This is a genomic window from Pseudarthrobacter sp. 05T312 (assembly GCF_056396685.1).
The window spans coordinates 1-55,863 of the sequence record NZ_JBFTLY010000006.1 but is presented as its reverse complement, the minus strand read 5'-3'; the positions used below and the strand labels follow the sequence as shown (position 1 = coordinate 55,863).

Genomic DNA, 55,863 nt, shown 5'->3' with positions numbered 1-55,863 from the left:
CAAGGACATGCGGCGGGTAGCCACCCAGGTAGGCAGCATCATCGTCAAGGAATCCTGACGTGGCGGCAGTCATCTTCGGCGCGGTGGTCCTGCTGGCCGCTGCGTTTGCCTTCCTGAACGGCTTCCGCGACGCATCCACCTCGGTGGCCCTGGCAGTGCGGAACCGGGCCCTCACCCCCAGCGTGGGCATCCTTCTGGCCGCGTTCTTCAACTTTGTCGGCGCCCTCCTCAGCGCCCTGCTCGCCGTCGCCGTCAGCCGGACCTGGATCAGCCTCCCGGGCGGCACCGACGGACTGGCCATCCTGGTGGCCGGCCTGGCCAGCGCCTGCGCGTGGGGCATCCTGATGTGGTGGCGCGGCATTCCTGCGTCCTCCACCCATGCCCTGGTGGGTGGCCTTGCCGGCGCAGGCCTGGCCAGCCTGGCCATCGGCGGGCCCGGGGTGGCCGGCGTGGACCAGTCGCTGCTGTTCCAGGTGGTCCTGCCGCTGGTCCTGTCCCCGCTGGTGGCCTACAGCGGCTCATTCCTCCTGGTGTATCCGGCCACCTGGGTGGCCCGCTACACCCAGGCCAACGTGGTGAACCAGCGGTTCCGCCGGGGCCAGGCCGTAGCCGCGGGCGCGGTGGCATTCGGCCACGGCCTGCAGGACGGGCAGCGCGTCAGCGCGGTCCTGCTCCTGGCACTGCTGGCGGCAGGCTACGCCGACGGCGGGATCCCCACGTGGGTGGCGGCGCTTTCCGCGGTGATGATGACCGCCGGGACCCTTTTCGGAGGGTGGCGGATCTCGCACACCATCGGCTACAAGATCACCCGGATCGATCCCCTGCGCGGCTCCGTGGCCCAGACATTCAGCGCAGTGATGCTCTTTGTGGGTGCGATCGGGCTGCACTGGCCGCTCTCCACCACCCACACCGTCACGGCCGGCGCCCTCGGTGCAGGGGAGAACCAGCATTTTTCGGTCACCAACCGGAAGCTGGTCATCCGGATCCTCTGGCTCTGGGGCCTGACCCCGCTGGCTACCTGCGCCCTCGGCTTCGTGCTCGCGCTGGCCCTCTCCCCCCTCCCCACGTAGGCGGGGCTGCTCCCCCTATACAGGGAATCCGGCGTGACGTACATTCAAAGTGCGCCCCCGGGTCAACGGTGCCGGGGACCGGCGTCCGCGCCGTGTGCAGGGCTGCGGACGGCGCGCCGCTGCAGCAAACCGGCGGTTCGGATGCACAAAGTGGAAAAGAGCAGGCGTCATGTCTCCCTCGTATTCCCGGCGCCCCCTTCCACAGCCCCGGCAGCCCCGGTGCGAGGCATGCGGAACCGAGCACCAGCTCACCATCCACGCGATCACGGCCATCGGCGCGGCAGGCGGTGACCTCGTCACGGTCTCGTACACCTGCAACGACTGCGACCTGTTCCAGGAACACACCGCCTACGCCACGGACGTCGCGGCTGCGTTGAACCAGGTGCACTGGATGACCGAGGTCATCCTCTTCGGGGACGACTACATCCACTGCGGCTTCCCCATGGAAGAGGCGGAATTCGAGGTGGAGCGGCTCTGCTACCGCAGCGGCAGGTCAGGAAGCACGCTCAGCGCCGTGTCCCTCCCCACCCGGGTCCTGCGCTGCCACTGCGGATTCCAGCTGGAGGTGCCGGAATAGCTACAGGGCGTGCTAGAGCTCCAGGGTCACGGGAGCTGCGGCCGTCAGTACCGTGGTGAGTTCGTCCTGGGTCAGGTTGGCCGCCGTGCAAAGTTCATGGTCCGCTACTCCGGCTGCCGAGGCTTTGCGCACCGCCTGCCGCAGGGACTCCTGGGCGGTATCCAGTTCCCACTGCATGCTCTCGAGGCGGGAGCTGGTGCGCCACACCTCGGCCAGTACATCCTCTTCCTCGACGGGGGCTATTGCCAGCGAGAGATGCGGTTCGAGCTCTGGCGCCAGGGGCCCGGCTGCGAGGGGCCCCGCCAGCCCCGCCGCGGCGGCGAACGCCTGGGCCGGTTCCACGGCATCCTGCACGGCGTCAATCTCAGGTACGGAAACAGTAAGCTGGGGGCCCATGGGGTCACTGGCCGTCTGCGTCATGGCAAAACTCCTTTAGCGGGCTTACTACTAGTTCCGAAAGTATCTAGATTAGCGTACTAAACGCCTCAGTAGATCGCCAACGACGCCAATGCTTATCCGAAGCGGCCGGAAACGTAGTCCTCGGTGGCCTTCTGCACGGGGTTGCTGAAGATGGTGTGGGTATCGCCGTACTCAATCAGCTTGCCCGGCTTGCCGGTTCCCGCGATGTTGAAGAACGCCGTCTTGTCGGACACACGCGCGGCCTGCTGCATGTTGTGGGTCACGATCACCACGGTGTACTGGTCCTTGAGCTCGTTGATGAGGTCCTCGATGGCGAGGGTGGAGATGGGGTCCAGGGCGGAGCAGGGCTCATCCATGAGGATCACCTGCGGCTCCACGGCGATGGCGCGGGCAATGCAGAGGCGCTGCTGCTGGCCGCCGGAGAGGCCGGAGCCGGGCTTCTCCAGCCGGTCCTTGACCTCGTTCCAGAGGTTGGCGCCCTTGAGCGAGCGTTCCACCAGGACGTCGGCCTCGCCCTTGGAGATCTTCTTGTTGTTCAGCTTCACGCCTGCCAGCACGTTGTCCCGGATGGACATGGTGGGGAACGGGTTGGGCCGCTGGAAGACCATGCCGATCTGCGAGCGCACGGTGACAGGGTCCACGCCGGGGCCGTAGAGGTTGTCGCCGTCCAGCAGGACCTCGCCCTCGACGCGGGCGCCGGGGATGACCTCGTGCATGCGGTTCAGGGTGCGGAGGAAGGTGGACTTTCCGCAGCCGGAGGGGCCGATAAACGCGGTGACGGACTTGGCTTCGATGTTGATGCTGACGTCCTCAACGGCGAGGAAATCGCCGTAGTACACGTTCAGGTCCTTGACGTCGATGCGCTTAGACATGGTGTTCCTTCACTTACTGGGTATGGATTGAAGTCTAGGATCCGCCGCGGTGTGGCGGAAGATGCGGCAGGTCTGGCTACCGGCCCGTTTTGGGGGCGAAGATCCTGGCGATCAGGCGCGCCACCAGGTTCAGGACCATCACCAGGATGATCAGCACCAGCGCCGCACCCCAGGCCCGCTGTGAGGACGGGTCCGGGTTGGAGGGGGAGGTGGGGTTGAGGATCTGGGTGTAGATGAACGTGGGAAGCGAGGCCATCCAGCCGCCGAACACGTTGGAGTTGATGCTGGTGGCAAAGCCGGCGGTGACCAGGATGGGCGCCGTCTCACCGATGACCCGGGCAATAGCCAGGGTGACGCCGGACGCGATGCCCGAGATCGCCGTCGGGATAACCACCTTGAGGATGGTCCGCCACTTGCGCACGCCCAGGGCGTAGGCGGCCTCGCGGAGCTCGTTGGGGACAATCTTGAGCATTTCCTCGCTGGAGCGGACCACCACGGGGATCATCAGCACGGAAAGCGCGACGGCGGCCACTGCACCGGTCTTGGTGCCCGGGCCAACCACAGCGAAGAAGAACGCGGCCGCGAACAGGCCGGCCACGATGGAGGGGATGCCGGTCATGACGTCCACGAAGAACGTGATGGCTTTGGCCAGGCGGCCGTCGTGGCCGTACTCCACCAGGTAGATGGCCGTGAGCAGGCCCACGGGAACGGAGATGACGGTGGCCAGCAGCGTGATCTGCACGGTGCCCAGGAGGGCGTGGTAGATGCCGCCCATCACCGGGCCGCCGCTTTCCACGGCCTTGTTGTCGAAGGCGCCGGTGACCCCGTTCATGGAGGTGGTGAGGAATCCGGGGTCGATCAGTCCGGGTATGCCGTTGACCAGCACGGTCCAGATCACCGAAACGAGGGGCAGCAGCGCCACCAGGAACGAGCCGACCACCAGGCAGGTGGCCAGCTTGTCCTTGGCCCTGCGGGAGCCTTCCACGGCGGCGCTCCAGGAAACCAGGCCAACGGCGAAGAGAATCGCGGAGACCAGGCCCCAGCCGAACGCGTTGAAGCCGATCAGGGCGAGGATGGCGGCCCCGACGATCAGGGCTCCAACGAGCACCGCATAGGGTGCATATTTGGGCAGCTGGCCCTTGGTGAGGGCCGACCGCTTGCTGCGGACCGGAGTAAGCGTGGAGGTCATTTAGTTGGCTCCCGAGAATTCTTTGTGCCGGGTGATGACCCAGCGCGCGATCATGTTCACGCCAAGGGTGATGATGAACAGCACCAGGCCGGCGGCGATCAGGGTGCTGACCTTGAGGCCGCTGGCTTCGGGGAAGTTCAGGGCGATCTCGGCGGCGATGGTCTGGTTTCCGGACTGGATCAGGCTGGCAGTCAGGGCACCCGAGGAGAGCACCAGGGCAACGGCCATGGTCTCGCCGAGCGCACGGCCCAGGCCCAGCATGATGGCGCTGATGATGCCCGGGCGGGCAAAGGGCAGCACGGCCATCCTGATCATTTCCCAGCGGGTTGCACCCAGCGCCAGCGCAGCTTCCTCATGCAGCTTGGGGGTCTGCAGGAAGATCTCGCGGGACAGCGACGTGATGATGGGCAGGACCATGACGGCGAGGACGATGCCCGCGGTGAGGATGGTCTTCCCGGTGGTGGAGGCAGGGCCCTGGAAGATGGGGAGCCAGCCCATGTTTGCCGCGAGCCAGCCATAGGCGGGGGAGATCTCCTTGGCAAGGAAAGCCGCGCCCCAGGCGCCGTAGACCACGGAGGGGATGGCGGCGAGCAGGTCCACCACGTAGCCGAGGCCGGAAGCCAGGCGGCGGGGTGCGAAGTGGGAGATGAACAGCGCCACGCCGATGGCGATGGGGGTGGCGATCACCAGCGCGATGGCCGCGGCGATCAGGGTGCCGACCACGATGGGCCAGATGTAGGCGAAGAAGCCCTGCCCGCCCTGGATTTTGTCCGCGGGCGCGGTCAGCGCGGGAATTGCCTGGACTACCAGAAAGAGTGCGACGCCGAAGAGGACGGCGAGGATCAGGCACCCGGCGGCGAGCGTGGCACCGGAGAAGACTTTGTCCCCGGCGCGCCCGGCGCCTTGGGAACTGGTCAGGGAGGTGGCGGTCATGCGACGGCCCTTCGATTCGTTGCTGGATTAAGGAAGCGGGGTGCAAAGCCAAGTTCCCCGCACTGCCGTCCGGCAGGCGGGGAACCCGGTTTTACAGCGCTGGCTAGGACTTGACCTTGATCGAGTCGATGGCCTTGGCGGCCTTGGCTGCGAGGTCGGAGGACAGCGGGGCGGACTTGGCCGATTCTGCTGCGGCCTTCTGGCCTTCGTCGGAAACTACGTAGTGCTCGAAGGCCTTGACCAGGTCAACGGTCTCCTGCTTGTCGTAGGTGGTGCACAGGACGTGGAAGGACACCAGGACGATCGGGTAGGCCCCGGCGATGGTGGTCTTGCGGTCCAGCTTGATGGAGAGGTCGTTGGCGGCGCGGCCTTCGACGGGCTGGCCGGCATCGACTGCCTTGGCAGCAGCGTCGGCGGAGATCTTGGTGAAGGAATCGCCCACCTTGATCTGGGCCACGCCCAGCTTGCCGCTGACGGCGGAGTCGTCGGCGTAGGTCACGGCGCCGGGAGTGTCAGTGACGGTCTTGACCACGCCGGAGGTGCCCTTGGCGTTTTCGCCCTGGAGGCTGGCGGGCCAGATGCCGGCGGACTTGTCAGTCCACACGTCGGACGCGGCAGCGGTCAGGTAGTCAGTGAAGTTCTGCGTGGTGCCGGAGTCGTCGGAACGGTTCACCGGGGTAACCTTCAGGTCCGGCAGCGTAACGCCGGCGTTCAGGGCAGCGATGGCGGGGTCGTTCCACTTGGCGATCTGGCCGCGGAAGATCTTGGCCACGGTGGTGGCGTCCAGCTTCAGGTCGGTGACGCCGGGAACGTTGAAGGCCACGGCGATCGGGGAGATGTAGACGGGGACGTTGATGGCGCCGTCGGGTCCGCACACGGACTTGGACGAGGCGTACTCGTCATCCTTCAGGTAGGCGTCCGAGCCTGCGAACTGGGCCGAGCCGTCCAGGATTGCCTTGCGGCCCGCGCCGGAGCCGTCCGGGGAGTACTGCACGCTGGCGCCGGAGTTGGCGGAGGCGAAGTTGGTCTTCCAGGCGTCCATGGCTGCGCCCTGGGCGGAGGAACCAATGCCGGTCAGCGTGCCGGTGACCTTGGGGCCGGAGGCGGACTGGGAGCCGGCAGGCGCGGTGCCCGTGGCGTTGTCTGAACCGCAGGCGGTAAGCGCGAGTGCGCCGGCTGCGATAACAGCGATAGCCGCGTGGCGGCCGAAGCGGAGTGCCTTCACTAGATGTACCCCTTCCAGGGTTATTCAGGTGCGGGACAGGGACGGAGAACCCTGCTGCGCGATGCGTACGTTTTGTACCTTCAAGTAAGTTATGGGCCGCAGGTAACGGGATGGGCTGTCCAAAGTGAACGGAGGATTAACGACGGCGGGATTTTGGCTGACAAATGCCGGGTCACCATTGCGCAGATCACATGCGCGGCCGTAGTGCACCTGCGCAGGGCGGCGGAGCGGCACTGAATAGTATTGGACCCATGGCCATCCCAGCAGGACTCTCATCAACCAAGCGGTTCCTGCGCAGCCGGGTCCGGACCGGGCTGATCCGCAGCCGCAACTCGTTTGTCCCTGCCATCCAGATGACCGTCTGCGCCGTGGGCGCGTACGCCTTCGCGGAGTACATCCTGGGCCACACCGGGCCGCTCTTCGCCGCCACCTCGTCCCTGATCGCTCTGGGGTTTTCCCGGGAACCCCGGTTGCGTCGGGTGATGGAAGTAGGCCTGGGCTGCACCCTGGGCATAGTGGTCGGTGATCTGCTCCTGCATTGGCTTGGCGGCGACATCTGGGTGGCCGCCGTCGTGCTCCTCTTTTCCATCCTGCTGGCCCGGTTCCTGGACAGCGGAAACATCTTCACCACCCAGCTGGCGCTGCAGTCGCTGCTGGTGGTGCTGCTCCCGGCACCCTCCGGTGGCCCGTTCACCCGCAGTATCGATGCGGTGGTGGGCGGCATGTTCGCCTTGCTGGTGACCATCCTGGTGCCCAAGGATCCCCGCCAGGAGCCGCGCCGGGATGTGCAGAAGCTGCTGCATGAACTGGCGGAGGTACTGCGGGAATGTGCCGGGGCGCTGGCCAACAGTGACTCCACGCAGGCCTGGCACGCCCTGATCCGCGGCCGGAACTGCCAGCCCCTCGTTGATGCCATGCGCCAGTCCCTGCGCGCGTCCGGCGAGGTGGCCACCCTGGCCCCCGCCTACCGCCGGCACCGCGATGAACTGGACAGGCTGAAGCAGTCCCTGGATTTCATCGACCTTGCCCTGAGGAACAGCCGGGTGTTCGCCCGGCGGCTGACCAGCGCCATCAACCACACGGCGCTCTCGGACGAGGCGACGGACAGCATCGCCGGCGTGCTCCAGGAGACGGCCGCCGCCATCGACGAGCTGTCGCTGGGGCTCGCGGAAACGCACGAAGGAGTCCGCCGCGCCCACCTGCGCACTGCCCGTCGGGACCTGAGCGAGATCGCCCTTCGCCTGCATCCGAAGCTGCTGGAGGTCCAGCGGCTGGAAGGCGAAACCGTGGTCATGCTGTTCCGGCCGCTGATGGTGGACCTGCTGGAAGCCACCGGCATGGACGCCGCCGAGGCCAGGGACGTCCTGCCCGCGTTGTAGTGTCAGTGCCCGCCAGTAGGGTTGAAGGCATGGCAACAAAGACATCCCGGGCGTCCAAGGCGCCCGCGTACAAATGCGCCGAATGCGGCTGGACCACCGCCAAGTGGGTGGGCCGCTGCGGCGAGTGCCAGGCCTGGGGCACGGTTGAGGAAACGGGCACGGCCGTGGCGCGGACGACCGCTGCTACGACAGTCGTGGAGCCGGCGCGCCGGATTGCCGATGTCGACGCCACCACGGCGGCTTTCCTGCCCACCGGCGTGGACGAACTGGACCGGGTACTGGGCGGCGGCCTGGTTCCGGGCGCCGTCATCCTGCTGGCAGGCGAACCCGGCGTCGGAAAATCCACGCTGCTGCTGGACGTGGCCGCCAAGTTTGCCCGGACTGCCCAGGATGTCCTGTACGTGACCGGCGAAGAGTCGGCTGCCCAGGTGAAGCTGCGCGCCGAGCGGATCGACGCCGTCGCCGAATCCCTGTACTTGTCGGCGGAGACGGACCTCGGGCAAGCCCTGGGCCAGGTGGAAAAGATCGAGCCGCGGCTGCTGATCGTGGACTCCGTGCAGACCCTCAGCAGCGCCGACGTCGACGGGAGCGCGGGAGGCGTGTCCCAGGTGCGCGAGGTGGCGGCCTCGATCATTGCTGCAGCCAAACGGCGGAACATGACCACGCTGCTGGTTGGGCATGTCACCAAGGACGGTTCCATCGCCGGGCCCCGCCTGCTGGAACACCTGGTGGACGTGGTGTGCCAGTTCGAGGGTGAGCGGCACTCCCGGCTGCGGCTCCTGCGTGCAGTGAAGAACAGGTACGGGCCCACCGACGACGTCGGGTGCTTCGACCTCAATGAGAACGGCATCGAGGGCCTGGCCGATCCGTCCGGCCTGTTCGTCAGCCGCACCAAGGACCCGGTGTCCGGGACCTGCATCACGGTCACCATGGAGGGCCGCCGTCCCCTGCTGGCGGAGGTGCAGTCGCTGCTCGCCGAGAGCCCCAACTCGCAGCCGCGCCGGGCCACCAGCGGCCTGGACAGCTCGCGGGTGTCCATGCTGCTGGCCGTGCTGCAGCAGCGTGCGGGCACTCTGCTGCACAAGGATGACTCCTACGTTGCCACCGTGGGCGGGGTGAAGCTCAGTGAACCGGCCACGGACCTTGCCGTGGCCCTTGCGGTGGCCTCTGCCAAGGCCCGCAAGCCGTTGCCCATCCGCCTGATTGCCTTTGGCGAGGTAGGCCTGGCCGGCGAGGTCCGGCCCGTTCCGGGGATCAACCAGCGCATCCAGGAGGCCCACCGGCTGGGCTTCACGCACGCCGTGGTGCCTGCCAGCCACACCGGGCCCGGGCCAGTGCCGGCCGGATTCTCGGTACGGGAAGTGGAGCACCTCACGGAGGCGCTCAGCCTGTTGATCGGCTAGCAGCCGGGGTCCGTCCGGCTTGCGGCCCTGGCGGCTGCCCGCGTTCCTGGCAGGTACTCTAAGTGCAGAACCTTCAGGCAGACGGAGGTCGTTGATTTCTGTGCTGGGGGAAGCTTGGTAATCCAGGAACAGCAGGGCGCCGCAGACGCTGCCGGCCACGCACGAAGGGCGCCCATGCAGCCTGTTGTATCGGACCGTCTGGATGGTCTTTTGGGGGGCCTCAGTGCGCGCAAACGCGTAGCCGTGTGCCAGCTGCCGGTCTCGGTGACTGTTGGGCTGGTGGTGCTTGCCGCTGCTGCCTTCAGCCCGGAGACGCTGGCCAGCAACCTGTTCATGGCGGCCCTGCTGTTCCATGTGGCCATCGCCGCGGCCTGCGTGGCCGTCCCGTGGGGCAGGCTCCCGGCCAGCGCGTTTGCCGTTATTCCGCTCCTGGACTGCCTGGCCATCGGGTTCACGCGTGAGGCGGGAGGCCCGGCCTTCAGTGTCCTGAGCTTGACGCTGCTCTTCCCCGTCATTTGGCTTTCGGCGCAGGTCCGGCCGTTCATGCCCGTTCTGGCCATTGCGGGGACCGTCCTCAGTACGGTGGCCCCCTCCGTCCTCCAGGGCTCGGTGCCGGCGGGCGGATCAATGATCCGTGTCCTCATCCTCCCGCTGGTGATGACCGTCGTCGCGGTCAGCGCCCACGTGGTGGCCACCACCATCCGCCGGCACCGCGCGCGGATTGTCCAGAATGAGCAGGACCTGGCCCGCACCCTGGACGAAAGCATCCGCCGGCAGGGCCTGCTCGACGCCGTACTGAAGGCCGTGGGCGTGGGCGTGTGGGTGGTGGACGCCCGGGGCCGCACCGTGCTGGCAAACAAGGCCATGCGCACGGACCCTGCCCTGGCCGGCGTCGTGGATCCTGCCGGTGCGCCGGGCCTGCTGATGGCGGACCGCTGCACCCCCGTACCGCCGGCCCTTCTTCCTGCAGCCCGGGCCGCGGAAGGGGACGCCTTTGCGGATGAGCTGTATTGGGCCGGCCCTCCGGAACGGCAGCATGCCTATTCCGTGAGCTCGCACGGTTTCCCGCCGGCCGGGGGCCAGGAAGCCGGCGCGGTCATCACCTTTGTGGACGTCACCACCCTGGTGAGTGCCCTGGCGGCCAAGGACGACTTTGTTGCCACTGTCTCGCACGAGCTGCGGACACCGTTGACCTCCATTCTGGGCTACCTGGAACTGGTCCTGGACGAACCCGATCACGAGGACATCAGGGAGGAGCTCCAGGTGGTGCGCCGGAACGCGGAGCACCTGCTGAGCCTGGTCAATGACCTCATCGCCGTGGCTTCGGAGCGGGTTGACCTTTCGCTTGAGGAGGCGGACCTGGCCCGGCTGCTGGCACTCGAGGTTGATGCCGCCCAGCCCAAGGCCGCCGGCAACGGGCTCCAGCTGGTGCTTGAAGCGGAGGAGCCGCTCCCTGCCAGGGTGGACCCGCAGCGGATCAGCCAGGTGTTCCGGAACCTGCTCTCGAATGCCATCAAGTACTCCCCCAACGGTGGCATCATCACGGCCCGTGCCGTCAGCACCGACTCGGGCATGGCCTGCTCCATCACCGATACCGGGCTGGGGATGACGGCTGAAGAGCAGGAACAGGCGTTCACCAAGTTCTTCCGTTCGGCGCGGTCACGCGAAACCGCCATCCCGGGCGCCGGCCTGGGACTGCCCGTCAGCAAGACCATCGTTGAAGGCCACGGGGGTTCCATCAGCCTGGACAGCGAGCCCGGTGTGGGCACCACGGCAACGTTCATCCTGCCGCACGCCTAGCGGCCCGGAACCCTGCCCGCCGGAGCCGGCAAAGGGTTGCAGGCAGGCAAGTCAGGACGCGGCGCCGGCCAGCCAACTGGAAACGTCGCTGCGCAGCACCAGCAGTGGGCCGCCGGTGGCGCTGACGTTGCCGTTTGCCACGTAGTACCCCCGGCCAGAGCCTGTTCCCCCGGCCGCGCGGTCCAGCGCATCCACCAGATGCCGCGGCAGGTGGCCCTGGGGGCCAAGGCTGCGGAGCTCCTCCACTTCTTCCGCCGTGAGTCGTCCCAAAACCTCAGCAATGTTGGCCACGAGTGCTCCCTTCGAGCGGAGTGCCTGGCAGAGTGCCTGAAGGAATAACCTAGAGCAGCGCCGTGAACTCCACGTTAACGGCGGACGGCAACTGCACTTTTCTGAAGATCCGGAGACCCAATGCCCATTCGAAGCGCAGGCATCCTGTTGTACCAGCAGGACCCCGCCACCCCCGAGGGCGCCCGGAATGGGTTGCAGGTGTGGATCGCCCACATGGGCGGCCCCTTTTGGGCCCGCAAGGACACGCACGCCTGGTCCATTCCCAAGGGTGAGTATGCCGACGGCGAGGATCCGCTGGCCGCAGCGCTGCGGGAGTTTGCAGAGGAGATGGGGACCGCGGCCCCGGAGGCCGACTACCGGCTGCTGGGCGAGTTCCGGCAGTCCTCGGGAAAGCTCGTTACGGCCTATGCCGCCGAGGCCGGGTTCTCCCCTGAGGTGATCACCAGCAACACGTTCCCGCTGGAATGGCCCAAGGGGTCCGGCAAAATCCAGCACTATCCCGAAATTGACGACGCCCGCTGGTTCCCGGCGCAGGAGGCCCGGACCAAGCTCGTGAAGGGCCAGCTGCCTATCCTCGATGCACTGGTTGAGGGCTTGGCAGGCAGGTAGCAGGCCTGCCTGCCAAGCCAGGCAGGGGCGGCGGCTAGAACGGCGACCGCCGCGAACAACGCACGGCAACCGGTCCCAAACGAGCCAAACCGGTCGTGCACGCCACCGCCCCGAATCAGCTGTGGAGCTGGGACATCACGATGCTCCACGGCCCGGGGAAACACACCTACCGGCTCTACACGATGTTGGACGTGTTCTCCCGCAAGGTCGTTGGGCACCGGGTCGAACACACCGAAACCGCGTCCCTGGCCGCGGCACTGATCAACGACGCGGTCACCGCGAACCGGCAGCGCCCAGAGGTGCTTCATGCCGATAACGGGGCACCCATGAGGGCCGGCAGCACCCTTCAGCTGGCCCAGTCCCTGGGCATCACTCTGTCCTACTCCCGGCCAAGGGTCTCGGACGACAATCCCTACTCCGAATCACTGTTCAAGACCGTGAAATACGACCTGGACTTTCCGCGCCGCTTCCGCGACATCCAGCACGCCCGGGACTACATGGCGGCTTGCTTCGCCAACTACAACGCCAACCACCGCCACAGCGGTTTGAACTACTACACCCCGGACCTCGTCCACAAAGGGCGCGGGAACCAAGCACGCCTACAACGGCAAGCCACCCTCGACGCGATCTATGCACGCCATCCGCAGAGATACCGCAACAAACCCACCGCACCAGCTGTGCCCTCTCAGGCCGGCATCAACCACAAAACCACCCCGCTGTCACAGACAGCTTGATATATACCGCCGTTCCGGCGATCGCGCACCGTTCAGGCGTTTTCGGTGTTTGCCTAGGCGCCGGCGAGCACCAGGGCAACACTGTGGCCGCCAAAACCGAACGCGTTGACCAGGCCGGCTCGCGGGGATCCGGCAGCCAGGGCCAGGGAGTTTCCGGTTACGACGTTGAGGTCCACTTCCGGGTCCAGCGACTCCACGTTCAGCGTCCCTGGCAGCTGTCCGGTGCGCAGGGCTTCGAGGACCACGACGGCGGCCAGCGCACCGGCGCCGCCCAGCAGGTGTCCGGTGTGCCCCTTCGTGGACGTCACCGGCACGGAGGCGCCGAAGACGGCATTGATCGCCTGGCCTTCCAGCCGGTCGCCCACCGGGGTGGACGTGGCGTGTGCGTGCACGAAGCCAATGTCCGCCGGCTGCATGCCTGCCGCATCCAGGGCCTTCTGCATGACGCGGCGCTGCATGGCGGGATCTGCGGCCACGATGTCGTTGGCATCTGAGGTAACCGCTCCGCCGGCCACGGCCCCAAGGACGGCGGCGCCGCGGGCACGGGCGTGCTCCTCACTCTCCAGCACCACCACCCCGGCGCCCTCGGCGAGCACAAAGCCGTCCCGGCCGCCGTCGAACGGGCGCGAGGCCCGCTGCGGGTCATCCGAGCGGGTGGACAGGGCCCGGATCTGGGCGAAGCCGCTGATCACCAGGTCGTTGACGGAGGCGTCCACACCGCCGGCAATCACGACGTCGGCGGCGCCGGAGCGGATCAGCTCGGCTGCCTGGACAATCGCCTCGGCCCCGGAGGCGCAGGCGCTGACAGGCGTCCGGGCGCCGCCGCGCGCGCCAAGGTCGATGGACACCCACGCGGCCGGGCCGTTCACCATCAGCCGGGTCAGGATATGGGGCGACACCTTGCGCGGACCTGACTGGTTCAGTGTCCGGTCCTGCTCGATGGTGGAACCCAGTCCGCCGTAAGCTGACCCGATCACCACCGCGAACCGTTCGGGGTCCACGTCGGGGCTGCCCGCCTGGGTCCAGGCCTCCCGGGCAGCAACCAGGGCAAGCTGGCCGCAGCGGTCCATCCGCTTCATTTCGCGGGTGCTGAGGTGCTCCGAGAGGTCGGTGGTGATTTGGCCGGCCATCTGGACCGGCAGCTGTTCCGCCCAGTCCTGGTCCAGCGCGGTGATTCCGGAGCGGCCGTCAAGCAGGGCTTCCCAGGTTTCCTTGACCGTGGACCCAAGGGGGTTGATGGTTCCGGCGCCGGTGACTACGGCGCGGGGTGCAGGAGTTTCCACAAGTGCCTTACTTCGCCGGGTTGTGCGTGCCGATGGTCAGCAGCGTTAGGTCAGGGTGGTTCTTCTCGATCCGGCGGAGCGCCCAGACGTCGTTGAACAAGGCGAGGTATTCGCCGTCGGACCGCAAAAGCACCTCAGCGCCCGGCACGTTTGCCAGCGCGGGCATGGCATCCGCCGTCGAAATCCTGGCCAGCGAGTAGGGCAGGCGCTCCAGCCGCATGGGGGCGCTGAAGTCATGCGCCATCCGGTCCTCCACCACCTCGAACTGCATGGGCCCGACGGCGGCAAGCACCGGCGCCTGGTCTCCGCGGAGGTCGGAGCGGAGCAGCTGGATGACGCCCTCGTGCTCGAGCTGCTCGATGCCGCGGCGGAACTGCTTGAACTTGCTGGGGTCCTTGGACCGGGCCACCTGGAAGTGTTCGGGCGCGAACAGCGGGATGGCCGGGAATTCCACCGGGTTCTCCAGGAAAAGGCTGTCGCCGACGCGCAGCGAGGAGGCGTTGACCAGCCCCACCACGTCCCCGGGGTAGGCCTCGTCGATGACTTCACGTTCGCGGCCGAACACCTGCTGGGCGTACTTGGTGGCGAAGGACTTGCCGGTGCGGGTCTGGGTGACCACCATGCCGCGCTCGAAGACGCCGGAGCACACGCGGATGAAGGCCACGTGGTCGCGGTGTGCCTTGTTCATGCCCGCCTGCACCTTGAACACGAAGCCGGAGAACGGCGATTCAACCGGTCGCGGGTTGCCGTCGATGTCCGGGCGGGGCGCGGCCGGCGGGGCAAAGTCCACCAGTGCGTCGAGCAGTTCCTTCACGCCGAAGTTCAGCGCTGCCGAGCTGAACAGGATGGGGGTGGCCTTTCCGCCGTGGAAGGCCTCGACGTCGAAGTCAAGGTTGGACTCGATCACCAGGCCTGCTTCGTCGACGGCGTCGGACCAGTTGCTGCCCTGGTCTTCGGCTGCTTCCTCGGGGCTGAAGTACTCGGTGATGGCGATCTGGGCTCCGGCGTTGTTGCGCTGGAACCGGGCGAAGCGGTCGTTGCGGAGGTCCCAGACGCCGCGGAAGTCGCCGGAGATGCCCACGGCCCAGGTCAGCGGCATGGGCTGCAGGCCGGTGCGTTCAGTGATTTCGTCCATCAGGGCCAGGGCGTCCAGGCCGGGCCGGTCCCATTTGTTGATGACGGTGATGATGGGCAGGTTCCGCTGCTTGCAGACCTCGAAGAGCTTCATGGTCTGGGTTTCCAGGCCCTTGGCGGCGTCCACCAGCATGACGGCGCAGTCGACGGCGGCGAGCACGCGGTAGGTGTCTTCCGAGAAGTCGGCGTGGCCGGGGGTGTCAAGCAGGTTGATGACAGTGTCCCGGTAGGAGAACTGCAGTGCGGCGGAGCTGATGGAGATACCGCGGTCCTTCTCCATCTGCATCCAGTCCGAGACCGTTTCCTTGCGGTTGGCCTTACCGCTGGAGGCGCCCGCGGTACCGATCACCTTCGCGTGCAGGGCCAGCGCCTCCGTCAGCGTGGACTTACCGGCGTCGGGGTGGGAAATGACGGCGAAGGTCCTGCGGCGGCCCGCCTCCTTGTGAATCTCGGAGATCCGGGCGGGGGTCAGGACATCTTGGGACACGGTGCTACTTTCGCTGCGGTTGTGGCTGCCCAGGGCCTTTCGGGTTCTGCACTGCGGCTCAAGGGCGGGAATGTCATTGGCAAACGGCCAAAGTACAAGTTTATCGCAGGCCCGCAAACCGGTACCGGCTGCGCTTAACGCGGGCGAAACCGGACGTTCAAAGCCTCGAAATGCCGGGCCGTTAGCTTGGGGCGCATGATGCATGGCGCCATATTCCCGGGCAACCCCTTCTTCGATCCGCTCGCCACCAATCTGGCCGCGGGCCCCGTGGGTGCGGGTACTGTTGGTGCGGCCACTCAGGGGCCCGCCGCTGCCCTCCCGTCGGCCCCGCAGCGAAAACGGGGCGTCCAGACGGCGGCCGAGCACAAAGCGCTGCGGGCGGCGTCCCTCTCAAAGGTCAGCCGGGATTTGGAGCGGATGCTCCGGGACCGCAAGCGCTGACATTTACCGGCCACCCCGCAGGACCGGCATGATGTGCTTATGCGCAGCATCGAACTGGTCTTTGATGACAGCACCGACGCCCTCATCCGGGCCGATTGGGCAAGGCTCGAGGCCGCCGGCCTCCCAAGCCTGGCCGCGCACACCTCCCCCAGCAACAGCCCGCACGTCACGATGGCCGCAGGCATGGACCTGGAGTCCAGCCAGGAAGGGCCCTGGGCGGCACTGCCCCTGGACATAGCGTTCTCCGGCGCCTTCGTTTTTCCGGCCGGTCCGGGCAAATATGTGCTGGCACGCGCGGTCCTGCCGACCGCTCCCCTGCTGGACCTGCACCGGCGCCTGCACCAGGGTCTTTCCGGTGCGCAGCCGCTGACCCTGCCGGGCGCCTGGACACCGCACGTCACCATCTCCCGCCGCATACCGGGCCACCAGCTGGGAATGGCCATGGACCTGCTGGACCTGCGGATCGGTGGCCGATGCGCGGCGGCCCGGCTGTGGGACAGCAGCACTAAAACGGTGGCGCCGCTGGCTGGGCCCGCCTGAGCGGACGTAGCACCTGCGCGCCGGAAACAGTGAAAAGTACCCTCCGGGTGCGGGGTCCAGACCGCACTTTCCCTGTCGTCCGGCCCACCCCCTAATGAGGCACTTTGGGGCTTGTCCGTGCGGAACTTGGGCTTCTTACCCCTATCATTGAGCTTGCGGGAACCAGAGCACTTTTTGGTCCTGCCGGACAACTGCAGATGCCGGCATTCCTGCGGGCGGCGGTCCGCACCTTTGAAGGGAAACACCTATGGCGCGGAGCCCCGAAGAATCGCTGAGGGCCACTCTGGGCCGGGTTGCACCCGGAACCCCCCTCCGCGACGGCCTGGAACGGATCCTCCGCGGGCGCACCGGCGCCCTGATCGTCCTGGGCTCCGACCGCACCATCGATTCCATTTGCTCAGGCGGCTTCGATATCGGCATTGAGTTTTCTCCCACCCGCCTGCGGGAACTGGCGAAGATGGACGGTGCCATCATCTGCGACAAGGACGCCGGCAATATCCTGCGGGCAGCCGTCCAACTGGTTCCGGACTCAAGCATCGAAACCCAGGAGTCAGGCACCCGCCACCGCACCGCGGAACGGGTGGCCAAGCAGACCGGAGTCCCCGTCATCTCCGTCAGCCAGTCCATGCAGATCATCGCCCTGTACGTCAACGGCTTGAGGCACGTCCTGGAGGGCTCGGAGAACGTCCTGGCCCGCGCCAACCAGGCCCTCGCCACCCTGGAGCGGTACCGCGCCCGGCTCGACCAGGTCACCAGTTCGCTGTCCGCGCTGGAAATAGAGGCGATGGTGACAGTGCGGGACGTTGCCGTCACCCTTCAGCGGCAGGAAATGGTCCGCCGCATCTCAGAGGAAATTTCACAGTATGTCCTGGAACTGGGCGAGGACGGCCGGCTCCTCTCCCTCCAGCTCGACGAACTCACCGTGGGAAGGGGTCCCGGCAGCGACGTGATCATCCGCGACTACGCCAGCCCCAACGCCTCCGCGGATGACATCGACAAAGCCGTCCACGAACTGGTCAACCTTGGCCCCACGGAACTGATCGACCTGGGCAAGATCGCGGCGATCGTTGGTTTCGCAGGCGGGGAAGCCAACCTCGACGCAGTGGTCCAGCCCCGCGGCTACCGGCTGCTGTCCGGCCTGAAGGCAGTTCCCAAGGCCGTGGCCGACCGCCTGGTGGACCATTTCGGTGGCCTGCAGTTCCTGATGGCCGCCACCATCGACGACCTCATGACCGTCGACGGGATCGGCGACCAGCGCGCCCGCACTGTCCGCGAAGGCCTCAGCCGCATGGCAGAGGCCAGCCTCCTGGACCGCTTCCTCTAGAAACCCGGATAACACCCATCGATTGCTCCCCACCGGCTCCCAGCCCTCGCAAGCTCGGGCCGGGGCCCTCGCCGGCGTGGGCCCAAGCGCCGTTTTGAGCGCTGAAAACGGCAGTTACGGAGCAATCGATGAAGAGGCAGCTCAGTTCAGCTGGAAGACGGCCTTGGGACTGGCCCGCGAACCGAGTTTCGCGGTGAAGATGTAATACGCCCCGCCGCCACCGGGCGCCGCGGCCACGGCTTTGCAGCCGTCGGCGCTGCGGTTCCTGCCCCATGGGAAGTTGGCGGTCTCACTGGCGCCCGGCGCAATCACCTTCACCAGGTCCTCGCTCGAGGCCTGGCAGTCCTTCGAAGAGAAGATCCGGTCAGCGCCGCTGGTCACCAGGAACTCCATCTGTGAGGTTCCGATGTTGACCTCGCAGGGGACGGTGCCGCCGTTGGTCACTTTCAGGGTGAGTAGCGGGTTTTCGCCCGGGCCGTAGGCGGGCTTGTCGGTGGCGGCCGTGACGGTCACCAGGTTCTGGTTGCAGGTGGGGGTGGCCGCCGCAGTGGGCGTCGGTGTGGCGGACGGAGATGCCGTTGCCGAAGCTGCAGGGGCAGCCGCGGCGGCGGAATCGGTGGAGGAAGGCTGGGTGGACGAGGCCTGCTGCGAACCGCCGCGGAAGGCACCGGCCAGCGCGAAACCGCTGACCACCAGCACGATCGCCAGCAGGAGCGCACCGCCAACCACCAGGCGCCGCCGCCGGTACACGGCGGCACTCGGTTTCCGGACGCTGCTGGAACCCGCTGCGGTGCCGCGCGCTGATGAATTGCCTTGCCTGCCCATCCTCCTAGGCTAGGGAAACCCACCGGATCTGCACTGCCACCACGCCGCCGCATCCGCATCGCTCTGGTCACAACCGGTTTGCCGCCCGCCCGAACCCATCCACTACAGTGTTGGCATCGACACTCAAACCTCCCCCATCACCCCTGCCCGGGCGGACAATGCAGAACTCGACCTGCTCCACCCCCGGATCAACGAGTGGTTCGCCGGCATTGCCCGCGATTTGCCTTGGCGTGAACCCGGCTGCTCCCCGTGGGGCGTCCTGGTCAGCGAAATCATGCTGCAGCAAACCCCGGTGGTCCGGGTCCTCCCTGTGTGGCACGAGTGGCTCAGGCGCTGGCCCACCCCCGCCGGACTCGCGGGCGAAACTGCCGGCGAAGCCGTCCGCTCGTGGGGCCGGCTGGGTTACCCGCGCCGGGCGCTTCGGCTGCACGCCGCGGCGACGGCAATCGTGCAGGACCACGGCGGCAGGGTCCCGGACACCCACGCCGAACTGCTGGCCCTTCCCGGGGTGGGCAGCTACACCGCCGCCGCAGTGGCGGCGTTCGCGTACGGCCGCCGGGAAACGGTGGTGGACACCAACATCCGCAGGGTGCACGCCCGGCTGGTGTCCGGCACCGCGCTGCCCGCCCCGGCGCTGACGGCGGCCGAGATGCGGCTCGCCGCTGCCCTGTTGCCGGACGACGACGAAACCTCCGTGCGCTGGAACGCCGCGGTCATGGAGCTCGGGGCTTTGGTGTGCACGGCCCGGGCGCCCAAGTGTGCCGCCTGCCCGGTCAAGGACTCCTGCGCGTGGTTGGCGGCGGGTGAGCCACCGCCGTCGTACGTTCCCAAGGGGCAGGCCTGGCACGGCACCGACCGCCAGGTCCGCGGTGCCCTGCTGGCCGTGCTCCGGCTGGCGGAATCGCCGGTGCCGCCGGACATGTTCCAGCGTGAACCCGCCGACCTTGGCTTCGCCCCGGAAGGAATCGGGGTGCCGCTGGCCGCGCTGCACCGGCTCAACTCCGCGCCGGAACAGCTGGAGCGGGCGCTGGCGGGGCTGCTGGCGGACGGGCTGGCAGAGATGCACGACGGCGGTTACCAGCTTCCAGCCTGACCCGCCGGGGGTGCCCGCCCGGGATGGCATACTTCTTGGTGACCGGAACCGGGGGAAACATGAAGACCATTCTGTACATCGTGTGGGCAGTGTTCGTTGCCGGCGCGATATTTTCGCTGCTCTTCGCGGCGCGCAGGACCAGGCGCCAGCAACAACAGATGGCGTCCTGGCCGAAGGCCCAGGCCACCGTCACCGGCAGCGCTACTGGCTGGACCAGCGGCATTGGCGGCGCCAGCCGGAACCTCCGCCACTTCCCCACGTACCAGTTCACGGACCCGCGCGGAACCCTCTTCATGGGCAAGTCGGAAATCTCCGGGGTGGAACCGCCTGTGCCGGGTTCGCTGATCGAGGTGGCCTACAACGCGGCGGATCCCAATGAGTCACTCCAGGTGTCATCGGAACCGCGTACAGCCATGGGCTGCCTGATCGCGTTTTTCGCCGTCTTCGCGGTGGCGTCGTTCTGGTTCATCGGAATTTTCCCGCTGGGCTGAGTGTCCCGCGGGCGCGGTAGCCTGAAGGCATGCACAAGCCCGGGCTGCTGGTGGCGATGGTGGCGGCGGCCCTCGTGTCCGGTTGCGGGCCCACCGGCACCGCCTGCCCCGCGATTGCCCAAGCGACCGCCGTGGCCCTGACTGTCACCGCCGAATACGCGCCGAGGGTGACGGCGCTCCACCTGCAGGCCTGCCAGGACGGCACCTGCAAGGAGGCCGACGTCGAACTGCGCCCCGGCAGCTCCTCCGTCGACCAGGGGTGCACCGAAGAGGGTGCGTGCTCGGCCACCGCATCTCCCGACGGCACCAAGATCGCAGCGCTGATGCTTGAGACGCTGACGGAATCAGCCATGGAGGTCACCGCTTCCGGCACGGCATCCGACGGGACCACGCTTCCTGTCAGGACCCTGGAGTTCCGCCCGCAGGCGTTGTATCCGTTCGGTGGGCAGTGCGGGAAGTTCCTGTCGGCATCGCTCACGCTGGATGGCGGCGGGCTGCACCAGCAGCCGGCCCCCCAAAAGCCGCGGGGCTAGAAGAGCGCCGGCTGGGTGAAGTTATCGCCCTCCGGGTTACCGGGCAGCGGTCCTCCGGCCACCGGCCCGGCGCTCCAGTCGAAGCCGAGTTCGGCGAGCAGTTCCTCCACGGAGGCCTGGCCGTCCAGCACTTCGATTTCCTGGGAGTTTTCTGCAAGCGGCCGTTCCATGGCATCGAGCTTATTCGCAGGAACCGTCTGGCGGTTCAGGGCTCGCCGAAGCCGGCCTCCACCAGGCCCCCGACGTACTCCACGGCCCTTTCCGCGTCGGCGCCCCACGCTTCGACGTGCAGCACCGTACCCTTGCCTGCCCCGAGCGTCATCAAGCCGGTCATGGACGCTCCGTCCACCCCGTTGATGGTGACCTCCGCGTCAAGGGATGCCAGGCCTCCCGCCATCTTCGCAGCGGGCCGGGCGTGCATGCCGGCCTGGTTGACCAGTTCAAAATCCCCCGTGAAGTCAGGGGCGGCGCTGGCGGTAGCTTCCAGGTGCTCCGTTCCGCCGTCGGCCGGTGCCGGCTGGTTGGCGGGGCTCCCCGCTTCTTCGGCCGCCTTCCGGACCGCCTGCACGTCCGCGCCTCCCTGCGCGGCGACGGCCGCGGCCACCAGTCCCTCCACCAGCGGCGCGTCGGCAAGCAGGACGCCAGCGGGATTCTCCAGGAACTCGAGGGCCGATTCCGCGGTCATCACTGCCGATCCGAGGTCCGTCAGCACCACGGTGCCCTCCGCGCCGGCCCCACCCGACTGCCCGCTGGCTCCTTCCAGGGCGGCGAGGACCCTCTCCAGGCTGGTGCCGATCCTGCCGTCGTCGGTGCCCCCCGCTGCCAGGATCATCACGTCCGGCGCCATTTGGGCGGCAAGCTCCACGGCGCCGTCGGCAATCTTTTCGCTATGGGACACCACCACGATGCTTACGGTCACGCAGCTGCCCCAACGGCCGCGCGCAGGATCAAAGCGCTGGAGGCTGCCCCGGGGTCCCGGTGGCCCGCGCTGCGTTCGCCAAGGTAGCTGGCTCGGCCCTTCCGCGCCACCATGGGGTCTGTGGCCACCGCTCCTGCCTCGGCAGCCTCGGCGGCCGCGACCAACACGCCCAAGACGTCCGTGCTGCCGCCGTCCGCAGCGGCCCTGGCAGCATCAACTGCCGGCGTCCACGCATCCACCATGGTCTTGTCCCCGGACTCCGCCTTGCCGCGCGCCACGATCCCGTCCCGGGCGGCTTCCAGGGCGCCCGCCCAGGCGGATGCATCAATCTCTGCGGAATCACCCAGGGAGGTGGCAGCGCGAAGGAACGCGGTCCCATAAAGGGGGCCGGCGGCCCCGCCCACCTTCGACATCAGGGTCATGGCGGTCATCTTCAGCGCGGCCCCCGGGGTCTCCGGCGTCGATTCACCCAGTTTGGCAAGGACCGCCTGGAAGCCGCGGTCCATGTTCTCGCCGTGGTCGGAGTCCCCGATGGCGCGGTCGAGCTCGATGAGTTCGACGCGGTGTTCAGCCATGGCCTGTGCGCACAGCGTCAGCCACTTCACGGCCCAGTTGGCATCCAGCACCACGGCTACACGCCCCAGCGCAGGGCGGCGGTGTGCACGGGAGCGTCCCAGAGTTCCGTGAGCTCGTCGTCGAGCCGGAGGACCGAGATGGAACAGCCCTGCATCTCCAGTGCGGTGATGTAGTTGCCCACGAGCGTCCGTTCCACGGTGGCGCCCGCGTCAGCCAGTACCTGCACCGCCCGCCGGTACACGATGTACAGCTCGCTCAGCGGTGTGCCGCCCATGCCGTTGACGAAAAGCAGGACCTTGTCCCCGGAACTGATCTTGAGGTCGGCCAGCACGGGTTCCAGCAGGCGGTTGGTGATGCTGTCGGCGTCTTCCATGGGGATCCGGTGCCTGCCGGGTTCGCCGTGGATTCCGATCCCGATCTCGATCTCGTCGTCGGCGAGGTCGAAACTTGGCGTGCCCGCGTGCGGCACCGTGCAGGCCGACAGCGCGACGCCCATGGTCCTGACGTTGGCGTTGACCCGTTCGCCGATGGCGGCCACGGCGTCCAGATCGTCGCCACGCTCGGCGGCAGCTCCGGCAATCTTCTCCACGAGGACAGTGCCGCCCACCCCGCGGCGGCCGGCGGTGTACAGGGAGTCCTCCACCGCGACATCGTCGTTGACCAGTACGGTCCGGATGCTTACCCCTTCAGCCTCGGCCAGCTCGGCCGCCGTCTCGAAATTCAGGACGTCCCCGGTGTAGTTCTTGACGATATGCACGACGCCGGCACCTGAGTTGACGGCGAGGGTGGCGGGAAGGATCTGGTCCGGGGTAGGTGAGGTGAACACAGCCCCGGGCACGGCGGCGTCGAGCATTCCCCGGCCCACGTATCCGGCATGCAGCGGCTCGTGCCCGCTGCCGCCGCCTGAAACCAGCCCCACCTTGCCGGCCACTGGCGCGTCGTTGCGCGTGATGTAGATGGGGTCTTCGCTGACGGTGACCAGTCCGGCATGCGCCAGGCCGAAGCCCTGCACAGATTCCTGGACAACGGATTTTGGATCGTTGATGAGTTTCTTCATGGCGGTGCTCCTGGCTGTGCTCCTGAAGGATGTGTCTCCGACCCTACTACCGGCATCGCGGCTGGCGGTAGGTTCCTCCGCCCCCGGTTTTCCGGGCGTCCGTCAGGGGCCGACCGGGCCGGGACGCAGCAAAGGGACAGCCCCCAATGACTGTCCCTTTCCTGAGGCCCCCCACATACCGGCCTCCAGAAGTTTATCCATCAATTCGAATAAAGCAAACAGGCGTTTCCCCTGGTGGAAGGGCGCTGCTTCCTAGAGGGTGCGGATCATCCGGGTGTTGCCAAGGGTGTTGGGCTTGACGCGTGCCAGGTCGAGGAATTCGGCCACACCTTCGTCATGTGAACGCAGGAGCTCCGAATACACTTCCGGGTCCACCGCGGACTGGTCCGCCATCACCTCAAAGCCGTGGCGCTTGAAGAAGTCCACCTCGAAGGTCAGGCAGAAGACCCGGGACACCCCGAGGGCCCGGGCCTCCTCCAGCAGGCTTTCCACCAGGACGTGTCCCACCCCTTTGCCGCGCCATTGCCCGGACGCGGCAAGGGTGCGGATCTCGGCGAGGTCCTCCCACATGACGTGCAGGGCCCCGCAGCCGATCATTTCGCCGTCGCTGGACTCGGCGATGCGGAACTCCTGCAGGCTCTCGTAGTACGCCACCGTCTCCTTCGCCATGAGGATGCGCTCCTCGGCCAGGGGAGCCACAAGCTTCTTGATGGCGTGGACGTCGCTGGTGCGTGCTGGGCGGATATGGAAGGAGTCGGTCACTAGGCAATCCTACGAGGCGCAGGAACGGCCGGGAGCCTACAGCCCCAGTTCGGCCGGCAGATCGAGCTCCTGGCCCAGGACGTTTTTCGCCAGGAACCACTCCACCACCTGGTACCAGACCTTGGCGTGCTGGGGCTGGAGGATCCAGTGGTTTTCGTCCGGGAAGTAGAGGAACCGGTGCGGGGTCTGCCCGTCCTGGTCCGCTGCCAGCCGGGACTTGGACAGGAGCTCGTACCAGAGCCGCAGGCCTTCCCCGATGGGCACGCGGTAATCCTTGTCGCCATGGATCACCAGCGTGGGCGAACTGATCTTCTCCGCGTGCAGGTGCGGTGAGTTTTCCAGCGCCATCCCTTCGGTCATTTCCTTCAACCAGTACTGCGAGGCGTCCGTGGTGGGGCCAAACTGGTCCAGCGCCCACAGGCTGGCGTGGGTGACCACGGCCTTGAACCGGTCCGTGTTGCCCGCCACCCAGTTGGCCATGTACCCGCCGAAGGAGCCTCCCATCGCAGCGGTCCGGGCCTCATCGATGTCCGGCCGTTCCACTGCAGCGTCCGTGACGGCCATGAGGTCGGTGAACGGCGCCTTGCCCCAGGCGCCCCAGCCGCGCTGGATGTAGGCCTGGCCGTAGCCCGTCGACAATGCCGGGTCCGGGAGCAGCACCGCGTAGCCCTTTGCGGCCAGGAGCCACGGGTTCCACCGCCAGGTCCAGGCGTTCCAGGATCCCAGGGGACCACCGTGGATCCAGAGCAGCATCGGCGCGGGCGCCTCTGCCGACGCACCCTCGGGAAGGGCAAGGTAGGCAGGCACCCGGGAACCGTCCGGAGCCGTGGCGGCGATCCGCTCCAGCCGGCCCGGGCGGGACGGCCGTTCTGCCGGTACAGGCAGGCGGGTGGTTTCCCCGGTGGCCACGTCGATCCGGACGGCTTCGGGCGGGAATTCATAGGAGCTGCGCAGGGCGTAGGCATACCGGCCCTCCGGCGAGACCACGATGTCGGAGTAGGCCGCAGCGTCCTGCGTCACCCGGGCGACACCCACCTCAGCGGCAGCCGCCGGAACGCTGACCCGGAAAACCGGCGACGCGCCGTCGTCGTCCGCTGTGACCAGGAGGGCGGATCCGTCCGGAAGCCAGGCTGCCGGCCTGGGCCAGCGGTCCCAGTCGTGGGCAAGGGGCCGGAGGCCGCCGGGCTCCCCTGCTCCCCCGGAGACGTCCAAGAGGTGCATCCTGACCTCTGGAGCCTGCTGCGGGGTGGAGTCGCTTTCACTGATCACCACCAGGGTCTTGCCGTCCGGGCTGACCGGACCCGGGAAATAGCTCATACCGTCCTGGTCCAGGAGCACCTTGAGGCTGCCCGATGCCACATCCACCGCCACCAGGACGGAGCGGCTGTCCGCCTTGGCGAGGGGTTTGGCATAGCTGCTGTAGACGGTCTTCCCGTCCGGACTGACAACTGTCTCAGCTTCCCTCAACCGGGGGCCGGCCTCGGGCGTGAGGTTGCGCAGGACCAGGGGCGCAGTGGCGTCAACGGTTGTGGGCTTCCCGTGCTCCTGCTCCTGGCCCGTTTCCACGGCGAAGATCCGCGGCTGGCCGGGGCCCAGGTCGGCGTCCCAATAGCGCACCGGGTACTCGCTGTGCAGGATGGCCGAGACCTTCCGGTCCTTGCGGGATTTGCGCCGTTCGGCATCGTCCTCCTCGTCCGCGGACCCTGCCAGTACCTCGGCCGCCACGAACGCGGCATCGGCGTTCCTGGCGGTCATCACCTTGCCGACGCCGCCGGGCCGGCTGAGGACCACCCTCGCTTCCCCGCCGTCTGCCGGCAGGAGCCACAGGGCATTGACCGGCTCGTCATCGGGGCTGTCCGGATCGGGCCGCGCAGATGTGAAGTAGACATCGCCGTTCGCAGCGAACGCCGCACCGGCCTCGCCCTTGGCGCTGCGGGTGATGCGCCGGGCGTGCTTCTGCCCGGCCGGGTCCAGTTCCCACAGCGCGCTGGCAAATTCGGTGCCCTTGCCGTTCAGGGTGGCGACGGTAGTGACCAGGCGGGTGCCGTCGGGGCTCAGGGCCAGGCCGCTTACCCGCGGGATGGCCAGGTAGTGGTCGAGGTCGTGGAAGGGGGTCAGTGGTTGCTCGTCCGGGATCGCCGGATTCTGATTAGCCATGCCCCGATTCAACACGGTTTGTGGCCGCCGTCACAAACCCTAGCCACTGGCGGGATTTCAGAGGGCAAAGCGAAAGCCCCGCCGCTCCTTCTGGGAGCAGCGGGGCTTTCGTTGTGGAACTTAGACGCTCGGGGCGATTTCCGGGATACGCGGCTTGGCGTTGCCGGCGAAGGTGAACTTCGCGTCGTCGCCTTCGCCTTCGACATCCACCACGACGATGTCGCCGCTGTGGATCTCGCCGAAGAGGATCTTCTCTGAGAGCTGGTCCTCGATCTCGCGCTGGATGGTGCGGCGCAGCGGCCGGGCACCCATTGCGGGATCGTAGCCGCGGGTTGCCAGGAGCACCTTTGCGGCCTTGGTGAGCTCGATGCCCATGTCCTTGTCCTTGAGGCGCTTCTCCAGGCGGGTCACGAACAGGTCCACGATCTCGATGATCTCGTCCTGGGTGAGCTGCGGGAACACCACGACGTCGTCAACACGGTTCAGGAACTCGGGGCGGAAGTGCTGCTTGAGTTCCTCCGTGACGCGGGCACGCATGCGGTTGTAGCCGGTCTGAGTGTCGGTGCCGGACTGGAAGCCGGTGGCTACGCTCTTGGAGATGTCCCGGGTACCCAGGTTGGTGGTCATGATGATCACGGTGTTCTTGAAGTCCACCACGCGGCCCTGGGAGTCGGTCAGGCGGCCGTCTTCCAGGATCTGCAGCAGCGAGTTGAAGAGGTCCGCGTGGGCCTTCTCAACCTCGTCGAACAGCACCACGGAGAACGGACGGCGGCGGACCTTCTCGGTCAGCTGGCCACCCTCCTCGTAGCCCACGTAGCCCGGAGGGGCACCGAAGAGCCGCGAAACGGTGTGCTTCTCGGAGTACTCGGACATGTCCAGCGTGATGAGGGCGTCCTCTTCACCGAACAGGAACTCCGCGAGGGCCTTGGCAAGCTCGGTCTTGCCGACGCCGGTGGGGCCGGCGAAGATGAACGAGCCACCGGGGCGCTTGGGGTCCTTGAGCCCTGCACGGGTACGGCGGATGGCCTGGGACAGTGCCTTGATGGCCTCGTCCTGGCCGACGACGCGCTTGTGCAGTTCGTCTTCCATCTTGAGCAGGCGCGAGGACTCTTCCTCGGTCAGCTTGAAGACGGGGATGCCGGTGGAGTTGGCCAGCACCTCGGCGATGAGATCCTCATCCACCTCGGAGATGTCGTCCATGCCGCCGGACTTCCAGTGCCGCTCCTTCTCCGACCGCTCGGAGATCATCTTCTGCTCCTTGTCGCGGAGCGAAGCTGCACCTTCGAAGTCCTGGGCGTCGATGGCGGATTCCTTCTCCATCTTCAGCTTGGCGATGCGCTCGTCCATGGCCTTGAGCTCCGGCGGAGCGGTCATGCGGCGGATGCGCAGGCGTGCACCGGCTTCGTCGATCAGGTCGATCGCCTTGTCCGGCAGGAAGCGGTCCGAGATGTAGCGCTCGGCCAGGCTGGCAGCGGAGGCCAGGGCGCCGTCGGTGATGGTGACGCGGTGGTGTGCCTCGTAGCGGTCGCGCAGGCCCTTGAGAATCTCGATAGCGTGCGCCACGGAGGGTTCCTTGACCTGGATCGGCTGGAAGCGGCGCTCCAGCGCGGCGTCCTTCTCGATGTGCTTGCGGTACTCATCCAGCGTGGTGGCACCGATGGTCTGCAGCTCGCCGCGGGCCAGCATGGGCTTCAGGATCGAGGCTGCGTCGATGGCGCCTTCGGCGGCACCGGCACCCACCAGGGTGTGGATCTCGTCGATGAACAGGATGATGTCGCCGCGGGTGCGGATCTCCTTGAGGACCTTCTTCAGGCGCTCTTCGAAGTCACCGCGGTAGCGGGAGCCTGCCACCAGGGAGCCGAGGTCCAGGGTGTACAGCTGCTTGTCGCGGATGGTCTCCGGAACATCGCCCCGCACGATCGCCTGGGCCAGGCCTTCGACGACGGCGGTCTTGCCGACGCCGGGCTCGCCGATGAGGACCGGGTTGTTCTTGGTGCGGCGGGAAAGGACCTGCATGACGCGTTCCATTTCCTGCTCACGGCCGATGACCGGGTCCAGCTTGTTCTCGCGGGCAGCCTGGGTCAGGTTGCGGCCGAACTGGTCCAGGACCACGGAACCGGCGGGCGCACCCTCGGGCTGCCCACCGCCGACGCCTGCGCCGGTGGTTTCCTTGCCCTGGTAGCCGGAGAGGAGCTGGATGACCTGCTGGCGGACCCGGTTGAGGTCGGCGCCAAGCTTGACCAGAACCTGGGCGGCAACGCCCTCACCCTCGCGGATGAGGCCGAGCAGGATGTGCTCCGTGCCGATGTAGTTGTGGCCCAACTGGAGGGCTTCGCGCAGCGAGAGCTCCAGTACCTTCTTGGCACGGGGGGTGAAGGGGATGTGGCCGGAAGGAGCCTGCTGGCCCTGCCCGATGATCTCCTGCACCTGCTCGCGAACGCCGTCGAGCGAAATGCTCAAGGACTCAAGAGCTTTGGCGGCAACGCCCTCACCCTCATGGATCAGACCCAAGAGGATGTGTTCGGTACCGATGTAATTGTGGTTCAGCATGCGTGCCTCTTCTTGGGCAAGCACAACTACGCGACGGGCACGGTCCGTAAATCGCTCAAACATTTCGCCACACTCCTAGCTACGACGTACTTTGATGCTACGTGGCCGCCCCTGTGTTGTGGAGCGTGTTCGCCACAGGGGAAACCGCGCCCCTTGCGGGAATAACTGTTGCGGTCCCCGCACAGTGGCCCGCGCCGCACCGGCGGTGCAAAGAATTATCCCGTGCCGGCCTGTGCGGGCGTCCCCGCAAACGGCCAAATAGTCCCGGGGAGGCCAGCCAGGGCAACCGCTCCAATTGCACCTAATGGACAAGTCCGCCCAGCGGAGCCGGGTGGCAATATCCCCCAAATTGAAAAACCCCGCTGCGCCTTGCGGCGGCAGCGGGGTTGGGTGAAGCTAAAGCCCGTCCTAGGAATTTGCCTTTTGGTAGGCTTCCTGGATTTCGGCCTGAATTCGACCGCGGCTGTTAACGGTGTATCCGTTATCCCGGGCCCATTGCCGGATTTGCGCCGAATCGTGGCTGCGGCCCCCCGTAACAGCTTTTGCCCGCTGGGCGCGGCCGCCGGATGCCTTGCGTGCGGCAGTGATGAACCTCTCCAGTGAAGACCGAAGTTCAGCGGCATTGGCTGCGGACAGGTCAATCTCATAGTTGGCCCCATCGAGGCCAAACTTCACATTCTCGTCTGCGGATCCCCCATCCAGATCATCAACGAGGATGATGTTTACTTTCTGTGCCATTAAAGTCTTCCTCTTGCTGGAAAGTCGGTTTTCAGAAAAGCAGGATGTTTCCCGAAAAAAGTATGACTCTTATCTTGGCAACGCGTCAAAGCGCCTAATGGTTCCTTGGGGATAAAGGCAGGAAAGTAGGGGGTTTTTCGCTATTTTGATTCGGGACCCTGGCCGTCCGTGGGCCGCACGGCAAGCGAATCAGCTTCTGCTTGGGCGCGGGCTTCCGCCTGCCGTTCGGCCTTGTCCGCGTTAAAGATCGCCTTCATGGCGAACCAGAAGATCAGGCCCACCACCAGGGAGGGAAGAATGACTGCGACGTATTCCATGGTCAGTGCCCCTCGGGCTTCAGCAGGGGGAAAAGGATGGTTTCGCGGATGCCGGCGCCCGTGAAGAGCATCACCAGCCGGTCGATGCCAAGGCCGATGCCGCCCATGGGCGGGGCACCGTATTCGAGGGCGCGCAGGAAGTCCTCGTCAAGCTGCATGGCCTCCACGTCGCCGGCAGCTGCGTGCAGGGACTGTTCGGTAAGCCGTTCGCGCTGGATGACGGGGTCGATCAGTTCGGAGAACGCGGTTCCGCGTTCCATGCCGCCGATGATCAGGTCCCAGGCTTCGATCAGCCGGCCGTCCTCCCGGTGGGGACGGGCCAGCGGCTGCGCGGACGGCGGGTAGTCGTAGACGAAGGTGGGGTTCAGCAGGGTGGGCTCCACGATCTCACCGAAGAGCTCCACAGCCAGCTTCTCGGCGTCCCACTTAGGATCAACCTTGACCTCGTGCTTAGCCGCAATTTCCCGAAGCACCTCGGCGGGGGTGTCCGGCGTGATTTCCTGCCCAACGGCGTCGGAAAGTCCGGGGTAGACGGCCAGCCAGGTCCACTCGCCGTCGAGGTTGATCTCCCCCGCTTCGGTCTGCAGGACGCGCCCGGCACCCACGGCGTCCGCGGCGTCGAGGATGATCTCCTTGATGCGTTCGGCCATGACGAACTGGTCCGCCCAGGCCTCGTAGCACTCGAGCGTGGTGAACTCGGGGCTGTGGGTTGAGTCCACGCCCTCGTTCCGGAACACCCGGCCCATGTCGTACACGCGGTCGATGCCGCCCACCACTGCGCGCTTGAGGTACAGCTCGGTGGCGATGCGCAAGGTCATCTTCTGGTCGAAGGCGTTCATGTGGGTCTCGAACGGACGCGCAAGGGCGCCGCCGTGGACCAAGTTCAGGATCGGCGTTTCCACTTCCACGTAGCGGTGCCGGAACAGCGTTTCGCGGATGGAGCGGGTGATGGCCGCGCGGGTGTAGACCATTTCGCGGGCCTCGTCGCGGACCATCAGGTCCACGTAGCGCTGGCGGACGCGGGTTTCCTCGTTCAGGTCCGCGTGCAGCACCGGCAGCGGGCGCAGGGCCTTGGACGCCATGGACCAGGAGTCGGCCATGATGGACAGTTCGCCGCGGCGGGAGGAGATGACCTCGCCCTTGATGAACACGTGGTCGCCCAGGTCAACCAGGGCTTTCCAGTCGGCAAGCGCTTCCTCGCCCACGTTGGCCAGGCTCAGCATGGCCTGCAGGCGCGTTCCCTTGCCGTCCGTGCCGCCTTCCTGCAGGGTGGCGAAGCAGAGCTTTCCGGTGTTGCGGACAAAGACCACGCGGCCGGTAACGCCCACGGTGTCGCCCGTGGTCTCGTCGGCCTCAAGGTGGCCGTACTTCTCCCGGATCTCGGCGAGCGAGTGCGTGCGTTCCACTCCCACGGGGTAGGCCTCCGTGCCGCGCTCAAGAAGTTTGGCGCGCTTCTCCATGCGGATCCGCATCTGCTCGCTGGCATCGACGGGCTCTGGGGCATTTTTGGGCGCGGGGGTGTTTTGGGAAGTCACAATCATCAAGTTTACCGGGATTTGGCTTCCGGGACTTTCAGCTGCCCTGCAGGCTCGCACCCTAGGATGGCCGGGTGAAAGAACGGGTACTTCCAACGCACGACGGCGGCAGGCTGGCTTTGTACAGCTACGGCACCGGGGACGCGCCGGGCGAAAAGCGGGTGCTGCTGATCGGTGGGGCGTTCCTCACCGCCCTGATCTACCGGCCGTTCTCCATTGCGCTGGCGAAGGGCCTGGGCGACGGCTGGGCTGTTGACGTCTATGACCGCCGGGGCCGTGGCAATTCCTCCGAGCAGCCGCCCGACTATTCCATGGCCACCGAGATCGAGGACGTTCGGACTGTACTCAAAGCCACTGGCACCCGGAACATCCTGGGCCACAGCCTGGGCGGCGCAGTGGCACTGAACGCCGTGCAGGAGTTCACCGGGACGGCGTTCGTCCCGGACAAGCTCGCGGTGTACGACGCGGCGGTGAACATCGACGGAAGCATCGACACCACGTGGCTGGACGGATTCGAGGACGCCGTGAACAACGGCAGGGTGGGTCACGCGCTGGCGCACATGAAGAAGGCCACCAGCCCGGGTTCAGCCATGGCCAGGATCCCGGAACCGGTCCTGGCCGGCCTGATGGCGGTGTTGTCGCGGACCAAGGTCAACAGGATGTTCCTGCAGGTCATGCCCAGCGGCGTGGGAGAGCTCAGGGCCGCGTACGACGAAAAGGACCACGCCAGGGACTTCAGCGTGCTGCCCGCCGGAACCCACTTCATGGCAGGCGGAAAGAGCCCCAGCTATTACAGGGTGACGGCGGAACGGCTCCACGCCGCTGTGCCGGGGAGCACCTACCAGCTGTCCCCCAAGTGCTTCCACGGCTCCATACCAGCGGCCGTGAAGGAACTGGTGACGGACATCTCGGCATACTTCAAGGACGAAGGTCCGGACGGGAAGCCCCGCCCGGACACTCCTGACGCTATCCCCGTTCGCCGCGGCTGAACCCGGCGAGCGCAGCCGCGTCCGGGATGCCTGCAACCACTTGCTCGGCTAGGCTCAGAGCATGACGCGAGAGAACATCAGGACCCCCGACGGCGGCACGATTGAGCTCTTCTCCACCGGCGCGGAACTCGCTTCGGCGGGTTCGGGCGTGGTGGTGGTGCCGCCTTCGATGGTGACGGCCGCGGACTACACCAAATTCGCTCAGAAGCTCAGCGCCGCCCTGGGCCGGCCGGTGCACACGTTCAACCGGCGCGGCCGCGGTTCATCGTCCCCGCAGCCCGAGGATTACACGCTGGACGTAGACATCCGCGACCTGGACACCGTCATGAAGCACACCTCCAGCACGGATGTCTTTGGCCACAGCTTCGGCGGTGCCGTTGCCTTGCACGCAGCGCGGACCCTTCCGGTGGAACGCCTGGCGGTTTACGATCCCGCGGTCTCCGTGAACGGCAGCGTCACCGCGGACTGGATCGTGGAGTACGAGCGCGCCATCGCGGCAGGCGACGACGACCGCGCCCTCGCTGTCATCCAGCGCGGCCTGGAAGCCAGCGGCTCCTTCTCATCAAGGATGCCGCTCTCCATGCTGACCCTCGCCAACAAACTGACCGCGGGCACCACGGAAGGTAAGCAGCAGCGCGAGCTGATGCGCACCGGCGTCCGCGAGATCAAGGCCATCATTGCCGCGGACATGCCGGCCGAGCCGTTCCAGGCACTGCCTCTGGAGACGCTGATCGTGGTGGGCGAAAAGAGCCCGGCCTACTTCGGCATCGCCTGCGGCCAGATCCACGACGTACTCTCCGGCTCCAGCTACACCATCCTGCCCGGCTTCGGCCACGACGGCGCCATCAAGGCCCCGGACAAGCTGATCAAGGAACTGAGCGACTTCTTCGCCGGCTGAGCCTGCGCAAGGACTAGTGTGCCGGGCCGTGCCCCGCACCTTCGGTCTTGCGCATCATCGCGGAAAGCACGACGGCGGCGACGGCTATGACAGTTGCCGTCATGAAGGCGGCGCTCATCCCGGCGACGAGGCCCGACGTCGCGCTCACCACTGCGAAGATGGACACCAGCAGTGCCGTGCCCGCAGCGCCGGCCACCTGCTGCGTGGTGCTCATGATCGCCGAGCCGTGGGAGTACAGGTGCGGCGGCAGTGGGTTCAGGCCTGTGGTGAAGGCTGGGGTGAACAGCAGTGCCAGGCCGAAACTCAGCCCCACGTGCAGGGTGATGATCCACCACACCGCAGTGCCGGCGTCGAGCATTGAAAACTGCCAGAGCGTCACCACCATGAGGATGGAGCCGGTGACGGTGAGCGGCAGCGGGCCTACCTTGTCGAATGCGCGGCCGATGACAGGGCCGAGCAGCCCCATGGCCAGGCCGCCGGGAAGCAGCGCCAGGCCCGTCTCGAGCGATCCCAGGCCCCGGACCTCCTGGAGGTACAGCGGGAGCAGGATGACGCCGCCGAACAGCGCCATCATGGCCACCACCATCAGCAGGACCGAGACGGTGAACATCCGGAAGTTGAACGCGCGAAGATCCAGCAGCGGCGCGGCAGCCTTCTGGAGGCGGACCTGGCGCAGGACGAAGACCGTGAGCGCTGCGACACCGATCACCAGGGCTGCGATGGCACCGGCGCTGGGTCCCGACTGGCCGCCGTGGCCGCCGCCGATCTGGCTGAGCCCGTAGACCAGGCCGCCGAAGGCGGGGACGGTAAGGACAACGGACAGGACGTCGAGCTTGCCCTTCTCCACCTCGCCCACGTTGGTGAGGTATTTGGCACCGATGGCCAGCGCAGCGAGGGCCACGGGCAGGACGAAGACGAACATGAAGCGCCAGGTGAAGTGCTCAAGGATCAGCCCGGAGACGGTGGGGCCCATGGCCGGTGCCACCGAGATGGCAATGCTCACGTTGCCCATGACCGCGCCGCGCTTGGCCAGCGGGACCAGGGTGAGGATGGTGGTCATCAGCAGCGGCAGCATGATCGCGGTGCCGCCCGCCTGGACGATGCGGGCCAGAAGCAGGACTTCGAACCCTGGGGACACCGCCGCGAGTGCGGTCCCGCCGGCGAACAAACCCATGGCCAGCATGAAGACTGCCCTGGTGGAGAGGCGCTGGAGGATGAAGCCGGTAGTGGGGATCACCACGGCCATGGTGAGCATGAATCCGGTGGACAGCCATTGGACGGTGGGTGCATCCACCCGGAGGTCCACCATGAGCCGCTGCAGGGCGACATTCATGATGGTCTCGTTCAGGATCACCACGAACGTTGCCACCAGCAGGGTGCTGATGATGGTTACGGACTCCCGGGACATCTTCTCCGGTGCGGCGGACGGGGTTCCTTGGCGGATTCCTTCGCCGAGTCCCTGGTCAGGGGCGGACTGTCCGCTGGCGTTTGGAGAGACTTCGGTAGACATGGGTGTTCCCTCAGGGGTGTTTTAAGAGTGATGCGCGGTCGGCGCCGCTGCAGATTCCAACACTCTACCCGTTGGAGTAATTCCTCCGCATGGGTTCTTTTACCCCCGAGGGAACATTAGGGGGTCCCTTTAGGCGGTCTGCCCTGCGTGCTGGCCTTCGGAGATTTCCTCGATCAGCTTGCTGTTGAACGCCGGAAGGTCATCGGGGTTGCGGCTGGTCACCAGGCCCTGGTCAACCACCACTTCCTGGTCCGTCCAGTTGGCGCCGGCGTTCTTCAGGTCGGTTTCGAGGGTGAAGTAGGACGTGACGTTCCGGCCCCGGATAACTCCTGCCTCGATGAGCAGCCACGGTCCGTGGCAGATCGATGCCACAGGCTTGTGCTGTTCAAAGAAGCTGCGGGTGAAGCTCTGGGCATCCTTGTCGACGCGCAGGTGGTCTGCGTTCACCACACCGCCCGGAAGCACCAGTGCGTCGAAGTCCGATGCGTTGGCGTCCCCGACAGTGAGGTCGACGTCGAAGGTATCGCCCTTTTCCGTTCCGTCGTAGCCCTGCAGCTTGCCACTCTTCGGCGCCACCAGGGTGGGCTCGCCGCCAGCGTCCTTCACTGCCTGCCAGGGACTGGTGAGCTCTACCTGCTCCACTCCATCAGTCAGCAGGAATGCCACCTTCTTGCCCGCGATGCTGTGCTCTGACATTTTTCCTCCTCATCCTTGCGGTTGCGCGCTTTTGGCACGCGGGGGTCCCGCTTGAGAGTTGATTGCCTGACCACTCCAGCCTAGGAAAGAGAAAAGTAATAAGCAAGCTGACTATCTGCTCTGGGGCCCCTCCCGGTGGGATGCGTGTTCCTTCTGCTGCGCGCTTCCGCATCTGCGCTGCCCAGGTTCCTTCTCGGGCCGGGTATTTGGGGTGCGGGGAAGACGCTGCCCGTCGGGAATGCGTACGACGGCGGCGCGCGGGTTTTCGGGTCGAGGCGCCTTCGGGTCGGGGTGGCGTTCAACGGTTCGCGTTTGGCGTTTGCGCGGCCAAGGTTCACGGCCTGCATGTCAGTGGGTCGATGGATGATGTCGGTATGGGAATCAGGGGCGGTGCTGGGGTGGTTTTGGAGGGTGTTCGCGCCTCTGTGGCTGCCCTGAATGCGCTCACTCTTGAGGACCAGAACCTTGACGATGCTGCATCGACCGCCGGGGGTGCCGGTGTGGATGTTGGTGCCGGCGTTGATGCGTTGCAGCGGCGGTATGAGCTGTGCCTTGAAGGCTTGGAACTGATAGCCCGGCTGGAAGCTCAGGTCGCCGCGCTAAAGTCCCGGCAGGCTGCCCGAGCCGTTGAACGGCAAGAGGCGATGACGCCGCCGGACGCTTCGGTGCAGGACCGCACTTACGCGCAGATGTCGGTGGTGGAGGAGATCGCGGGTGTCCTGACCATCAGCTCTGCCGCAGCGGGGGCGTTGGTGGAGCAGTCCCGCCGGGTCTGTTCCCTGCCGCTGGTGTTCGAGGCACTGGCTGCGGGCGCGATGTCGTGGCAGCACGCCCGGATCGTTGCGGACGAGAGCGAGGGCCTTACCCCTGAGGGCGCGGCGTCTTTGGTGACGCATTTCTTCGACCCCGCCGCGGCACATCCCGCGCGCGGCGCGGCCCCGGGGGATCTCGTTCCGTCCCGGTTCCGGGCCAAAGTCCGGGCGTGGCGGGAGCGCCACCATCCGGAATCGATCGAGAAACGCCATGCAAAGGGGGTGGCTGACCGGCGGATGGAATACACCCCTGACAAGGACGGCATGGCCTGGGTCTCCCTCTACCTGCCCGGCGACACCGCGTGCGCGATCTGGAACCGCACCACCGCCACCGCCCGCGGCCTCCAAGGCCCCGACGAACCCCGCACCCTCACCCAGCTCCGCCCCGACATCGCCGCTTCCCTGCTGCTGGGGGCTGGCGTGAAGCCCGGAGCCGGGGACACCCCCGCCCACGCCGGGGAAGACGGTCCCGGCCCCGGCGTTCAGGGCAAGCAGGGTGTCACCGGGATCGGGAAGGTCCCTGCCCCGCGGGCCGATGTCCTGGTCACCGTGCCCGTTTTCTCGCTCCTCGGCCTTACCGATGAACCCGGCGTACTGGATGGTTTCGGGCCGATCCCGGCGTCCATGGCACGCAAACTTGTCGCCGACGGGGCGGACTCGTTCTACCGGGTCCTCGTCGCCCCCCGGGACGGGGCACCCTTGGAGATCGACCGGAAAAACTACCGGCTCACCGGGGCCATCAAACACTGGATCCGCATGCGCGACACCAAATGCACCTTCCCCGGCTGCACCAACAAAACCCCCGACAACGAAACAGACCACCTCACCGCCTGGCAACACGGCGGCACCACCAACGTCAACAACCTCGCACAGCTCTGCCCCAAACACCACCGACTCAAACACCACAGCCAATAGACACCCGACCCAGCCAACAAGAATCAACCACCCGGCTGGACCTCACCCACGGGGCGCCACTACAACGCAGAACGATCCAACCCCGAACCAACCCACTGGCCACAATGGCTCCCGGCGTTGTTCAGCGGCGCCCCGGAACAGGAAACCTCAATTGGAGCAACCGAGCAGACAGCCGTGTCCACCGAAAGCCAATTCCAATTCCAATGTCAATGCCTGGACACCAGCCTCGGATGCCCTCCTCCGTGGGAACCCGAAGACCTCAGATATGTGGACCTCTACGATCTGCCGGCCGACGATCCACTCTGGGCGGAATTCCTGGCCACGCCTTTCGCCCTTTCCCGGATGCCATAGGCGCCCGGGCCGTAGGTGCCCGTCCATAGGCTCCCGCACTCAGTCCTGAATCCGGTTCTGCAGCACCGGTCGACTATGCCTTGTGGTGCTCGATCAGCCAGGCCGCCATCTGCCGGGCACGTTTCCCCGCATCCAGGTCACCGCCGATGGCCGAGATGATGGATCCCTTCATCAGGATCTGCCAGGAGCGCGCGAACCCATCGGGGTCCACAAGCCCGGCCTCCTCGGCCAGCGCCTGCACGTGGCCCCGGAGTTTCGCCAGGTAGTTGATGCTGGCCTGGCCCAAGGGGTGCGACGGCCCCATCTCCAGCAGGACCTGGGTAAAGGTGCTCCCCTCAAAGTCATCGCGCTGGAACCATTCCCCCAGGACGTCGAAGATGCTCAGCAGGCGTTCAACCGGCGTGTGTCCCCGCCGACGGGCCTGGGAAACGATCGCTTCCACGGTCCACAGCTTGTCCCGCTGCTCCAGGAAGGCCAGGACCAGCGAGTCCTTGGACGGGAAATGCCGGTAGAACGTGGCTTTTGCCACCCCCGACCTGTCGATCAGCTCATTGACGCCAACGTCCCGGATTCCCCTGCGCGAGAACAGTTCGTAGGCCACCGACAGGATCCGTTCCACGGAATTGGTGCTGCCCTCCGACGCAGCCGGGGAGGACGAATCGGATATCGGGACCTTCGCCTCTGTGCTCATAGGACTTGGAGTCTAGCCCAGAGGAAGACAGACCGGTCTTGCCCGCTGTAGTGTTTTCCCTACGCAGTTCTTTAGGACACCGCACAGGCGCACCGAGGGTCCGCCGGTTTGGAGCAAGGAGGCCCCAATGTCAGCAGAGCGGATGTTCCAAAGTGTGCCGTCGGACCCGGATCCCTGGATGTCCGGTGAGACGCCCGCCGAGGTCCGGCAGTTCGCCATCGAATCGCTCCGGTGGCAGGCCCAGGAAATCATCGATGAGCTGCTCGGCGGCCAGGATCCGGGTGAAGAGCTCGTCAGGGCCCGACTCCGCCGGTGCGTCGCCAGGAACCCGGGCCAGCCCGAACGCGCGCTGCTCGAACAGCTCATGATCAACCGGGACCATCCAGTCCCCTAAGAGGTCCCGCAGGGCTGCCGTAACGGGTCCCGCTTGGCTGCAAGGCAAATCCGGCGCGGCAGCACCCCGTCCCACCTATTTGTCCGAACCTATGCTCCCGGTACCTATGAACTGAGCGGCACGTTGTCGATCAGGCGGACCGGCCCCACCTTGGCCGCGATGAGCGCCAGGGCCTCGCCACGGAAGGGTGTTTCCCGGCAGTTCTCGGCAAGCGGCTCAAGCGTGGCCGGATCCACCACATCGAAATAGTCCAGTTCCACCAAAGGCTGGGATTCCACCATCGCCAGCGCGGAGTCGAGGTCCAGCGGCTCATGGGCGTGCGCCCTTTCCTCCAGCAGCCGCAGGGCCCTGGACAGGACCAGCGCGGCGTCCCGCTCGGCATCGGACAGGAAGCGGTTCCGGCTGGACAGCGCCAGCCCGTCCGTTGCGCGCACCGTAGGCACGCCCACGATCTCCACCGGGAAGTTCAGGTCGGAAACCATCCGCCGGACCAGGGCCAGCTGCTGGGCGTCCTTTTGCCCGAAGTAGGCCCGGTACGCAGGCAGGTTGCCGCCGGCAGAATCCGCGGGGCCGGCGGGAAGGCCGGCCGCCGGCATGCCGTAGTGCAGCAGTTTGGCCACCACAGTGAGTGCGCCGTCAAAGTGGCCCGGCCGCGAGGCGCCCTCCCACTTATCCCCCAGGCGCCCGGAAGTGATCCGCACGAGGGGCTCACCACCGGGGTAGACCTCCTCCACGGAGGGCGCGAACGCCAGGTCAACGCCCTGCTCCTCGAGCAGGGCGAGGTCCGCGTCGAGCGTCCGCGGGTAGCGGTCCAGGTCAACGGCATCGCCGAACTGCAGGGGGTTGACGAAGATGCTGGCCACCACCACATCGTTCTGCTCGACGGCGGTGCGCGCCAGCGTTGCGTGGCCTTCGTGGAGGGCGCCCATGGTGGGCACAAGCCCCTGGGAGACACCCTGTTTCGCGCCGAGCAAACGGGCGCTTTCGGCTTTCAGGCCGGCCAAGGTGGTGACGAGTTGAATGGGCATTCAGTCTTCCTTCGGATCGAGGGCCTCGCGCAGCCCCTTCAGCTGGTCGGGTTTCAGCAGGCCGCGCCCTTGAGCGCGCAGGGCAGTGGCGCGGGCCATCGCAAGGTAGGCCTCAAGCACGTCCCCATGCCCGCCGCCGTCGAACTCCCGCAACGCCTCAGCGTGCGCACGCACGGTGCCCACGTCACCGCGGGCCACGGGCCCGGTCAGCGCAGACTCCCCCGAGGCCAGCGCGTTTTCCAGGGTGGCGCGCAGCAGCGGCCCCAGCATGCGTTCGGGCGATTCCACTCCCACCTCGCGCAGGAGCTGCGACGCCTGTGCCACCAGGGTGACCAAGTGGTTGGAACCATGGGCCAGGGCCGCGTGGTAGAGCGTCCGGTCCGCCTCGGCAATGGCCACGGGCTCCGCCCCCATCTCCACCACCAGCGCCTGCGCGATGGGGAGCATGGCGGCATCGGCCGTCACGCCGAAGGTGCAGTCAAGCAGCCGGGTGAGGTCAAGGCTCATGCCCGTGAACGTCATGGCCGGGTGCAGCGCCAGCGGAACCGCACCGGCGGCACGGACCGGATGCAGTACGCCCACGCCGAACCGGCCCGAGGTATGGGCCACGAGCTGTCCCGGCTGCCAGGCGCCAAGCTTCGCCAGCCCCTCCACCAAGTTCGGCAGGGCGTCGTCGGGCACCGCCAGCAGCACCAGTTCGGCACGCTCCACGATGTCCTGCACTTCCAGGACGGGCACTCCGGGGAGCAGCGCCTCGGCCCGGTCCCGGCTGGCGTCGGACACGGCCGAGACTCCGACGACGGCGTGTTCGGCGGCGCGCAGGGCCGCACCGAGCACGGCGCCCACCTTGCCGGCACCGATGATTCCGACGCCGAGGCGTCCGGGCTTAGCCATGCTGCTGGCCTTCCTGTTGGTAGTGGGTGCGGGCTTCACTGGCTGGCGTCCCGGAATGCGGCGTCCCGGAATGCGGCGCTCCGGGAACCGGTGTGCCCGGCACGGCCGCAGGTTCCACTGTCGGAGCAACCTGCCGCAACCATTGTTCGGTGGTTTGCCGCTTCCTGGCCAGCCGGGCCCGCGCGGATTGGTCATCGAAGAGCTGCCGGGCCTCGTCCAGTCCCGCCTGGCTCAGCCTCGGGGCCACGGGACCGGCCGTCGTGTGCAGGACCAGGTCGGCCACCCGGAACCGCCGCGCCACCGGCCCCTGCTGGATCGCCAGTGACTGCGTGCGTTGGTGTGGCACCAGCACCAGGTCCCGCCACCAGCGCCCGGAACGAATCAGCAGTGCTGTGTCCGTGGCGGCAAATCCGTTCCGGCGCCATGCCAGGGGCGCCAGCAGCCAGGCCCGCCGCGGCGTGGTGGTGAAGCCGCCGCCGGAATCCTTGCCACCGAGTCCGGCGGCAAACACCTCAGCAGGCCGTTCGGTTCCCGGGTCTGGCAGGACCAGCGAGAGCATGGCCATGACGTCCGCGAACTTCCCGACCGGCAGGAGGATGGTCCGGGTGTTCCCTTCCGCGGCGTTGCCGGACGTCCCGTAGCCGGCGGCGTTCACCTGGATCCGGTACCAGCCGAAGGGACGCCACAGTGGCGGCTGGGCGATCTTCACTGCCTGGATCCGGCCCGGCGGAAGTGTCTGCGCCTGGGTGTCCAGCAGCCCATACCGCAGCCGGATGCCGTCCGGTGAGACGGCGGCGGTGAAGTTGTAGCCCTTGTTGAAGAAGTTCCAGTAGCTGGCGGCAAGGCCCAGCGCTGCGGGTACCAGGTAGAAGTAGAAAGCGCGGTTGTCCGTCAGCGCGGACAGGACCACGGAAGCGAAACCGCCCACCACAATGAAGAAACTTTGCTCGCTCAGCAGGAGCGATCCGATAAGGCGCGACGGCGGCACGCGAAGTACCTGGAGTTCCGGTGCCTCGGGTGCGGGCGGCCCGAAGGACGCCGCCGACGGGCTGCCGGGACCTGGAGGCCCCGCGGCGTCGAATCCGGCGGCCGGACCCGCACCGAAATTTGTTTCAGCCCCGGAGGCCCGGGCAAGAATGGTGGCGCGCAACTGGCGGGCGTCGTCGATCCGCAAATAGGCAAGCCGCACCGCTGATTCGCCGGCGTCGGCAACCTCGAACTTGAGTTCGGCCAGCCCAAAGATGCGGGCCAGCAGCGGCTGCACGATGTCAATGGCCTGCACCCGGTCCAGGCGTGCCTGCCGGTGCTGGCGGAAGAGGAGGCCGGTGTTGACCCGGACATAGCCGCCGGAGACCTGGTACTTGGTGAAGTACCAGGTCAGGACGAACCCCAGGACTGCCACAGCCAGTACCGCGGCACCGCCGCCGAGGAGCCACGGCGCACGGCGGGCAAACCCGTCCTCGAACACTGGTTGGCCCTGGAGCGTCCGCTCAAAGAGGTCGCGGCCAAAGAAGAACGTGATGGCGGCCAGCGCAACCCAGCCGCGGACGAACGGCGAGGCAGGATGCACGCGCAGCCACTCGCCGTCGGACGTTCCGTGGCTTTCCGGTGTAGCGGCAGGTGGGAGCGGAGCCGCTCCGGGCAACGGGCCGTCAGTGGTCACAGTCCTGCCAGCCTGGCTTCGCCGCGCGCGGCCAGCTGCTCGCGGAGCCGCGCCCCTTCCGCTGCCGGGAGGCCGGGAATGCGCGCGTTGGTGCCAGGGGATGCCGTATGGAGCTTCACGGTGCACAGGCCCAGCCCGCGCTCCACCGGCCCCACCGCGATGTCCACATACTGCATGCGGCCGTAGGGGACGGCCATGATGCGCTGGAAGAAAATGCCGCTCCTGACGAGGAGGTCCTCGTCGCGCTCGGCGTAGCCAATGGCCCGGACCTGCCGTGGGATGAGAACCAGACGCAACAGGGCGACCAGCAGGGTAACGGCCGGAACGGTGACGGCCAGCCACAGCGGCGGCCACCGCCACCATCCCAGGAGAACTAACACCAGCGGCGCGGACAGGACCAGCACCGTAAGGACGTTGGCCAGCGCCCACTCCACCAGCCGGACCGTCACGTACTTAGGGGAAACCCGCTGCCAGGCAATACCGGGCGGGTCAATCGCCTCGGTACGCATACTCGCCTTCCCCGGCGGCCTCACCGCGGGCGGCGCGGCCCTTCTTCCCGTCGGTACCGGGGGTTTCGCCGTCCTCCGGGGGAATCCTGCAGAACCGCTCGACGAGGAGTCCCACCACGATCATCACCAGGCCGCCGCCGGCCATGGCAAGGGCAAGCCAAGTGATGCCTTGGTCGCTGCGCAGGCTCCAGATCCGCAGCTGGTCAAGGAAAATGCCTGCGTGCCAGCCCAGCAGCACCGTCCCGGCGTACGCACACGCCTGCGCCAGGACCAGGGTCCGGGCGGCCAGCAGGGGGTCAAGCTGCGTCTTCTTCGCCTTGCTGTTGGGCTGGTGGCTGTTCCGCCACCTCAGGATCCGGATCCCCAGGATCAGGGTAATGACGACGATGACGCCCATCGTGGCAAGGGCGGTGGAGGGCAGGACAGGGGTGGCCATGCTGAACCGGCTGGTGACAACCGTGGCCGACCAGCCCGCGATGGCAAGAATGACGCAGATCAGCAGCAAACGCAGCGGGTTGATGGGCTTCATCGCTCGTCCACAGCTCCCGCCGTGGGCAGGCCGTCAAAGTCCCCAAAACCGTCGAACGGGGCAAGATCCTTGAAGTCGTCGGCCTGGACTGCCAAGGTGCTGATCCGTTCGCCGTTCAACGTGGCGCCGGGTTCGATGAGGGACCACGGATAGAGGACGAAAGCGCGTGATGCTGCGCGGGGGTGCGGGATGGTCAGGACGGGATCGTCGCTGCGGAGCTCGCCGTAGGTGATGATGTCGACGTCGAGCGTCCGCGGTCCCCAGTGGACCTCGCGGACCCGGAGGTGCTTGTTCTCCACGGCCTGGCAGTGTTCCAGCAGTTCCGCAGGGGTGAGGATGGTTTCCACGGTGATGACCATGTTCAGGAAGTCCGGCTGGCCGGAAGGTCCGCCCACCGCCTTGGTCTGGACGATGGGCGAGACGGCGAGGAGCCGGACCTCCGGCGGATCCACCAGGTCCGCCACGGCCTCGGTGAGGGTCTCATTCCGTTCCCCAAGGTTGCTTCCCAGGGCCAGCACAGCCTTGGTGTAGATCCCGTTCATGCTTGTGCCCTGGCCGGCGCAGCGGCGGCGCGAGCCCGGTGGACCGTCACTGCCACGTCCCCGAAGGGAACCTCAATGGGGGCCTGCGGTTTGTGGACCGTGATGTCCACGGCTTGAAGCGCGAATTCGGACAGGAGGCTGTCGGCGATCCGCACCGCGAGTGCCTCAATGAGGTTCAGGGGCTCCCCGGTGATCCAGTCGGTAATACGCTGCGCCACCTCGCCGTAGTGGGCGGTGTCCCGGACGTCGTCGGACTGCGCGGCACCGGTGAAGTCCAGGTAGAGCACGGCGTCCACAACAAAGGGCTGGCCCTCCCGGCGTTCGAAATCGAAGACACCGTGGTGGCCGACGGCCGTCACTCCGGTCAGCGTAATCCTGTCCATGGGTCCCCCGGCCCTATTGCGTTTTAGGTACGGCTTGTGTCGAGGGTGCCGCCGCCATGCGCGCCGCCACCTTGACCGCGTCAAGGCTGGAGCCGACATCGTGTACACGCACAGCCCATGCCCCGCGGCTGGCGCTGATCGCCGTGATCGCGGCCGTGGCAGCGTCCCGCTCGTCCGGAGCGGCGGACTTTCCGGCGACGGTCAGGAGGGTGCCGAGGAAACGCTTGCGGGAGGCGGCCACCAGGACCCTGTGCCCCAGGCTGTCCAGCTGGTCCAGGTTTTGCAGCAGTTCCCAGTTCTGGGCGTCGTTCTTGGCGAACCCCAGGCCCGGATCGATGATGATCTGTTCCTGGCTGACGCCTGCGACGTAAAGCTTGTCCCGCAACCCGGCCAACTCCGCCACTACTTCCCCTGCGACGTGCGTGTATTCGGCGAGCGAGTTCATGGTCCGGGCGTCGCCCCGGCGGTGGGTGAGGACGTAGGGCGCCTTTGAGGCTGCCACAAGCTCCACCATCTCGGGTTCGATGGTCAGTCCGGAGACGTCGTTGATGATCGCGGCACCGGCCTTGAGGGCAGCGGCTGCCGTGGAGGCGTGCGTGGTGTCGATGCTGACCAGGGCGCCGGCCTTCACCAACGCTTCGATCACAGGCAGCACGCGGCGCTGCTCTTCATCCGGGGTCACGTCGTCGGCGCCGGGCCGGGTGGACTCGCCCCCGACGTCGATAATGTCAGCGCCGGCGTAGAACATCCGCAGGCCGGCCGCGATGGCGGTGTCCGCCGTCGCGTGCTTGCCGCCGTCGCTGAAGGAGTCCGGGGTGACGTTCAGGATGCCCATGACCAGGGTGCGGCCGGTGGGCAGGTCTTCGAAGCGCGCGGCCGGCCGCGGCTTGCGCAGGATGGGCAGCGGGGATGTTGCGGGCCCCGTTCCGGGGGCTGCAGCGAGTGTATCCATGGTCTGTGGTTACCTTCCGAGGATGAGGCTCATGGCTTCGGCACGGGTGGCCGGGTCATGAAGCTGCCCGCGGACCGCACTGGTGACGGTCTTCGCTCCGGGCTTGCGGATGCCGCGCATGGACATGCACATGTGCTCGCATTCGACAACGACGATGGCACCGCGGGGTCTGAGGTGCTGCACCAGCGCCTCGACGATTTCGGTGGTCAGCCGTTCCTGCACCTGGGGGCGGCGGGCGTAGATGTCCACTAGCCGGGCCAGCTTGCTCAGCCCGGTCACCTTGCCGTCATGCGAGGGAATGTACCCGACGTGGGCCACCCCGTGGAACGGCACCAGGTGGTGCTCGCACGTGGAATAGAACGGAATGTCCTTCACCAGGACCAGTTCCTCATGGTCCAGGTCGAAGGTGGTGGACAAGACGTCCGCCGGATCATGGTGCAGCCCGGCGAACACCTCCGCATAGGCCTTTGCAACCCGTTTGGGGGTGTCCACGAGGCCGCCGCGGTCCGGGTCCTCGCCGATGGCAAGGAGGATCTCACGGACGGCCGCCTCAATCCGTGGCCGGTCCACCTTTTCGCTCTTGGAGTGGTGGGAACCGGCCTCCGCCGGGTAGGCGGCGGAGGCGGAAACGTCGTCGTCGTCGAAGGAAGTCACAGGGAAAGCTTAGCCGCGAAGGGTGTCAGGCCCCGAGTCGGGGGTGCCTCCATGAAACGGAGCGTCTTCCGGAACGCCCTGCGAATGCGGGGGCTGGGCGTCCAGCGGCTCGTCCAGCCGGGCCTTCTTGGCTTCCTCCTGTGCTTCGCGCTCTGCCCGCTCCCGGCGGCTCTCCACCGGCCCGGTGAGCTGCACGGCACGGGTCTCCTTGGACAGCCACACCTCGCGGAAGTCACGCTTGCGCACGTCACGGAAAATGTCGGCAATCTCGGCCTGGTTGAGGGTTTCCCGCTCCAGCAGTTCCAAGGCCAGGATATCCAGGATGTCCCGGTTTTCGGTGAGGATTTCGTAAGCCTCGTCATGCGCCTGCTCGATCAGGCGGCGGACTTCCTCATCCACGACATAGGCAATCTGGTCCGAGTAGTTGCGCTCGTGCCCGGCGTCGCGGCCCAGGAAGGGCTCACCCCCGCCCTGGCCCAGGCGCACGGCGCCGACGCGTTCGCTCATGCCGTATTCGGTGACCATCTTGCGTGCGGTGCCGGTTGCCTTTTCGATGTCGTTGGAGGCGCCGGTGGAGGGATCGTGGAACACGATTTCCTCCGCCACCCGGCCGCCCATGGCGTAAGCCATCTGGTCGAGGAGTTCGTTGCGGGTCACGGAGTACTTGTCGTTCTCCGGAACCACCATGGTGTACCCCAGGGCCCGGCCGCGGGGAAGGATGGTGATCTTGGTGACCGGCGCCGAGTTCCGCAGGGCAGCCGCCACCAGGGCGTGGCCGCCTTCGTGGTAGGCGGTGATCTTGCGCTCGTGTTCCTTCATGACGCGGCTGCGCTTCTGCGGGCCGGCCATAACGCGGTCAATGGCCTCGTCGAGGGCACGGTCGTCAATCAGGTTGGCGTTGGAGCGGGCCGTGAGCAGCGCGGCCTCGTTCAGGACGTTGGCCAGGTCCGCACCGGTGTAGCCAGGCGTCTTCTTGGCAACGGCCTTCAGGTCGACGCCGGGGGCCATCGGCTTGCCCTTGGCGTGGACCTGCAGGATCTGGTCGCGACCAATCATGTCGGGCGCGTCCACACCAATCTGGCGGTCGAAGCGTCCCGGACGCAGAAGGGCCGGGTCCAGGACGTCAGGCCGGTTGGTGGCGGCAATAAGGATGACGTTGGTCTTGACGTCGAAGCCGTCCATCTCTACCAGGAGCTGGTTGAGGGTCTGCTCGCGTTCGTCGTTGCCGCCGCCGATGCCAGCGCCGCGGTGCCGGCCGACGGCGTCGATCTCATCCACGAAGATGATGGCCGGCGAGTTGGCCTTGGCCTGTTCGAAGAGGTCCCGGACGCGGGAGGCGCCGACGCCGACGAACATTTCCACGAAGTCGGAGCCCGAAATGGAGAAGAAGGGGACCCCGGCCTCGCCTGCAACGGCGCGGGCCAGCAGGGTCTTACCAGTACCGGGCGGGCCGTAAAGCAGCACACCCTTGGGAATCTTGGCGCCGACGGCCTGGAACTTGGCCGGTTCCTGCAGGAATTCCTTGATTTCCTGCAGTTCCTCCACAGCTTCGTCCGAGCCCGCGACGTCGGCGAAGGTCACCTGCGGCATGTCCTTGCTGACCATCTTGGCCTTGGATTTGCCGAACTGCATGATCTTGGAGCCGCCGCCCTGCATGCGGGTCATCAGGAACCAGAAGAGTGCGCCCAGCAGGATCACGGGGATCAGGAGGGAAAGCAGGCCTGAGAACCAGTTGCTTTCAATCGGCTGGTCCGTGAAGCCTTGGGCCGGCTTGGCGTCGGTGACAGCCTTCACCACGTCCTGTGCGCGGGCATCCACGAAGAAGAACTGGACGCTCTTGCCTTTGTCCTGCCCGTTCACCTGCAGGTTGTCCTTCAGCGTGAGGTCAACGCGGTTCTCGCCGTCAAAGATCTTGGCCTGCTCCACCTTGTTGCTGGAGAGCAGTTCAAGGCCTTTGTCCGTGTCGATCCGGGCCGCACCGCCGGGGGCGAGCGTTGCAAAAGCCACGAGGAGCAGACCGACCACAACGACGATCCAGATGCCCGGGCCTTTGAAGAAGTTCTTAGCTTTCATCTGTTCGGGGGCTGGCCCCGTCCCTTCCGGTAGTGCTTCACGGCGAGTAGTCTGCGCGCGTGATGGTGCTGCGTCAGCTTCTAGCTATACACCGTCCGGAGTAAATCACGCATAGCGAAAAGCAAAAGTTCCCTGTGGGCGTAGCGGCCCGGTCCCTCCGCCGCCGGGCGCACGGAAGGGTGTGCGCCGGGCGGTGCGGGCCGGGGCTTTCCGCGGCCGGCGCCTACTCGTAGACGTGCGGGGCCAGGGTGCCTACGAAGTCCAGGTTGCGGTACTTCTCGGCGTAGTCCAGGCCGTAGCCCACCACGAATTCGTTGGGGATGTCGTAGCCGACGTACTTGACGTCGATCTGAACCTTGGCGGCGGTGGGCTTGCGGAAGGCGGTGCAGATTTCCACGGAGGCCGTCCCGCGGGATTCCAGGTTGGTCTTGAGCCAGGACAGGGTCAGGCCGGAGTCGATGATGTCCTCGACGATCAGCACGTCCTTGCCCATCAGGTCGGTGTCCAGGTCCTTGAGGATCCGCACCACGCCGGAGGACTGGGTGCCGGAGCCGTAGGAGGACACGGCCATCCAGTCCATGGAGATGTGGCTGTGCAGCGCCCGGGCCAGGTCAGCCATGACCATCACGGCACCCTTGAGGACGCCAACGATGAGGATTTCGCGTCCCTCGTAGTCCTTGTCGATCTGCGCGGCGAGTTCGGTGATCCGCTGCTGGATCTGTTCCTTGGTGTAGAGAACGTGCTTGAGATCTGCCTGGACGTCGTTTGAATCCACCAATGGCTCCTGTTTAGATGCGGGGTGCGACTATTTTGCGGGCGGTTTTTGAGGCCGGAATACTAGCTTCCCACAGCGCGCGGGTTCGCGGGGAACGGAACCGGCGGCGCCCCGGGCCCCTGCAGCGGCAGTGTCCTTCGATTCCTCCAGCTGCGCGAGCGACAACCGGTACACCGCCACTCCGCCGGGAAGCTCCACGGGACCGGCTGAACCTTGCCGCCGCAGCAGTGCCTCCGCCGCCAAAAGGCGCCGGTAGCTGGGCTGCTGGCCGCCGGCGTCGGCCGCTGCCTTGGCGATGACGCGGAACCTGATGGCAGGCGCCAGCGCGCGCAGCTCCTCCTCCGGCAGGCTCAGGTCCCTGCCTTCCCGCTCCACCAGGGAGGCGTACGTGCTTTCCGCCACATCCTCGAGGTAGTCGGCGTCCAGCTGGAGGATGGCAGCGGTTCGGGCCAATGATTCGGCGACGCCGGGACCCAGTTTTTCCTCGAGGTGCGGGAGGACTTCCACCCGGGTCCGCGACCGGGCGAAGGCGGGGTCGGAGTTGGTGGGATCGTGCCAGGGATCCAGCTCCTCCACGGCGCAGATTTCTTCCGTGTCCGCCCGCCGGAGCTCCAGGAAGGGGCGCAGGAGGACGGCATTTCCGGTTCCAGGACGGGCCGGCCGCATACCGGCCAGGGACCGCGTGCCGGAGCCGCGGGCCAGGCCCAGCAGTACTTGCTCCGCCTGGTCGTCCAGGGTGTGGCCCAGCAGCACTGCCTGCGCGCCCTGATCTGTGGCTGCAGCCTCCAACGCGGCGTGCCGGGCTTCGCGGGCGGCGGCCTCGGGGCCCATTCCGGCGCCGGCCACCGTGACGGTACGGATTTCCACCGGCTGCAGGCCCAGGTCCTGCAAGGCTTCAGCCGTGCGGGCGGCGACATCCCCGGACCCCTCCTGCAGCTGGTGGTCCACCACCACGGCGCCGACGGTCAGCGGGTGGCCGTCCACGTGGCCGCGGCGGGCGAAGTGGGCGGCCACGGCGGCGAGCGCCAACGAGTCCGGTCCGCCGCTGCAGGCTACGAGGACGTGGCGGGGATAGCCGGCGCCGGCCAGGGCGTTCTGCAGCAGTTTGCGCGCAGTGCCGACGACGGGCGCCAACCTGCCGGGCCGTCGTCGGCCGCTCCGGGCGCCCTGTGCTTCAGCCGCCGGGGCGCCCACCGGTACCTCTGAAGGCAACTAGAGGCCCATCCGGTCGAGCCACAGCTTGGCATCGTGGATTTCGGGCTCGGTGGGAAGGTGGTCCACCGAGTCCCACACCTTGTTGAAGCCCTTCATGCCGGCCACGTCCACCACGGCGCGGACAAAGCGGGCGCCGTCCGAGTACTGGCGCATCTTGGCGTCCAGGCCCAGGAGGCTGCGGATGAACTTCTCGATCACGCCGCGGTCCTTGCCGCGGTCGTTGAAACGCTGCCGGATAGTCTTCACGGAAGGCACGATGCTGGCGTCCACGGCATCCATCACCACATTCGCGTGCCCCTCGAGCAGGCTCATCACAGCGGTGAGGTGCGAGATGGCGGCCTTTTCCTCGGGATCCTGCAGCAGGTCCAGGATGGCGCCGCGGCCCGGCGCGTTACCACTGGCGGAACGGTCCTTCAGTGAACGCGCGGCAGCTGAGGCACGCTCCATCAGGGAGTCGACGTTGCCCAGGAGGTGCCCGCTGAGTTCGTCGATTTGCTCCAGCATGTGGTGGCGCAGCCACGGTGCCGCCGCGAACTGCACCCGGTGCGTCTGCTCGTGCAGGCACACCCAGAGCCGGAAGTCCTCCGGGGCGACGTTGAGTTCGCGTTCCACCGAGATGATGTTTGGTGCCACCAGCAGGAGCCGGCCTGCGGCAGGGGCGGTGGAGTTCTCCGCGAGGGCTGCAAAGGGATCGTATTGGCCCAGGACTTTGCTGGACAGGAAGGCGAGGACGGCGCCCAGCTGGCTGCCGGTGATGGCGCCGCTGACCTGGGCGGCCGCGGGGCTGAGGTTTCCGCGGCGGGTGTCAAGCATCTTTTGCATGGCGGGCTTGAGCATTACCGCGAAGCTTTGGGTGTTGGCCTTGGCCCAGGATGCCCGGTCCACCACCAGCACGGAGGAATCGCGAAGGTCTCGGGCCGCTTCCAGCCCGGTGATTTCGTGGACATGGGGAACGGATGCGTCAGCGAGCCGGCGCAGGCTGTCCACCGCCTCGCCGATGGCTTTTCCGTCGAGCACGGGTCCGGCCGGAGCCAGCCGCGCCGCGGCAGAGGCAGCGAGGTCCCAGTTGATCAGGGCCTGCGCCTGGTTGGACTGGGCTTCCGGGGACAACGTCGGTGCGGACTCGCGCGCAGTGGACTCCATGGTTCCCATCAGAACACAGCAGGCCGGGGATCGTCCTTAAGTTCGCTGACCGGCGAAACTTCCACAGCCCCTGCACAGGGAGGCGAAAGCGCTGTCCCAGTCCGGACCCGCACAGTGGAAACCACGAAACATCCCGCCCGCACAGGAGCGGCCCTTACCCGCATGGGCGTTGCCGCCCCGCACCGTCTATGCGGGGCAGGGCCGCCCATGCGCTTCACCGCCGGGCCATCCCCACCGAAGGAGGACACCATGATCCCCTACCGTCCCATCGCTCCCCTGACCGTCGGTCCGCGCAAGGGCTGGAAGTCGGTGCTGGCCGCCGTCGTCATGGCCGCACTGCTTGGCACCACCGCACCGTCCGCTATGGCTGCAGTTCCGGCGCCCGCCGCCGCGTCAGCCGCGGAGGCGGCACAGCCGGGAACCGTCCCCGCAACGGAGCGCCGCGCGGAGTAGGCAACCCTACCGGCAGCCGCAGCCTGCCAGGGCGGTGGCTGCCCGGTCCAATGCCACCTTGTTGCCGGCAGCTCCGGGCGTCAGTCCGTTGCCGATGAAGGAGAACACCAGGAGCCGTCCGTCTGCGTCAACCACATAGCCGCTGAGCGCCAGCACCGTGTTCAGGGTTCCGGTCTTGGCGCGGACCAGCCCGGCGCCGCCGGAGGTGGTGGAGTCCCCGTAGCGGGTGTCCAAGGTGCCGGACAGTCCGCCCACCGGGAAACCGTCCAAGGCAGAGCGGAGCCTGGTATCAGCGCCGGTGGTCATGGCGCGCACCACGTCCGTGAACTGGCGGGCCGTGACCTGGTTGCCCATGGCCAGCCCGCACACATCCACCAGCTTCACGGCGTCCGGGGTGACCCCCGCTGCCGCCAGTTCGGCGGTGACTGCGGCCGTGGCGCCATCGTTGCTGCCGGGCCGGCCAGTGGCCACCGCCGCCATCCGGCCCATGGTCTCGGCCAGGTAGTTGTCCGAGACCTGCAGCATCAGGTCCACCTGTTCGGCCACGGTGGCCGAGTCAACCCTGGCCAGGACGGCAGCACCGGCCTTGGCCGCGCCGGCTGAACGGTCGACGCCGGCCGCGACGGTCAGTCCCGCTCCGGCACCAGCTGCCTGGAGCCGTGCCGCGAATTCCTGCGCTGCGGACATGGCCGCATCCTGGGGGCGGGGACCGGTGGTGACGGCTGGGTCGAACCGCGCGGAGTTGAGCGCCAGCGGGTAGAGCGGGGCGATTTCGCCGGCTTCCACGTCGCCGGACAACCAGTTGGGATTCAGTGCAGGGCCGGTGAAGAGGGAGTCGTCCACCAGCACCTTGATGTCGCCGGTGGTGCCGGCGGCCTGCAGGGACTGCATGGTCAGGGCGGCAAGCGTGGCCAGGCCGGCATGGCCCAGTGTCTGCCCGGGCTGCGATTCCCCTGCCCCCAGGAGGACGTCTCCGCCGCCCACCAGGACCACCTGGCCGGGAGCAGGGCCCTGCACCACCTTGGTGGTGAACCGGTGGTCCGGTCCCAGGGTGCGCAGCGCGGCCACGGCAGTCAGCAGCTTGAGGTTCGACGCCGGCACCCGGCCTTCCGAGCCACCCCGGTCAAAGAGGACCTGGCCCGTGAGCGCGTCCTGCACCATGCCTGTGAAAGTACCGCCGCCGTCGGCCGTGAGTACCGGTTCCACCTGCGCCGCCACGGCAGACGCTGCGGGCACCGGGGCCGAAGGCTGGAGGGGTGCAAGCACCTGCGGGGCGGACAGTGTGGCGGGGGCCTGCTGCCAGGCCGGCGCAGGGATGGCCGGCGCCGGGGCCTCCGGTCCGCGGAACCCAGGAGCAACAAGCAGTGCCGCCGGAAGGGCCAGCGCGAGCAGGACCAGGGTGGCCAGGACCAGGTGCCAGGGCTTCCCTGCCTCCCGGGCCATGCTGCCGGAGCGTCGGAAACGCCGGTCGCGCAAACGTTCCCCGCCGGGTGGTGTGGTCATGCTGGTGCCGGTCCTCAAGTCCTGAAATTTCCCCACAAGTTCCTGATTCCAGGGCCTCTCGCTATATCCTCAATTGTAGTCGGCGGCACCGACACGCTTTTTGATAGGCCCGTCCTGTGTGCCGCGCACCCCCTGCAATTGCCGAGGAGCATTCCCATGAAGCACGACGTGACCATCGAGATCCCCAGGGGATCACGCGTCAAGTACGAAGTTGACCACGAGACCGGCCGCGTCCGCCTGGACCGCGTCCTCTTCACCTCCATGCAGTACCCCACGCACTACGGGTACTTCGAGAACACCCTCGGCGAGGACGGCGACCCGCTGGACGCACTGGTGCTCCTGCAGGACTTCGACCTGCACCCGGGCGTCATCGTCGAATCCCGCCCCATCGGCGTGTTCAACATGACCGACGACGGCGGCGGAGACGCCAAGATCCTATGCGTGCCGGTGGACGCCCGCTTTGACCACATCCAGGAAGTCAGCGACGTCAACGAGTTCCTGATCAAGGAGATCGAGCACTTCTTCACCCGCTACAAGGACCTGGAGCCGGGCAAGTGGGTCAAGGCCGAGGGCTGGGGCGACCGCGCCGCAGCCGAAGCCGAGCTGGAAGCCTCCATCAAGCGCTACGTCCCCACCGGACACTAGTTTTCTTGGTGGTTGAGCTTGTTGAAACCTTGGGGTTCTGACAAGCTCAACCACCAGTACGACGGCGGGTGCCCGGCTTTCCGAAGCCGGGCACCCGCCGTCGTTGTTTCAGGAAGTTATGGCAGGGTGGGGCTGTGAATTCCGAGCCAGCCGTGACGTCCCAGCTTCTGTTCCATCCCCCGTGCGGGCCCGTCAGCGGCTGGCGTGACGGCGACGTTGTGCGTGCCTCCGGCATTCCCTACGCCCGGGCCCCGCGTTTCCAGGCGCCGGTACCGGTCCGGGACTGGACCAGCGAATATGCCGCCACGTCCCCCGCTCCCGCATGCCCGCAGGCGCCGGTCCCGTTCCTGGACGACGTCTTGGGCACGAAATACGGCGAGCTTCCGGGCAGCGAGGACTGCCAGAACCTTTCCATCACCCTGCCCGTCCGTCTGGAACCGGATGAGAAGCTGCCTGTCATGGTCTGGATCCACGGCGGCTCCTACACCACGGGCTCCGGGGACCTCGCCATCTTCGACCCTGCACGGCTGGTGGCCGAAGACCGGGTGATCGTGGTCTCGGTGACATACCGGCTTGGACTGTTCGGCTTCCTGGCCACACCTGCAGGGCGGCCCGGCAACCTGGGGCTCCTGGACCAGCTTGAGGCCTTCCGGTGGGTGCAGCGGAACATCGCCGCGTTCGGGGGCGATCCCGGCAGGGTCACTGCGTTCGGCCAGTCCGCCGGAGGCGACGCGATCGCCCACCTGATGGCCACACCCGAGGCTCCAACCCTTTTCCAGCGCGCCATCATCCAAAGCGCTCCACTGGGCATCACCCGCGGCCGGGCGAAGATGAACCAGGCCATGGGAATTGCCGCGGACGGCGTCACGGAACAGACCCCTGCCATGGACGTGGTGGCGCTCGAAGCAGAGGTGACACAGGTGGCCAAGAAGTTCGGGATGTTGGCCGCCATGCCTTTTGGCACCCAGTACGGCCATGATCCGCTTCCCGCGGAGTCCGTCATCGAGGCCGCCTGGAACCGGACGGCCCCCGCCATCGAGGTGCTGATCGGCCATACCTCCGAGGAAGCCCGGCTGTTCCTTCCCCGCAGCCCGCACCTGATGCGCCTGGCCGCGGTTCCGGTGGTGGGCAAGGCCGCCGTGCGCGCCATCGACTGGCTGGTGACCGAAACCGTGTACGGCCGGGCCACCCGAAGGTTTGCGCGCCGGCATGCCAAAGCGGGCGGGAAGGCGCACCGGTACGTCCTGGACTGGCATGCACCCGGCAACATCTTCGGCGCCGCCCACACCATCGACCTGCCGCTGCTGCTGGGAAACCGCAAGACGTGGGACGGCGTGGGCCTGATCGCCGGCGCCCGCTGGGAGGATGTGGACATGACCGGCAGGGCGGTGAGGTCATTGTGGGCCGGTTTTGCCCGTGGTGATGACCTGGGCGAGGCCGGCGCAGTGGACGGCGCCCTGCACTACCGGCGGATCTGACAGCCCATGAGGACCCTTGGCGTGGACCTGGCGGCGGCCACCAAGAAGACTGCCGTGGCCGTCATCGACTGGACCGAAGACCGGGCCCGGCTGGCCCACCTGGCCCTGGACGTGGACGACGAGGAGATCGTGGAGCTGTTCGGCAGCTGCGACATGACCGGCGTCGACTGCCCCGTGGGCTGGCCGGACGCCTTGATCCCGTTCCTCACCGGCCACCTCAACTTCGACGCCGCGCCCGTCCTGGAACATGACGGCATCGCGGGCCGGCGGCTTCTTGCGTACCGGGACACGGACCGGTTCTGCACCGCCCGGACCGGCCTGATTCCGCTGAGCGTTTCCGCGGACCGGCTGGCGCACCCTGCCATGCGCTGCGCGGTGATCCAGGCAAAGATCGCGGCGGTGTACGGGCCTCAGCTCCGGGACGGCTCGGGCCGGCTTGCCGAGGTGTACCCGGCGGCATCACTGAAGATCTGGGGCCTCAACGGCCGGGGTTACAAGGGCCGCGGCATCCCCGAAGCCGAACGCCTGGGCCTCCTGCTGGCGGCCCTCGAGGAGCAGGCCCCGTGGCTGGACCTCGGCGCGCACCGGGACCGGATTACCGCTTCGGACGACCTGTTCGACGCCGTCATCGCCTCGCTGACCGCCCGGGCCACAGCCCGCCGTCGGACGATCCTGCCCGATGATGCCCACGCGGAAGCTGCCCGCAGCGAAGGCTGGATCCACCTGCCCTCCTGCACGCTGGACGACCTCCCGCTCTAGGAGACTGCTGAACTAATCGGCGGATGTGGGCGCGTCGACTGGACTGGTGGGTCTGGTGGTTAAGACTGGTCTTATGCAGGGACGCGAGGACGCGCAACGCGGGTATTTGGATGTGGAGGCATTGGCCGGGGAGTTGTTGGCTCCG

57 protein-coding genes and 1 pseudogene (1 of these 58 only partly in view) are annotated in these 55,863 nt (G+C 67.1%); 22 read left to right on the top strand and 36 right to left on the bottom strand.

What is annotated here, in order from left to right; translation table 11 throughout:
- The 3 genes from AC1DIP_RS10495 to AC1DIP_RS10485 all read left to right on the top strand — a co-directional run.
- A protein-coding gene (locus AC1DIP_RS10495; RefSeq protein WP_477733780.1) for a DUF47 domain-containing protein crosses the window boundary here: on the top strand, positions 1-58 show its end. 560 nt of this gene lie to the left of the window's left edge; only the last 58 of its 618 coding nucleotides appear in the window; the start codon falls outside the window, past its left edge; the stop codon is at positions 56-58.
- A gap of 1 nt (position 59) precedes the next feature.
- Complete coding sequence (locus tag AC1DIP_RS10490; RefSeq protein ID WP_477733687.1) at positions 60-1,070, top strand: inorganic phosphate transporter; 1,011 nt, start codon at positions 60-62, stop codon at positions 1,068-1,070.
- 169 nt (positions 1,071-1,239) lie between these two features.
- Positions 1,240-1,647, top strand: coding sequence for a hypothetical protein (locus AC1DIP_RS10485; protein ID WP_477733686.1), 408 nt, complete (start codon positions 1,240-1,242; stop codon positions 1,645-1,647).
- A 12-nt stretch (positions 1,648-1,659) separates the two neighbouring features.
- Here the strand turns inward: AC1DIP_RS10485 and AC1DIP_RS10480 are convergent, their stop codons facing one another.
- From AC1DIP_RS10480 to pstS, 5 genes are all read right to left on the bottom strand, one after another.
- Positions 1,660-2,067 carry a hypothetical protein gene (locus AC1DIP_RS10480; protein WP_477733685.1) on the bottom strand — a complete coding sequence of 136 codons (408 nt, stop codon included), beginning with the start codon at positions 2,065-2,067 and terminating at the stop codon, positions 1,660-1,662.
- 92 nt (positions 2,068-2,159) lie between these two features.
- Complete coding sequence (gene pstB, locus AC1DIP_RS10475; RefSeq protein ID WP_018763202.1) at positions 2,160-2,939, bottom strand: phosphate ABC transporter ATP-binding protein PstB; 780 nt, start codon at positions 2,937-2,939, stop codon at positions 2,160-2,162.
- A gap of 76 nt (positions 2,940-3,015) precedes the next feature.
- A complete protein-coding gene (pstA, locus tag AC1DIP_RS10470) occupies positions 3,016-4,128 on the bottom strand; it encodes a phosphate ABC transporter permease PstA (protein WP_476208594.1) in 1,113 nt (370 codons plus the stop codon).
- A complete protein-coding gene (pstC, locus tag AC1DIP_RS10465; protein ID WP_477733684.1) occupies positions 4,129-5,061 on the bottom strand; it encodes a phosphate ABC transporter permease subunit PstC in 933 nt (310 codons plus the stop codon).
- A 103-nt stretch (positions 5,062-5,164) separates the two neighbouring features.
- Entirely contained in the window at positions 5,165-6,286 is a 1,122-nt protein-coding gene (gene pstS, locus AC1DIP_RS10460; RefSeq protein ID WP_477733683.1) for a phosphate ABC transporter substrate-binding protein PstS, read from the bottom strand.
- A 251-nt stretch (positions 6,287-6,537) separates the two neighbouring features.
- On the opposite strand from pstS, the gene AC1DIP_RS10455 reads away from it, so the two are divergent.
- The 3 genes from AC1DIP_RS10455 to AC1DIP_RS10445 all read left to right on the top strand — a co-directional run bounded on the left by AC1DIP_RS10455 (position 6,538) and on the right by AC1DIP_RS10445 (position 10,868).
- Positions 6,538-7,665 (top strand): FUSC family protein, encoded by a 1,128-nt coding sequence (locus tag AC1DIP_RS10455; RefSeq protein WP_476208591.1) that lies wholly within the window; start codon positions 6,538-6,540, stop codon positions 7,663-7,665.
- 29 nt (positions 7,666-7,694) lie between these two features.
- Complete coding sequence (gene radA / locus AC1DIP_RS10450) at positions 7,695-9,068, top strand: DNA repair protein RadA (RefSeq protein WP_476208589.1); 1,374 nt, start codon at positions 7,695-7,697, stop codon at positions 9,066-9,068.
- 243 nt (positions 9,069-9,311) lie between these two features.
- Positions 9,312-10,868: a sensor histidine kinase gene (locus AC1DIP_RS10445; protein WP_477733682.1), complete on the top strand. Its 1,557-nt coding sequence runs from the start codon at positions 9,312-9,314 to the stop codon at positions 10,866-10,868.
- A gap of 51 nt (positions 10,869-10,919) precedes the next feature.
- Here AC1DIP_RS10445 and AC1DIP_RS10440 read toward each other — a convergent pair whose 3' ends face one another.
- A complete protein-coding gene (locus AC1DIP_RS10440) occupies positions 10,920-11,159 on the bottom strand; it encodes a hypothetical protein (protein ID WP_476208585.1) in 240 nt (79 codons plus the stop codon).
- A gap of 120 nt (positions 11,160-11,279) precedes the next feature.
- On the opposite strand from AC1DIP_RS10440, the gene AC1DIP_RS10435 reads away from it, so the two are divergent.
- Positions 11,280-11,768, top strand: coding sequence for an NUDIX domain-containing protein (locus tag AC1DIP_RS10435; protein ID WP_476208583.1), 489 nt, complete (start codon positions 11,280-11,282; stop codon positions 11,766-11,768).
- Between the two features lie 95 nt (positions 11,769-11,863).
- Positions 11,864-12,502 (top strand): DDE-type integrase/transposase/recombinase, encoded by a 639-nt coding sequence (locus AC1DIP_RS10430; protein WP_476208582.1) that lies wholly within the window; start codon positions 11,864-11,866, stop codon positions 12,500-12,502.
- 53 nt (positions 12,503-12,555) lie between these two features.
- Here AC1DIP_RS10430 and AC1DIP_RS10425 read toward each other — a convergent pair whose 3' ends face one another.
- Positions 12,556-13,785, bottom strand: a complete 1,230-nt coding sequence (locus AC1DIP_RS10425; RefSeq protein WP_477733681.1) for a beta-ketoacyl-[acyl-carrier-protein] synthase family protein — start codon at positions 13,783-13,785, stop codon at positions 12,556-12,558.
- A gap of 7 nt (positions 13,786-13,792) precedes the next feature.
- Positions 13,793-15,406, bottom strand: a complete 1,614-nt coding sequence (locus AC1DIP_RS10420) for a peptide chain release factor 3 (RefSeq protein ID WP_477733680.1) — start codon at positions 15,404-15,406, stop codon at positions 13,793-13,795.
- A gap of 195 nt (positions 15,407-15,601) precedes the next feature.
- Between AC1DIP_RS10420 and AC1DIP_RS10415 the strand changes: the two genes are divergently transcribed.
- From AC1DIP_RS10415 to disA, 3 genes are all read left to right on the top strand, one after another.
- Positions 15,602-15,847 (top strand): hypothetical protein, encoded by a 246-nt coding sequence (locus AC1DIP_RS10415; RefSeq protein WP_476208577.1) that lies wholly within the window; start codon positions 15,602-15,604, stop codon positions 15,845-15,847.
- 39 nt (positions 15,848-15,886) lie between these two features.
- Entirely contained in the window at positions 15,887-16,387 is a 501-nt protein-coding gene (locus tag AC1DIP_RS10410) for a 2'-5' RNA ligase family protein (RefSeq protein WP_476208576.1), read from the top strand.
- A gap of 247 nt (positions 16,388-16,634) precedes the next feature.
- A complete protein-coding gene (gene disA / locus AC1DIP_RS10405) occupies positions 16,635-17,711 on the top strand; it encodes a DNA integrity scanning diadenylate cyclase DisA (protein ID WP_141183018.1) in 1,077 nt (358 codons plus the stop codon).
- Positions 17,712-17,852: 141 nt separating this feature from the next.
- Here disA and AC1DIP_RS10400 read toward each other — a convergent pair whose 3' ends face one another.
- Positions 17,853-18,536, bottom strand: a complete 684-nt coding sequence (locus AC1DIP_RS10400) for a hypothetical protein (protein ID WP_477733679.1) — start codon at positions 18,534-18,536, stop codon at positions 17,853-17,855.
- A 274-nt stretch (positions 18,537-18,810) separates the two neighbouring features.
- Between AC1DIP_RS10400 and AC1DIP_RS10395 the strand changes: the two genes are divergently transcribed.
- From AC1DIP_RS10395 to AC1DIP_RS10385, 3 genes are read left to right on the top strand one after another with little or no spacing between them, the layout of a single operon-like run.
- Complete coding sequence (locus AC1DIP_RS10395; RefSeq protein WP_477733678.1) at positions 18,811-19,629, top strand: HhH-GPD family protein; 819 nt, start codon at positions 18,811-18,813, stop codon at positions 19,627-19,629.
- 59 nt (positions 19,630-19,688) lie between these two features.
- The gene (locus AC1DIP_RS10390; RefSeq protein ID WP_477733677.1) at positions 19,689-20,120 is read left to right on the top strand and encodes a DUF3592 domain-containing protein; all 432 of its coding nucleotides are present in this window, start codon (positions 19,689-19,691) and stop codon (positions 20,118-20,120) included.
- A 29-nt stretch (positions 20,121-20,149) separates the two neighbouring features.
- On the top strand, positions 20,150-20,653 hold the full coding sequence (locus AC1DIP_RS10385) for a hypothetical protein (RefSeq protein ID WP_477733676.1): 504 nt from the start codon (positions 20,150-20,152) through the stop codon (positions 20,651-20,653).
- Here AC1DIP_RS10385 and AC1DIP_RS10380 read toward each other — a convergent pair.
- The 10 genes from AC1DIP_RS10380 to lysS form a co-directional block, all read right to left on the bottom strand.
- Complete coding sequence (locus tag AC1DIP_RS10380; RefSeq protein ID WP_477733675.1) at positions 20,650-20,823, bottom strand: hypothetical protein; 174 nt, start codon at positions 20,821-20,823, stop codon at positions 20,650-20,652. The two genes, AC1DIP_RS10385 and AC1DIP_RS10380, sit on opposite strands and share 4 nt — an antisense overlap.
- A 35-nt stretch (positions 20,824-20,858) precedes the next feature.
- Positions 20,859-21,572 (bottom strand): dihydroxyacetone kinase phosphoryl donor subunit DhaM, encoded by a 714-nt coding sequence (gene dhaM / locus AC1DIP_RS10375; RefSeq protein WP_477733674.1) that lies wholly within the window; start codon positions 21,570-21,572, stop codon positions 20,859-20,861.
- Complete coding sequence (gene dhaL / locus AC1DIP_RS10370) at positions 21,569-22,201, bottom strand: dihydroxyacetone kinase subunit DhaL (RefSeq protein WP_476208563.1); 633 nt, start codon at positions 22,199-22,201, stop codon at positions 21,569-21,571. Before dhaL ends, dhaM begins: the two co-directional genes overlap by 4 nt.
- Positions 22,202-22,203: 2 nt before the next feature.
- Positions 22,204-23,205: a dihydroxyacetone kinase subunit DhaK gene (gene dhaK, locus AC1DIP_RS10365; protein ID WP_477733673.1), complete on the bottom strand. Its 1,002-nt coding sequence runs from the start codon at positions 23,203-23,205 to the stop codon at positions 22,204-22,206.
- Positions 23,206-23,457: 252 nt separating this feature from the next.
- Complete coding sequence (locus AC1DIP_RS10360; RefSeq protein WP_141158566.1) at positions 23,458-23,967, bottom strand: amino-acid N-acetyltransferase; 510 nt, start codon at positions 23,965-23,967, stop codon at positions 23,458-23,460.
- Positions 23,968-24,003: 36 nt separating this feature from the next.
- Positions 24,004-26,124 carry a S9 family peptidase gene (locus tag AC1DIP_RS10355; protein ID WP_477733672.1) on the bottom strand — a complete coding sequence of 707 codons (2,121 nt, stop codon included), beginning with the start codon at positions 26,122-26,124 and terminating at the stop codon, positions 24,004-24,006.
- A 120-nt stretch (positions 26,125-26,244) separates the two neighbouring features.
- Positions 26,245-28,737 carry an ATP-dependent Clp protease ATP-binding subunit gene (locus AC1DIP_RS10350; RefSeq protein ID WP_477733671.1) on the bottom strand — a complete coding sequence of 831 codons (2,493 nt, stop codon included), beginning with the start codon at positions 28,735-28,737 and terminating at the stop codon, positions 26,245-26,247.
- A gap of 345 nt (positions 28,738-29,082) precedes the next feature.
- The gene (locus AC1DIP_RS10345) at positions 29,083-29,412 is read right to left on the bottom strand and encodes a histone-like nucleoid-structuring protein Lsr2 (protein ID WP_477733670.1); all 330 of its coding nucleotides are present in this window, start codon (positions 29,410-29,412) and stop codon (positions 29,083-29,085) included.
- A 140-nt stretch (positions 29,413-29,552) separates the two neighbouring features.
- The gene (locus AC1DIP_RS10340; RefSeq protein WP_476208555.1) at positions 29,553-29,729 is read right to left on the bottom strand and encodes a hypothetical protein; all 177 of its coding nucleotides are present in this window, start codon (positions 29,727-29,729) and stop codon (positions 29,553-29,555) included.
- 2 nt (positions 29,730-29,731) lie between these two features.
- Positions 29,732-31,270 (bottom strand): lysine--tRNA ligase, encoded by a 1,539-nt coding sequence (lysS, locus tag AC1DIP_RS10335; RefSeq protein WP_477733669.1) that lies wholly within the window; start codon positions 31,268-31,270, stop codon positions 29,732-29,734.
- 68 nt (positions 31,271-31,338) lie between these two features.
- Here lysS and AC1DIP_RS10330 point away from each other — a divergent pair, with 68 nt between their 5' ends.
- On the top strand, positions 31,339-32,253 hold the full coding sequence (locus tag AC1DIP_RS10330) for an alpha/beta fold hydrolase (protein WP_477733668.1): 915 nt from the start codon (positions 31,339-31,341) through the stop codon (positions 32,251-32,253).
- A gap of 61 nt (positions 32,254-32,314) precedes the next feature.
- The gene (locus AC1DIP_RS10325; protein ID WP_477733667.1) at positions 32,315-33,151 is read left to right on the top strand and encodes an alpha/beta fold hydrolase; all 837 of its coding nucleotides are present in this window, start codon (positions 32,315-32,317) and stop codon (positions 33,149-33,151) included.
- Positions 33,152-33,164: 13 nt separating this feature from the next.
- Here the strand turns inward: AC1DIP_RS10325 and AC1DIP_RS10320 are convergent, their stop codons facing one another.
- Entirely contained in the window at positions 33,165-34,661 is a 1,497-nt protein-coding gene (locus AC1DIP_RS10320; protein WP_477733666.1) for an MDR family MFS transporter, read from the bottom strand.
- A gap of 129 nt (positions 34,662-34,790) precedes the next feature.
- Positions 34,791-35,357, bottom strand: coding sequence for a type 1 glutamine amidotransferase domain-containing protein (locus AC1DIP_RS10315; RefSeq protein WP_477733665.1), 567 nt, complete (start codon positions 35,355-35,357; stop codon positions 34,791-34,793).
- Positions 35,358-35,731: 374 nt separating this feature from the next.
- Here AC1DIP_RS10315 and AC1DIP_RS10310 point away from each other — a divergent pair.
- A pseudogene (locus AC1DIP_RS10310) lies at positions 35,732-37,435 on the top strand (HNH endonuclease signature motif containing protein).
- Positions 37,436-37,508: 73 nt separating this feature from the next.
- Here AC1DIP_RS10310 and AC1DIP_RS10305 read toward each other — a convergent pair.
- Entirely contained in the window at positions 37,509-38,126 is a 618-nt protein-coding gene (locus AC1DIP_RS10305; RefSeq protein ID WP_477733664.1) for a TetR/AcrR family transcriptional regulator, read from the bottom strand.
- A gap of 127 nt (positions 38,127-38,253) precedes the next feature.
- On the opposite strand from AC1DIP_RS10305, the gene AC1DIP_RS10300 reads away from it, so the two are divergent.
- Positions 38,254-38,520 (top strand): hypothetical protein, encoded by a 267-nt coding sequence (locus AC1DIP_RS10300; protein ID WP_476208541.1) that lies wholly within the window; start codon positions 38,254-38,256, stop codon positions 38,518-38,520.
- A gap of 104 nt (positions 38,521-38,624) precedes the next feature.
- Here AC1DIP_RS10300 and AC1DIP_RS10295 read toward each other — a convergent pair whose 3' ends face one another.
- From AC1DIP_RS10295 to AC1DIP_RS10235, 13 genes are all read right to left on the bottom strand, one after another.
- Positions 38,625-39,548: a 4-phosphopantoate--beta-alanine ligase gene (locus AC1DIP_RS10295; protein WP_477733663.1), complete on the bottom strand. Its 924-nt coding sequence runs from the start codon at positions 39,546-39,548 to the stop codon at positions 38,625-38,627.
- On the bottom strand, positions 39,549-40,442 hold the full coding sequence (locus AC1DIP_RS10290) for a Rossmann-like and DUF2520 domain-containing protein (protein ID WP_477733662.1): 894 nt from the start codon (positions 40,440-40,442) through the stop codon (positions 39,549-39,551). It lies immediately after the preceding gene.
- Positions 40,435-42,105 carry a PH domain-containing protein gene (locus AC1DIP_RS10285; RefSeq protein ID WP_476208535.1) on the bottom strand — a complete coding sequence of 557 codons (1,671 nt, stop codon included), beginning with the start codon at positions 42,103-42,105 and terminating at the stop codon, positions 40,435-40,437. Before AC1DIP_RS10285 ends, AC1DIP_RS10290 begins: the two co-directional genes overlap by 8 nt.
- Positions 42,102-42,614 carry a PH domain-containing protein gene (locus AC1DIP_RS10280; RefSeq protein WP_476208533.1) on the bottom strand — a complete coding sequence of 171 codons (513 nt, stop codon included), beginning with the start codon at positions 42,612-42,614 and terminating at the stop codon, positions 42,102-42,104. Before AC1DIP_RS10280 ends, AC1DIP_RS10285 begins: the two co-directional genes overlap by 4 nt.
- Positions 42,595-43,143, bottom strand: a complete 549-nt coding sequence (locus AC1DIP_RS10275) for a DUF3180 family protein (protein WP_476208531.1) — start codon at positions 43,141-43,143, stop codon at positions 42,595-42,597. Before AC1DIP_RS10275 ends, AC1DIP_RS10280 begins: the two co-directional genes overlap by 20 nt.
- Positions 43,140-43,685, bottom strand: a complete 546-nt coding sequence (gene folK / locus AC1DIP_RS10270; RefSeq protein ID WP_477733661.1) for a 2-amino-4-hydroxy-6-hydroxymethyldihydropteridine diphosphokinase — start codon at positions 43,683-43,685, stop codon at positions 43,140-43,142. Before folK ends, AC1DIP_RS10275 begins: the two co-directional genes overlap by 4 nt.
- Positions 43,682-44,068: a dihydroneopterin aldolase gene (folB, locus tag AC1DIP_RS10265; RefSeq protein WP_477733660.1), complete on the bottom strand. Its 387-nt coding sequence runs from the start codon at positions 44,066-44,068 to the stop codon at positions 43,682-43,684. The genes folK and folB overlap by 4 nt, the downstream gene beginning before the upstream one ends.
- A 13-nt stretch (positions 44,069-44,081) precedes the next feature.
- Positions 44,082-45,020, bottom strand: coding sequence for a dihydropteroate synthase (gene folP / locus AC1DIP_RS10260; protein WP_477733659.1), 939 nt, complete (start codon positions 45,018-45,020; stop codon positions 44,082-44,084).
- A gap of 9 nt (positions 45,021-45,029) precedes the next feature.
- Complete coding sequence (gene folE / locus AC1DIP_RS10255; protein ID WP_476208524.1) at positions 45,030-45,674, bottom strand: GTP cyclohydrolase I FolE; 645 nt, start codon at positions 45,672-45,674, stop codon at positions 45,030-45,032.
- A 9-nt stretch (positions 45,675-45,683) separates the two neighbouring features.
- On the bottom strand, positions 45,684-47,747 hold the full coding sequence (gene ftsH / locus AC1DIP_RS10250; protein WP_476208522.1) for an ATP-dependent zinc metalloprotease FtsH: 2,064 nt from the start codon (positions 47,745-47,747) through the stop codon (positions 45,684-45,686).
- 223 nt (positions 47,748-47,970) lie between these two features.
- Positions 47,971-48,522 carry a hypoxanthine phosphoribosyltransferase gene (hpt, locus tag AC1DIP_RS10245; protein ID WP_141158593.1) on the bottom strand — a complete coding sequence of 184 codons (552 nt, stop codon included), beginning with the start codon at positions 48,520-48,522 and terminating at the stop codon, positions 47,971-47,973.
- Between the two features lie 30 nt (positions 48,523-48,552).
- Entirely contained in the window at positions 48,553-49,626 is a 1,074-nt protein-coding gene (tilS, locus tag AC1DIP_RS10240) for a tRNA lysidine(34) synthetase TilS (RefSeq protein WP_477733779.1), read from the bottom strand.
- Between the two features lie 108 nt (positions 49,627-49,734).
- Positions 49,735-50,880, bottom strand: coding sequence for a zinc-dependent metalloprotease (locus tag AC1DIP_RS10235; protein ID WP_477733658.1), 1,146 nt, complete (start codon positions 50,878-50,880; stop codon positions 49,735-49,737).
- 249 nt (positions 50,881-51,129) lie between these two features.
- Here AC1DIP_RS10235 and AC1DIP_RS10230 point away from each other — a divergent pair, with 249 nt between their 5' ends.
- Positions 51,130-51,333: a hypothetical protein gene (locus AC1DIP_RS10230; RefSeq protein WP_476208518.1), complete on the top strand. Its 204-nt coding sequence runs from the start codon at positions 51,130-51,132 to the stop codon at positions 51,331-51,333.
- A 6-nt stretch (positions 51,334-51,339) separates the two neighbouring features.
- On the opposite strand, the gene dacB is transcribed toward AC1DIP_RS10230, so the two are convergent.
- Positions 51,340-52,776, bottom strand: a complete 1,437-nt coding sequence (gene dacB, locus AC1DIP_RS10225) for a D-alanyl-D-alanine carboxypeptidase/D-alanyl-D-alanine endopeptidase (RefSeq protein WP_477733778.1) — start codon at positions 52,774-52,776, stop codon at positions 51,340-51,342.
- Between the two features lie 216 nt (positions 52,777-52,992).
- On the opposite strand from dacB, the gene AC1DIP_RS10220 reads away from it, so the two are divergent.
- The 3 genes from AC1DIP_RS10220 to AC1DIP_RS10210 all read left to right on the top strand — a co-directional run bounded on the left by AC1DIP_RS10220 (position 52,993) and on the right by AC1DIP_RS10210 (position 55,718).
- On the top strand, positions 52,993-53,481 hold the full coding sequence (locus AC1DIP_RS10220) for an inorganic diphosphatase (RefSeq protein ID WP_214939237.1): 489 nt from the start codon (positions 52,993-52,995) through the stop codon (positions 53,479-53,481).
- Between the two features lie 134 nt (positions 53,482-53,615).
- Entirely contained in the window at positions 53,616-54,959 is a 1,344-nt protein-coding gene (locus tag AC1DIP_RS10215) for a carboxylesterase family protein (RefSeq protein WP_477733657.1), read from the top strand.
- 6 nt (positions 54,960-54,965) lie between these two features.
- The gene (locus AC1DIP_RS10210) at positions 54,966-55,718 is read left to right on the top strand and encodes a DUF429 domain-containing protein (RefSeq protein ID WP_476208514.1); all 753 of its coding nucleotides are present in this window, start codon (positions 54,966-54,968) and stop codon (positions 55,716-55,718) included.
- Positions 55,719-55,863: the final 145 nt, after the last annotated feature.

Coding starts and splice junctions, on each gene's coding strand:
- AC1DIP_RS10210 (WP_476208514.1), top strand. CDS start 54,966: ATGAGGACCCTTGGCGTGGACCTGGCGGCGGCCACCAAGAAGACTGCC.
- AC1DIP_RS10390 (WP_477733677.1), top strand. CDS start 19,689: ATGAAGACCATTCTGTACATCGTGTGGGCAGTGTTCGTTGCCGGCGCG.
- AC1DIP_RS10315 (WP_477733665.1), bottom strand. CDS start 35,357: ATGTCAGAGCACAGCATCGCGGGCAAGAAGGTGGCATTCCTGCTGACT.
- lysS (WP_477733669.1), bottom strand. CDS start 31,270: ATGATTGTGACTTCCCAAAACACCCCCGCGCCCAAAAATGCCCCAGAG.
- AC1DIP_RS10485 (WP_477733686.1), top strand. CDS start 1,240: ATGTCTCCCTCGTATTCCCGGCGCCCCCTTCCACAGCCCCGGCAGCCC.
- AC1DIP_RS10350 (WP_477733671.1), bottom strand. CDS start 28,737: ATGTTTGAGCGATTTACGGACCGTGCCCGTCGCGTAGTTGTGCTTGCC.
- AC1DIP_RS10355 (WP_477733672.1), bottom strand. CDS start 26,124: ATGGCTAATCAGAATCCGGCGATCCCGGACGAGCAACCACTGACCCCC.
- AC1DIP_RS10305 (WP_477733664.1), bottom strand. CDS start 38,126: ATGAGCACAGAGGCGAAGGTCCCGATATCCGATTCGTCCTCCCCGGCT.
- AC1DIP_RS10435 (WP_476208583.1), top strand. CDS start 11,280: ATGCCCATTCGAAGCGCAGGCATCCTGTTGTACCAGCAGGACCCCGCC.
- AC1DIP_RS10380 (WP_477733675.1), bottom strand. CDS start 20,823: ATGGAACGGCCGCTTGCAGAAAACTCCCAGGAAATCGAAGTGCTGGAC.
- pstC (WP_477733684.1), bottom strand. CDS start 5,061: ATGACCGCCACCTCCCTGACCAGTTCCCAAGGCGCCGGGCGCGCCGGG.
- disA (WP_141183018.1), top strand. CDS start 16,635: ATGGCGCGGAGCCCCGAAGAATCGCTGAGGGCCACTCTGGGCCGGGTT.
- dhaK (WP_477733673.1), bottom strand. CDS start 23,205: ATGAAGAAACTCATCAACGATCCAAAATCCGTTGTCCAGGAATCTGTG.
- dacB (WP_477733778.1), bottom strand. CDS start 52,776: ATGGCCCGGGAGGCAGGGAAGCCCTGGCACCTGGTCCTGGCCACCCTG.
- AC1DIP_RS10300 (WP_476208541.1), top strand. CDS start 38,254: ATGTCAGCAGAGCGGATGTTCCAAAGTGTGCCGTCGGACCCGGATCCC.
- AC1DIP_RS10455 (WP_476208591.1), top strand. CDS start 6,538: ATGGCCATCCCAGCAGGACTCTCATCAACCAAGCGGTTCCTGCGCAGC.
- AC1DIP_RS10295 (WP_477733663.1), bottom strand. CDS start 39,548: ATGCCCATTCAACTCGTCACCACCTTGGCCGGCCTGAAAGCCGAAAGC.
- pstB (WP_018763202.1), bottom strand. CDS start 2,939: ATGTCTAAGCGCATCGACGTCAAGGACCTGAACGTGTACTACGGCGAT.
- AC1DIP_RS10325 (WP_477733667.1), top strand. CDS start 32,315: ATGACGCGAGAGAACATCAGGACCCCCGACGGCGGCACGATTGAGCTC.
- AC1DIP_RS10480 (WP_477733685.1), bottom strand. CDS start 2,067: ATGACGCAGACGGCCAGTGACCCCATGGGCCCCCAGCTTACTGTTTCC.
- AC1DIP_RS10415 (WP_476208577.1), top strand. CDS start 15,602: ATGATGCATGGCGCCATATTCCCGGGCAACCCCTTCTTCGATCCGCTC.
- AC1DIP_RS10290 (WP_477733662.1), bottom strand. CDS start 40,442: ATGGCTAAGCCCGGACGCCTCGGCGTCGGAATCATCGGTGCCGGCAAG.
- AC1DIP_RS10280 (WP_476208533.1), bottom strand. CDS start 42,614: ATGCGTACCGAGGCGATTGACCCGCCCGGTATTGCCTGGCAGCGGGTT.
- AC1DIP_RS10410 (WP_476208576.1), top strand. CDS start 15,887: ATGCGCAGCATCGAACTGGTCTTTGATGACAGCACCGACGCCCTCATC.
- AC1DIP_RS10230 (WP_476208518.1), top strand. CDS start 51,130: ATGATCCCCTACCGTCCCATCGCTCCCCTGACCGTCGGTCCGCGCAAG.
- AC1DIP_RS10320 (WP_477733666.1), bottom strand. CDS start 34,661: ATGTCTACCGAAGTCTCTCCAAACGCCAGCGGACAGTCCGCCCCTGAC.
- pstA (WP_476208594.1), bottom strand. CDS start 4,128: ATGACCTCCACGCTTACTCCGGTCCGCAGCAAGCGGTCGGCCCTCACC.
- AC1DIP_RS10235 (WP_477733658.1), bottom strand. CDS start 50,880: ATGGAGTCCACTGCGCGCGAGTCCGCACCGACGTTGTCCCCGGAAGCC.
- folK (WP_477733661.1), bottom strand. CDS start 43,685: ATGAACGGGATCTACACCAAGGCTGTGCTGGCCCTGGGAAGCAACCTT.
- AC1DIP_RS10340 (WP_476208555.1), bottom strand. CDS start 29,729: ATGGAATACGTCGCAGTCATTCTTCCCTCCCTGGTGGTGGGCCTGATC.
- ftsH (WP_476208522.1), bottom strand. CDS start 47,747: ATGAAAGCTAAGAACTTCTTCAAAGGCCCGGGCATCTGGATCGTCGTT.
- AC1DIP_RS10345 (WP_477733670.1), bottom strand. CDS start 29,412: ATGGCACAGAAAGTAAACATCATCCTCGTTGATGATCTGGATGGGGGA.
- AC1DIP_RS10395 (WP_477733678.1), top strand. CDS start 18,811: ATGCTGCAGCAAACCCCGGTGGTCCGGGTCCTCCCTGTGTGGCACGAG.
- radA (WP_476208589.1), top strand. CDS start 7,695: ATGGCAACAAAGACATCCCGGGCGTCCAAGGCGCCCGCGTACAAATGC.
- folP (WP_477733659.1), bottom strand. CDS start 45,020: ATGGATACACTCGCTGCAGCCCCCGGAACGGGGCCCGCAACATCCCCG.
- AC1DIP_RS10385 (WP_477733676.1), top strand. CDS start 20,150: ATGCACAAGCCCGGGCTGCTGGTGGCGATGGTGGCGGCGGCCCTCGTG.
- AC1DIP_RS10400 (WP_477733679.1), bottom strand. CDS start 18,536: ATGGGCAGGCAAGGCAATTCATCAGCGCGCGGCACCGCAGCGGGTTCC.
- AC1DIP_RS10275 (WP_476208531.1), bottom strand. CDS start 43,143: ATGAAGCCCATCAACCCGCTGCGTTTGCTGCTGATCTGCGTCATTCTT.
- folB (WP_477733660.1), bottom strand. CDS start 44,068: ATGGACAGGATTACGCTGACCGGAGTGACGGCCGTCGGCCACCACGGT.
- AC1DIP_RS10220 (WP_214939237.1), top strand. CDS start 52,993: ATGAAGCACGACGTGACCATCGAGATCCCCAGGGGATCACGCGTCAAG.